The organism is Nonomuraea sp. NPDC004702 (assembly GCF_053601695.1).
Genome location: NZ_JBSGCE010000005.1, coordinates 109,941 through 163,919, shown reverse-complemented (window position 1 = coordinate 163,919; position 53,979 = coordinate 109,941). Strand labels below are relative to the sequence as shown.

The window sequence follows — 53,979 nt, the reverse complement described above, 5'->3', positions numbered from 1 at the left end:
CTGGCCATGCTCGCGCTGGCCATGCTCGCGCTGGCCATGCTCGCGCTGGCCATGCTCGCGCTGGCCATGCTCGCGCTGGCCATGCTCGCGCTGGCTCTGCTTACGGCCATCGCCGCCGCCGGGCCGTCCAGTACTGATGACCGCGTCTTGCTGACGGCCCTTCAGATCTGGCGGTTACCGGCCGTGCTCATCCTGGCCACGACCTGCACGATCACGGACGTCGTGCGCTGGTCAGGCTGGTGGCGTCGTCATCAGGCAACCGTCCGACACTGCCACTGTCAGGGCGGATCCCAACCGTGATCGTGATGTGTCACTGGAGGACAGCTGGCCGATCGGTCGCTCAACAGGCACTCCACAGGTTCTCAACATCGGCCTGGCTACCTTCGCGGTGTCCAGTACGACGAGCACCAAGGAGAACTCGATGCGAACGTTCAACACGATGGTCGTCGGTGCGGCGGTTGCCGCCGCGGCTCTGACCGCGGGCACCCCCGCGCAGGCCTCCGTCCAGACCAGCGCCCAGACCTCCCTCACCGCCGTCACCACGGCCGCCACGGCGGCCGGCTCGGCGACGATGTCCTGCCGTGAGGTGCGTGTGTACCGTCCGGAGATGCGCAAGGGACACGTGGCCGCGACCGGCTGGGCGATCGGCTGCTCCAGCAACCAGCGCGTCAAGATCATGCTGCAGCGCAAGCGCTGGTGGGGCTGGCAGAACATCTCCAGCGCCTCCTGGTACGGGGCCGGCAAGAGGACGTTGTACAAGGGCTGCAAGCGGGGGGACACCTTCACCTACCGCCTGCAGGGCCAGGTCAGCTACTACGCGGGAAGCAAGTACGTCGTCCACAACGGCTGGAGCCCCACGATGCGCGCGAAGTGCCCGTGACGCGCTCCGTCCGCCACCCCGTGGGGTGACCATCCACGACTCCAGTGACGCTAGGTGATCTTGAAGCGTTGGGGTCGCATGGGGACGGCCACCGCGTGATCCTTCGGAGCTTGTGAAGACAACCGAAGATCGCGCGGTGGCCGCGTGCCTGGCTCAGGGGCGGGGCTCAGGGCGCAGGGAAGCGGCCCCGACAGGGGCCCTTGAAGGCGGCACACCCCGCGCGGGCTCAAGGGGGCGGGAGCCGCTGAGTGAGGGGGGCCGTTCAGCACTCGCCAACGCGTTGGGTTCAGGAAGCGGACCCCGAGGGCGTGGGCGGGGCTTCGGGGGTGGCACGCGTAAGGGAAATGGCCGAGCAAGGGCGCCCGGTGAGTCGGCCAGGTCGTGGGGAGGGCAGGGACGCAAGCGAGAGGCCAGGGGGCAAGCGGAAGACGGGGAGGCAAGCAAAGGGGCGGGGGCAAGCGAAGGCCGGGTGGGGGTTCCGGGTTGTTTTGTGGGGGTAGGGGAGGGGGCTTCGGGGGTGGTGGGAGGTGGGGGGAGGCTGTGGGCTCCGGTACCTTTGTGGGGCCTGTTTGGGCTGGTCGCCGTCGGGTGCGAGGGGGCCGGTCGGGTGAGGCGCGCGAGGGGGCCGGCCGAGGCGACACGCCCGGGGCTCGTGTGACGCGGGGGCTGATCAGCGACTTCAGCTCCACGGTGTTGCTCAACTTGCGTTCATGGTCGCGCGCTTCTACGGTTGGACCACAACATCTAGTAGTTACACCGATGTCGGTTCACCACACCTTGTGTTTCCGTGACCGCACCATGGCGAGCCGTGGGGCGTGCGCGAGCGTACCGCGGCGAGGGTTTTACGCGTGTGGTGGGCCGGGCGGGTCGAGGAGGCGAAGCCGTGCACTGTCCGTTCTGTCGCCACCCTGACACCAGGGTCATCGACAGCCGGTCCACGGACGACGGCGCGGCCATCAGGCGCCGGCGCACCTGTCCCGAGTGCGGGCGCAGGTTCACCACGCAGGAGACCGTCCTGCTGATGGTGAGCAAGCGTAGCGGGGTGACGGAGCCGTTCTCGCGGGACAAGGTCGTCGCGGGCGTGCGGCGGGCCTGTCAGGGCAGGCCGGTCAGCGAGGACTCGCTGGCCCAGCTCGGGCAGCGGGTAGAGGAGGCCATCCGGGCCAAGGGCGCGGCCGAGCTGCCGTCGAACGAGGTGGGCCTGGCGATCCTCGGCCCGCTCCGGGAGCTGGACGAGGTGGCCTACCTGCGATTCGCATCGGTTTATCGCGGTTTCGAGAGCCTGGCGGACTTCGAGGCCGAGATCTCACAGTTGAAGGCGGAGAAGGGGGAGTCATGACGGACACGGCCAGCGGTTCAGTGGCGCGCGGGGGTAAGCGGCCGCGTAAGGGGCTGAGGATGAAGCGGATCTTCACGAAGCCCGGCGTGCACCCGTATGACGAGGTCCAGTGGGAGCGCCGTGACGTCGTGATGACGAACTGGCGCGACGGCTCGATCAACTTCGAGCAGCGGGGTGTCGAGTTCCCCGAGTTCTGGTCGGTGAACGCGGCCAACATCGTGACGACCAAGTACTTCCGCGGCGCCGTCGGCACGCCGCAGCGCGAGTGGAGCCTGAAGCAGCTCGTCGACCGGGTGGTCGGCGTCTACACCCGCACGGGCGTCGAGCACGGCTACTTCGCCAGCGACGAGGACGCCGAGATCTTCGACCACGAGCTCAAGCACGCGCTGGTCCACCAGGTCTTCGCGTTCAACTCGCCGGTCTGGTTCAACGTGGGCACCGCCTCGCCGCAGCAGGTCAGCGCCTGTTTCATCCTCTCCGTGGACGACCAGATGGAGTCGATCCTGGAGTGGTACAAGGAAGAGGGCGTGATCTTCAAGGGCGGTTCGGGGTCGGGCGTCAACCTGTCCCGCATCCGTTCGTCCAAGGAACTGCTCTCCAGCGGCGGCACGGCCAGCGGGCCGGTCAGCTTCATGCGCGGCGCGGACGCCTCCGCGGGCACGATCAAGTCGGGCGGCGCGACGCGCCGGGCGGCCAAGATGGTCGTGCTCGACGTCGACCACCCCGACATCGAGGAGTTCATCGAGACCAAGGCGCGCGAGGAGGACAAGGTCCGCGCGCTGCGTGACGCCGGTTTCGACATGGACCTGGGCGGCAAGGACATCGTCTCCGTCCAGTACCAGAACGCCAACAACTCGGTGCGCGTCTCCGACGAGTTCATGCGCGCGGTGGAGAAGGGCGACCAGTTCGGCCTGCGTGCCCGCCTGACCGGCGAGGTCATCGAGAAGGTCGACGCCAAGGACCTGTTCCGCAAGATGGCCAAGGCCGCCTGGGAGTGCGCCGACCCGGGCGTGCAGTACGACGACACGATCAACGACTGGCACACCACGCCGGAGACCGGCCGGATCACCGCCAGCAACCCGTGCTCGGAGTACGTGCACCTGGACAACTCCTCGTGCAACCTGGCCAGCATCAACCTGCTGAAGTTCCTGAAGGACGACAACACCTTCAACGTCGCCGACTTCGTCAAGCTGACCGAGCTGATCATCACCGCGATGGACATCTCGATCACCTTCGCCGACTTCCCGACCGAGAAGATCGGCGAGACCACGCGGGCCTACCGCCAGCTCGGCATCGGCTACGCCAACCTGGGCGCGCTGCTCATGGCCACGGGCCACGCCTACGACTCCGACGGCGGCCGCGCGGTGGCCGGGGCGATCACGTCGCTGATGACCGGTGTGTCCTACCGGCGCAGCGCCGAGCTGGCCGGCGTGGTGGGCGCGTACGACGGTTACGCCCGCAACGCCGAGCCGCACAAGCGGGTCATGCGCAAGCACGCCGCCGCCAACGACAACCTGCGCACGGTCGGCACCATGGACGCGAAGATCCACGCCGAGGCCTCGCGCCAGTGGTCGGAGTGCCTGAAGGTCGGCGAGAAGAACGGCTACCGCAACGCCCAGGCCAGCCTGCTCGCCCCCACCGGCACCATCGGCCTGATGATGGACTGCGACACCACCGGCATCGAGCCCGACCTCGCGCTGGTCAAGTTCAAGAAGCTGGTCGGCGGCGGCTCGATGCAGATCGTCAACCAGACGATCCCGCGGGCGCTCAAGCAACTCGGCTACCAGCAGGAGCAGATCGAGGCCATCGTCGAGTACATCGGCGAGCACAGCCACGTCGTCGACGCCCCCGGCCTGCGCAAGGAGCACTACGAGGTGTTCGACTGCGCGATGGGCGAGCGGGCCATCGCGCCGATGGGCCACGTGCGGATGATGGCGGCGACCCAGCCGTTCCTGTCCGGCGCGATCTCCAAGACGGTCAACCTGCCGGAGTCGGCCACGATCGACGACATCGAGCAGGTCTACCTGGAGGGCTGGAAGCTCGGCCTGAAGGCGCTGGCCGTCTACCGCGACAACTGCAAGGTCGGCCAGCCGCTGTCGGCCGGCAACGGCGCCAAGAAGGACGAGGCGAAGGCCGTCGAGGCCGAGCCCGAGGTCAAGGTCATCGAGGTCAACCGGCCGACCCGGCGGCGCATGCCCAACCAGCGTCCCAGCATGACCACCCGCTTCACCGTGGGCGGCGCCAAGGGCTACATGACCGCTTCGTCCTACCCTGACGACGGGCTCGGCGAGGTCTTCCTCAAGATGTCCAAGCAGGGCTCGACGCTGGCGGGCGTCATGGACGCCTTCTCGGTGGCGATCTCCATCGGCCTCCAGTACGGGGTGCCGCTGGAGACGTACATGAGCAAGTTCGTGAACATGCGGTTCGAGCCGGCGGGCATGACGGACGACCCGGACATCCGGATGGCCACGTCGGTGATGGACTACATCTTCCGCCGCCTGGCCCTCGACCACCTGCCCTACGACGAGCGGGCGGCGCTCGGCATCTTCTCGGCGGCCGAGCGCGCCGCGCAGCAGCGCGGCGAGGACCCGGCGGCGCTGGCGGAGGCGGTCGACCGGGAGGCGCTGGCCCAGTCGGCGCCCATCGAGAAGCCCAAGGAGGAGCCGAAGGAGGAGCCGGTCCGGGAGCTGACGCTGGAGAGCCACCAGCGCTTCACCGCCGACGCGCCGCTCTGCATGACCTGCGGCACCAAGATGCGGCCGGCCGGAAGCTGCTACGTGTGCGAGGGCTGCGGCTCGACCAGCGGCTGCAGCTGATCCACGCTGAACTGAGATGAGGGGGCCCGGGAACGGGCCCCCTCATCGGCTTTCCGGGGGCGGGGTCCGGTCAGGCGTTCGGGGGTCAGGTTCCGGCCGGGCGTTCGGGGATCAGGCTCCGGTCAGCAGGTCGCGCAGGATGTCGGGTTTGTCGGTGATGATGCCGTCCACCTGGTACGTCAGCAGGCGTTGCATGACGTCGGGGCTGTCGACCGTCCAGGCGAAGACCTTCATGCCGTGCTCGTGGGCCAGCTTCACGTACGAAGGGGTGAGCGCGGCGTACGGCGGGTTGACGTGGTCGGCGAACCTGGCCAGGCCGGGCAGCGCGGCGGCGCTGGGCGTGCCGAGCAGCCCGATCGGCACCTCGGGCAGCAGCCGGTGGAAGGCGCGCATCGAGTCCCAGTCGAACGACTGAACCACCAGCCGCCCCGGCGCGAGCCAGGAGGGCTCGGCGCGCAGCGCGCGGACGATGCGGGCCTCGATGCCGGGGTAGAGCTTCGGCTCCTTGACCTCCAGCAGCATGCCGGCGCGGGACCCGGCCGTCGCGCGCAGCGCCTCCTGCAAAGTCGGCACCCGCTCGCCGGTGTACTCCCGGTCGAACCAGGAGCCCGCGTCCAGCCTGCGGATCTGCGCGAGCGTGAGGTCGCGCACCCGCCAGGGCGCCAGGCCGGGCAGGGCGCGCTCGGCGTCGGTGGTCCGGGCGAGGGTGGTGTCGTGCATCAGGACCAGCTCGTGGTCCTTGGTCTCCTGGACGTCCAGCTCGAACAGGTCGGCCCCCTGGCGGGCGGCGAGCTGGAAGGCTGCGACGGTGTTCTCCGGCGCGTACGCCGACGCGCCCCGATGGGCGACGTTGACCACTGTGGTCACAGCGGCGGCGGAGGAGGGCGGGGAGGCCAGGGGGAGGAGGGCGAGGGGCAGGAACAGGGCGAGTCGCCGCAACATGGATCTCCTCGGTGGGGGAGAGACCGACAACCCCGACCATGACCAGCGAGGATGACCGTGAGTTGAGGGCAGAGTAACGCAGCGGTGCCCATCCGATGAGGCTTCGACACGCGGACATGCCTGAGGGCGGGCCGCCCGCGGCGGCCCGCCCTCAGCTGTCACCGAACGAGTTACCGAACGGTGTTACCGAACCCGGGTTACTTCAGGCCGGCGTCCAGCGCGGTGGTGAGGACGCCCGGATCGCCGGACATCTCCCAGATCATCGCGCCCAGCAGGCCCTTGCTCTTCAGCCAGGCCGTCTTCTTGCCGATCGACCAGGCGTCGTCGAACGTCCACCACTGCCCGTTGTTGCCGGTGTAGCAGTAAGTGGCGACGGCGACCTCGTCGTGGCGGATCGTGCAGCCGGGCACCATGGCGAGCAGGTTGCTGTAGCCGCGCGTGCCCGCCTCCTCCTGGAACTGGCCGGGAGCCGCGCCGTGCGCGTCCTGCCACTCGCCCGCCTTGCCGCCGTCGGTCACCTGCTGCCAGCCGCGGCCGTAGTAGGCCAGGCCGATGGTCAGCTTGCGCGGGTTGACGCCGGCCTGGAGGTAGACGTCCACGGCCTTCTCGACGCTGAAGTCCGGGTTGTACGGGCTGTCCGCGTCGAGGTACAGGTTGCCCTGGTGGCCGGTGCGGTTCGGCTCCCAGGAGTTGTCGCTGCCCGCGCCGTGGAAGTCGTAGCCCTGGATGTTGAAGATGTCCAGCGACTTGGCGACCTCGGGCAGGTCCCAGCCGGCGGCGATCTTGGCCGGGTCGGCCGGGGTGAACGCCGTGAGCTGGTACCGCTTGCCGGTCGTCGTCGTCAGCGCGTCGAGCTGGCGGCGGAACTCGGCGATCAGCAGCGTGTTGTTGGCCTTGTCGTTCTGGCCGATGTGGTTGCCCGCGTGCCCCTCGGCGCCCGGCCACTCCCAGTCGAGGTCGATGCCGTCGAAGATGCCCGCGGCCGTGCCCGGACCGCCCTTGCCGTTGTAGTCGGGCAGGTTGCCCTTGATGTAGGTGTCGATGCAGGAGGACACGAACTTCTTGCGGGAGGCGTCGGTCGCCGCCACGTCGGAGAAGTACTTGGAGTACGTCCAGCCGCCGAGCGAGATCAGCACCTTGAGGTTCGGGTACTTCGCCTTGAGCTTCTTGAGCTGGTTGAAGTTGCCCTGCAGCTTCTCCCAGCCGGTGTCGGCGACCCCGTCGACCGACTGGGCGGAGCTGAACGGCCTGCCGTAGTCGGCCTCGGCGTCACCGGCGCCGTCGCCCTGGTTCGGGTCCTGCGGGTCGGACGTGGTGCCCTTGGTGACGCCCTGCAGGCAGGTCAGGTTCTTGGGGTCGATGTTGGCGAAGGCGTAGTTGATGTGGGTCAGCTTCGCCGCGGCCCCGGTGGTGTCCAGGTTGCGGACGAAGTACTGCCGGCCGTAGATGCCCCACTGGACGAAGTAGCCGACGCGGGCGTACCCGGTCTCGACGATGTCCGACGTCGTCACCTTCACCGGGGCGGAGGCGGCCGAGAGGTTGTCGTACAGGTCGCGGGCCTTGACCGTGAAGGAGTACTCGGTCGAGGGGGACAGGCCGGAGACGACCGCCGTCGTGCCCGTGACGGTCGTGGCCAGGGTCGAGCCGGCGAAGACGTCGTAGTTGGCCACGCCGGTGTTGTCGGTGGAGGCCGTCCAGGCCAGCGTGACGCTGCTGGAGGACTTGGCCGTGCTGCGCAGTCCCGACGGCACCGACGGCGCCTGCGAGTCGTCGGCCGGGTTGCGGGTGGTCACCTTCAGCGGAGCGGAGGCGGCCGACAGGGTGCCCTTGCGGTCCTTGGCCTTGACGGTGAACGTGTACTCGGTGTTCGGCGTCAGGCCGGAGACCGTGCCGGAGGTCTCGGTGACCGAGGCGGCCAGGGCGGAGCCGTTGTAGATCTCGTACCCGACGATGGGCAGGCTGCCCTGGGTGGCGGCGTCCCAGGCGAGGGAGACGGTCTTGGTGGTCTTGACCGGCGAGCGCAGGTTCCCGGGGGCGCCGGGCGGCGCGTCGGGGGTGCCGTCGCAGTTGACGTCGTTGATCCGGCAGCTCGTCGGCTCGGCGTTGGCCGTGCTCACGGTGAAGCTCGGGCTGTAGGGCTCGGTGGTCGCGCCCGCGTTCACGGTGGTGTTGTAGTGGACGGGGGTCAGGGTGACGGTCCGCCCGCTCTGGGTGAGTGAGCCGTTCTGGGCGTTGCTCGCGGTGACGCCCGCGGGCAGCTCGAACACGATCGACCAGCCGTTCAGCGCGGTGGTGCTGTTGTTGGCGACGATGAACTTGGCCGAGGTGCCGTTGACGTCGTACGTGGCGCTGACCGGCGGCTTGGCGGGCGGGTCACCGCCGGTGCCGTCGCAGTTGGCGCCGTTGATCAGGCAGCTCGTCGGCTGGACGGCCGAGCTCAGCGTCACCTTGGGGCTGTAGGGTTCGGTGTTCTTCCCCGCCTGCACGGTGTTGATGTAGAAAGCGGGGGTGAGCGTCACCTTGGTGCCGTTCTGGCGGATGGTGGCGTTCTGGGGGTTGCTCGCGGTGACCCCGGACGGCAGCTCGAAGACGATCGACCAGCCGCTGACGGCGGTCGTGCCCGGGTTGCTCACCAGGAAGGTGCCGGTGTTCCCGGAGAGGGAGAACGTGGCGATGAGGCGGCTCGCGGCCTGTGCGGGAAGGGTGCACATGCCGATGATCACGAGGACGGCGATCAGGGGGGTGACTAATCGGCGCACGTCAAGGACCTTTCTTTAAAGAAAGTTTCCTAACAATTACGCGGATCGTAAGCCCCTCCCACTCAACTTGCAAGAGCCTGTCTGATCTAGCCTGACAAGATGCGAGGGGTGCTGCCGGTCCTGCTGTCGGCGTGGTTCATGGCCCAGTTCGACTTCTTCGTGGTCAACGTGGCCGCGCCGGCCATCGAGCACGACCTGAGCGCCGGTCCGGCCGCCCTGGAGCTGATCGTGGCCGGGTACGCCTTCACGTACGCGGCCGGCATGATCACCGGCGGCCGGCTCGGCGACCGCTACGGCTACCGGCGGCTGTTCGTCCTCGGCGTGGCCGGGTTCACCGTCGCCTCGGTGTTGTGCGGCCTCGCGCCCGGGGCCGCCTGGCTGGTCGCCGCCCGGCTGCTCCAGGGCCTGGCCGGCGCCGTCATGGTGCCCCAGGTGCTGGCCATGATCTCGGCCGTCTACCCGCCGGAGCGCCGCGGCCGCGCCCTCGGCTGGTACGGCGCCGCCGGCGGCCTCGGCTCCATCGCCGGCCAGGTGCTCGGCGGCCTGCTGCTCACCGCCGACGTGTTCGGCCTCGGCTGGCGGGTGATCTTCCTGATCAACCTGCCGGTCGGTCTGGTCGTCGTGCCGCTGGCCCGCTGGCTGCTGCCCGAGGCCGATCCGCACAAGCCCGTCGCGTTCGACCTGCCGGGCGCGGCGGGGCTGGCCGCCGGGCTGGCGCTGCTGCTGGTGCCGCTCGGCCTCGGCAACAGCCTGGGCTGGCCCGCCTGGACGTGGGCCGCCATGGCGGCGAGCGCGCCGGTGTTCGCGCTGACCTGGTGGTGGCAGCGCACGCTGGCCGCCCGGGGCGGGCAGCCGGTGCTCGACCTCGGCCTGCTCAAGGTCCACTCCTACCTGGCGGGCGTCGGGGCGATCGTCGCGTTCATGGCGTACTTCGCCTCGTTCATGTTCACGCTGACGCTGCTGCTGCAGAGCGGGCTCGGGCTCACCGCGTTCCAGGCGGGCCTGGCCTTCGCGCCGATGGGCGTGCTGTTCACCGTGACCTCGCTGCTCGGCACCCGCCTGGTCAGCCGGTACGGGCTGGTCGTCGTCATGATCGGCGGCCTGGTCACCGCCCTGGGGCTGGCGCTGCTGGTGGCTGGGGCCGGGTGGGGGCTGCCGTACGTCATGGTCGCGCTCATGCTCGTGGGCTCGGGCAACGGCCTGGTCCTGCCGCGGCTCATCGGCGCGGCGCTGGTGGAGGTCGCGCCGCACCAGGCCGGCATCGGGTCGGGCGTGCTCAGCACGGCGCAGCAGTTCGCCGGCGCGGGCGGCGTCGCGGTGATCGGGGCGGTCTACTTCGCGGTCGCCGAGGGCGGCCACCACGCGCGGGCCATGCGCTGGTCGGCCGCCATCGACCTGGCGCTGATCCTGCTGGTGGTGGCGATGGTGGCCTACAACCGGCGGCGCGCGGTCAGGGCGTCGGCAGCAGGGCCCCGTAGAGCCGTCTCGCCTGGATCCTGACCACCAGCCGGCGGTCGGCGACCATCCGGTGCAGGAACGCCAGCTCGCCCGCGGCGTCACCGAAGGACGGCTGCATGGCCAGCAGTTCCAGGCCCACCTCGTCACCCGGCCGGTCGCTCACGGGGGACAGCTCGGCCTCGCCCTCGGCGACGGCGTAGGAGCCGAAGTCGTCGCTGGTGACGTAGAGCGCGCAGCGGGGGTCCTGGTGCAGGCGGCGCACCGTCAGCCGGTCGGCGACGGTCGAGATCCGCACCACCCGCCGCGGCGGGTCCCAGGTGTAGACCACCGTGGACAACTGCGGACGGCCGCCGCCGCCGTTCGTGGCGAGCGCGCCGAAGCGCTGGCCGGCGAGCAGCGCCGACAGGTCCTCCTCGGGCAGCTCCAGCGGCTGTGCGCCCATCGAGCCCATCGCCCCCATTGCCTCCTGTGACATCCTTCGACCCCCGTCGTGATGCGAATATGTCAGCCTATCCCGAGTTGCCGGGAGAACGACTGGACGTCGGAGATCACCCAGTATTCGGAGAATCGTCCGTCCGTGGCACGCAGGAGGTCGTGCCCGGAGAAGGAGACGGGGGTGCCCGGCGGGGCGCTCGCGCCGGGCAGGCCGCCCCGGTAGGCGCCGGTGAACGTCCACCGGGCGGCGACCAGGTCGCCGTCGACGGCCGGGCCCACGTCGAGCGTGACCCGGACGTCGTCGAACGGCTCGTGGCCCTGCCGGATCGCCTCGATCAGCCCGTCGGGGCCGTGCACGTCCGCGCCGGGCCAGTGGCCGACGAACTCGGGGGTCACCAGGTCGTGCGCGAGGGGGAAGTCGCCGTTCCACAGTTCGAGCAGCCAGCGCTCGTACAGTTCGGTCAGCATGGCGGCACGACTACCCGCGCGGGAGGCCCCTAGCCGCAGTTGCCCCAGCTGGTACGGCCGCCGCCGGCGATGGACCCGTCGGTGCCCTGGATCGTGCCCCAGAACTTCACGCAGGCGCTCTTGGCCCAGTACTTGACCGGCCCGGCGTACTGCCCGAACTTGCCGGCGTCCATGCGCACGATCGGGTCCTGCTTCTCGTCCTTGTGCGGCTTGGGCATGACGGTGAGCCTGGCGCTCATCTGCGTCTTCGAGCCGATGAAGCTGGACTTGATGGTGACCACGCAGTTCTGGCCGGTGCCGCGGTTGTACAGGAGGTAGACCGTGCCGTAGCGCTTGCCGCCCTGGGTCTTGACGGGCTTCGCGCCGCCGGAGACGAGCCCGAAGCCCGATCCGCAGACGCCCTGCGGGGTGCTCGCGGCCGTGGCGTTCGCCGGGGTCGCGAGAACGCCGCTGAGACCGATCGCCGCCGTCAGAAGGATTGCCTTTGCGGGCATGCGCACCAGTACGTCCCTTTCGATTGGCCTTGACTGAAGATCTCGACAAGCATGCCCGAAATCTGGTTATCGGTCCAGGCTTTACGGGGGAAAGCATGGCAACGGTAAGTTGCCGCTATGACTCTCGCCATCATCAACGGATATGTCGTGCCGGTTGACGGAGATCCCATCGAGGGCGGCACCGTCCTGGTCGGCGACGGGAAGATCCTCGCCGTGGGGCGGGACGTGACCATCCCCGACTCCGCCACCGTCGTGGACGCGGACGGCGGCTGGGTGCTGCCCGGTTTCGTCGAGGCGCACGGCCATCTCGGCGTGTACGAGGAGGCCGAGGGCTGGGCGGGCAACGACACCAACGAGATGACCGACCCCAACGGGGCCCGGCTGCGCGCCCTCGACGCCATCAACCCGGCCGACCAGGGCTTCGCCGACGCGCTGTCCGGCGGCGTCACCACGGTCGTGATCAAGCCGGGCTCCGGCAACCCGATCGGCGGCCAGACGGTCGCGGTCAAGTGCTGGGGCAGGTCGGTCGACGAGATGCTGGTCAGAGAGCCGGTGAGCGTCAAGAGCGCGCTGGGGGAGAACCCCAAGCGCGTCTACGGCGACCAGAAGAAGCTGCCCTCCACCCGGCAGGGCGTGGCCGCGGTGATCCGCGACGCCCTCATGAAGGCGCAGGACTACAAGGCGAGGAAGGCCGCGGCCGAGCGCGAGGACAAGCCGTTCGACCGCGACGGCACGCTGGAGATCCTGGTCCGCGTGCTCGACGGCGAGTTGCCGTGGTGCCAGCACGCGCACCGCGCCGACGACATCGCCACCGCGCTGCGCCTGGCCGACGAGTTCGGCCACCGGCTGATCCTCAACCACGGCACCGAGGGCCACCTGCTGGCCGACACGCTGGCCGAGCGGAACGTGCCGGTCATCATCGGCCCGCTGTTCACCAGCCGGTCGAAGGTCGAGCTGCGGCAGCGCGCCCTGCGCAACCCGGGCATCCTCGCGCGGGCCGGGGTCGAGCTGGCGATCACCACCGACCATCCGGTGGTGCCCATCCACTTCCTCGTCCACCAGGCCACCCTGGCCGTCAAGGAAGGGCTCGACCGGGACACCGCGCTGCGCTCGATCACCGTCAACCCGGCCCGCATCATGGGCCTCGACGACCGGGTCGGCTCGCTGTGCCCCGGCCTCGACGGCGACGTGGTGATCTGGTCGGGCGACCCGCTCGACGTGATGAGCCGGGCGCTGAGGGTGTTCATCGCCGGGCGTGAGGTGTACTCCTACGTGGACGGGGAATCCGTCGTGGCCGATCCCTATTACCGCGAGTCACGGTGATGTAGGCGACTGTCAAGTGCGCGACGGCCGGGAACGCTCATAGTAGGTGCACTGAGTCGGAGAAAGGCGCCCCCCATGACAGCTCCGCACCCCGCCAGGAGACCCAGCAAGGCGCTCCTGATCGGACTGGTCGTCTCAGGCGTCCTGGCGCTGATCGTCCTCGGTCTCATGCTGCACAAAGGCGGGCCGGTCGGGTTCGGGCTGTCGGCGGTGCTCGGGCTCGCGCCGCTGCCGGTGCTGCTGGCCGCGGTGCTCTCGCTCGACCGGCTGGAGCCGGAGCCGAAGCTGCACCTGGCCTTCGCCTTCGCGTGGGGCGCGGGCCTGGCGATCGTGCTCGGCGTCGGGCTGACGCTGGCCGGACAGGCGCTGTTCCTGCGGGCCGGGTACGGCGCCCAGCTCGTCAACGACGTCGGCACCGTGTTCCTGGCCCCGGTGATCGAGGAGGCGCTGAAGGGGTCGGCGCTGCTGCTGCTCCTGCGCAGGAAGCAGGAGATCGACGGCCTGACCGACGGCATCGTCTACGCCTCCATGGCGGGGCTCGGCTTCGCCGCCGTGGAGAACATCGGCTACTACCTGATCGCGTTCGGCCAGGACGGCACCGGCGCCGCGGTCCGGCTGTTCGTGCTCAGAGGGCTGATCGACCCGCTCGGCCACCCCATCTACACCTCGATGATCGGGCTCGGCGTCGCCTACGCGCTCACCCGCCGCACGCCCGCCAGGTTCGCCGCGATCCCGCTCGGCTACCTGGGCGCGGTCGTCCTGCACGGGCTGTGGAACGGCGCCGCCTCCACCCAGTCGCTGGCCTGGCTGGGCACGGCGTACCTGGTGATCATGGTGGCGCTGGTCCTGCTCATCGTGGTCACCGTCGTCGAACGCCGCCAGCTCGTCTCGAAGATGGGCGTCTACCTGCCCGGCTACGGCCAGACCGGCCTGGTCACGGCGGAGGACCTGAAGATGCTCAGCACGCTCAAGGCCCGCAAGGCGGCCCGCAGGTGGGCCAGGGGCGCCGGGCTCGGCCGCGCGATGAGCGACTACCAGCAGGCGGCGACCGAGCTGACCGTGCTGCACCTGCGGGCCGAACGGCAGGGCATGGACCCGGCCAGGTTCGCCATGGAACGCGACGCCCTGCTCACCTCGATGGCCCACGCCCGCCGCTGGTAGCCGGGCTCGGGCTCAGCGGCGGACCCAGCGGCGGGCTCAGGGGCGGGTGAGCACGGCGGCCAGGGCCGTCACCGCCGCCAGCACGATGCAGGCCGCCACCGCGACCGTCGTCCCCCGGTCCACGCCGAACGCGCCGACGACCGCGGCCACGCCGGCCGCGCCCAGGGAGGAGCCGACGTAGCGGGCGGTGTTGTTGGCGCCCGACCCCATGCTGACCCGGTGGGCCGGCACGCTCTCGATCGCCAGGTGGGTGATCGAGGAGTTGATCAGCCCGGACCCGGCGCCGCTCACCACCAGCCCGGCGATGACCAGCGGCAGGTCCAGCGAGCCGCCCGCGCCCAGCAGGCCGGCGAACCCGAGCGCGGTCAGGCCGAGGCCGAGGGCCAGCCGGGCGGCGGTGCGCAGGCGTACCAGCCGGGACGCCAGCGACACCGCGAACGACGTGCCCGACCAGAGGCAGAACAGCAGGCCGGTCTGCAGCGGCGTCAGCGCGTGCGCGGTCTGGAGCACGGTCGGCAGGTAGCTGAGCAGGCCCACCACCGCCGCCCCGACGACCAGCGCGCCGCCGGTGGCGACCAGGAACACCGGCCGTCCGAACAGCTCCAGGTCGAGCAGCGGCTCCGGACGCCGGCGCTCCACCGACACGAACGCCGCCACCAGCACCGCCGCCAGCGCGAACGCCCCGATCACCACCGGACGCCCCCACCCGGCACGCCCTTCGGTGACCCCCGCGACCAGCGCCCCCACGCCCAGGCTGAGCAGCACCACGCCGGGCACGTCGAACCGGCGCGGCGCGGGGGAGCGCGACTCGGCCAGCAGCCGCGCCGAGGCCACCGCCAGGGCGAGCGCGGCGGCCGACAACACCCAGTAGACCGCCCGCCAGCTCACCGCGGTGGCCAGCACGCCAGAGGCCAGCGGGCCGAGCGCGGTGCCCAGCCCGATCATGGCGCCGTACAGCCCGGTGGCCCGCACCCGCGCGGCGCCCGAGGGGAAGGCGTGGCCGACGATGCCCAGGCTGGCGGCCAGCATCGCCGCGCTCGCCCCGCCCTGCGCCAGCCTGGCCAGCACGAACACCGGCACCGACGTGCTCAGCGCGGCCGCCACCCCGGCGGCGGCCAGCACGGCCGACCCCCAGACCAGCACCCGCCTGCGCCCGTGGTCGTCGGCCAGCCCGCCGGAGACCAGCAGCAGCGCCGACAGCCCGAGCGAGATGCCGCCCAGCATCCACACCGGCCCCGTCGGGCCGGCGTCCAGGGATGCGGCCGTCTGCGGCAACGTCACCATCGGCACCGTGTAGTTCGTCAGCACGAGCAGGGGCGCCGAGGACGCCACGGCCAGCGTGCCCGGCCGGACCCGGGTCAGTTCGGTCATTGAACTCATGCGGCGCAACGTATCACGGTTCGGTGAATGAACTAACATGGGTCCCATGGCGCTCGGCAAGAACTACGAAGGCCAGGACTGCTCGCTGGCCAGGGCCCTGGAAGTGATCGGCGAACGGTGGACGCTGCTGGTCGTCCGCGACGCCATGTACGGCGTGCGCCGCTACGGCGACTTCCTCGCCCACCTCGACATCCCGAGGGCGGTCCTGTCCCAGCGGCTCGGGGCGCTGGTCGAGGCCGGCGTGCTGGCCAGGAGCCGCTACCAGGACAACCCGCCGCGCGACGAGTACGTCCTGACCGCCACGGGCCGCGAGTTGTGGGTCCCCATGCTGGCCCTGTCCCAGTGGGGCGAGCGCAACCTCGGCGGGGACGGCCCGCGCCGCCTGTTCCACCATGCCGCCTGCGGCGCCCGGCTCGACCCGGTGTCGCGGTGCCCGTCGTGCGGCACGGCCGTCGGGCTGGAGGACATCGAGGTGCGCCCCGGCCCCGGCCTGACGGACAACCGTGATGATCCGGTCAGCGTTCTGCTCAGGGCACCCCACAGGATGCTTGCTCCGATCTCCTGACAAAATCGGGCGGTACCCCTCGAAAGGAGATCAGATGAGCTGGGCGGAGATCGGGTCCGAGGAGGAGTTGCGGGAACTGCTGGGCGAGGTGATGCCGAGGGCCGTGACCAAGGAGCGGGTCCGGCTGCACGCGCGTGACCGCGACTGGCTGGCGGCCTCCCCGTTCTGCCTGATCGCCACGTCCGACGCCGAGGGCAACTGCGACGTCTCGCCCAAGGGCGACCCGGCCGGGTTCGTCCACGTCATCGACGACACCACGATCGCCATTCCCGACCGGCCGGGCAACCGCCGCGCCGACGGGTTCCTCAACGTACTGAAGAACCCGCACGTGGGCCTGATCTTCCTGATCCCCGGCCGCAACGAGACCCTGCGCGTGAACGGCCGCGCCCGGCTCGTGCGCGAGGCGCCGTTCTTCGACGAGATGGTCGTCAAGGGCCACCGGCCGCGGCTGGCCCTGGTGGTGGAGGTCGAGCAGATCTTCTTCCACTGCGCCAAGGCGTTCCTGCGCTCGCAGCTCTGGACGCCCGACTCCTGGAACCCGTCCGTCCTGCCCTCGCACGCCACTCTGATCAAGGAGGTCCAGGTGGTCGAGGAGACGCTGGAGCAGTTGGAGTCGTACTACGGCGAGAGCTACGCCAAGAGGCTCTACGGCTGAGACCGGACGGCCGGCGGGGGGAGCCGGTCGTGTCGGGCCTCAGCGGTGCGGTGAATCCCGTGCGGTTCAGGCGGCCGGCGTCGGTCCGCCGGGGAAGCGGATCACGTTCCGGCCGCTGTAGGCCCGCAGGTCGACCACCTTGGGGTCGGTGGCCTCGGTCCTTCGGCGGCGGACCGCCGCCCGGATGTCGCGGATCTTGTGCCTGGCGATGTGCGGCGGCACCACCGCAAGCCTCTTCATGTGAGCCCCCCGTGATGTTTCTGTTACCTCTGTTATCTACCGATACAGCCGTAAGTTCGCTGTAAAGGGTAGCTAATAGGGCAACTTTCGCCCTGACGGGGTGCGCAGATCGGGTTCGGCCGACGGATGCGGACGCCTGATGGCCGTCGATTTCGGGACTCTGACACGTTTCACGGTCTTCCCCCTTCCGGGCCGCCGCCGGCTGACGGCGGCTCGGCGGGTGCCGCCACCCGCCTTGCGCGCCAACCTAACCGGGGCTCCCGGGACCGCTCAACGCATTTCTACGGCCTCGCGTGCGAATGCGCCCGCGTCACGTCCCCGGAACCAGGCGGGCGGTCACGCCGATCCGGTTCCAGGCGTTGATCATCGCGATGGAGACGACGAGGGCGGCGAGCTGCTTGTCGTCATAGTGCTCGGCCGCCTGCTGCCACACCTCGTCCGGCACGGCCTCGCCGCGGTCGGCCAGGCGGGTCGCCTCCTCGGTCAGCGCCAGCGCGGCCCGCTCGGCCGGGGTGAAGACCGTGGCCTCCCGCCAGGCGGCGACCGACCACAGCCGCTCGTCGCTCTCCCCGGCCTTCTTCATGTCCCCGCTGTGCATGTGCACGCAGTAGCCGCAACCGTTGATCTGGCTGGCCCGCAGCTTGACCAGCTCGATCGTGGCCGCGGGCAGGTCGCTGCCGTGCATGTACGCCTCCACCGCCAGGAACCCCCGGTACGCCTCCGGGGCGAGCTTGGCGATGTCGATGCGCTGGGTCATGGTGTCCTCCCTGTGTCGTCACTTCCATGACACAGGACGAGGTGGCCCGGCGCGATGTGACAGCTCCGGGCCGGGAGGAGGGGATTCGTCTCAGCCCCGGCAGTTGCCCCACGAGCCGCGGCCGCCCCACGCCTCGACACGGTTGTCCGGGGTGCGCGTCCAGCCCGCGTACTTCACGCACTTCCAGCTACCGTCGATGTGGCCGGTCTCGGCGTAGAAGCGGTAACGCTGCACGTCCTCGCTGCGGCCGCCGCCGCGGACCTCGATGGAGGCGCCGGTGACCGTAGGGGTGCCGCGGAAGGCGGTCTTGATCGCCGCCACGCAGTTCTTCCCGGCGCTCTTGTTGTACATGAGGTAGACGTGCCCGAGCACCTTCCCGTCGCGCGTCTTCATCGCGCGGTGGCCGTCCTGCACCCGGTGGTAGCCCGCGCCGCAGACGCGCTCGGGCGTCTCGGGGGCGGTGGCCGCGGAGGCGGCGGAGGGGGTGGCAGCGAGACCGGCGGCGACCAGTCCGGCCGCGATGACCGTTCGCGTCAGCACGATATTCCCTTCGGCGGGGGATATTAAGGACGTCGTCGATCTTTACCGAGACTTGACCGCAATTCAAGGGGGTTGGTGAATGCCGCTCATCGCGGTGTCCGCCGTCTGGGCGGTGTTCTGGGGGTCCTGGGCGGCTCTGCTGCCTGCCGTGAAGCAGGAGCTCGGCGTCTCGGCGGCGCAGCTCGGCACGGCGCTGAGCGCGGTGCCCGTCGGGGCCCTGCCCGCGATGGCGCTGACCGGCCGGCTGGCCCGCGGGCGCGAGCGCCATGCCCTCATGGCGACGACCGTCCTGTTCGGGCTGGCCGTGGCGGGCCTGGCCGCGGTCACCGCGTACTGGCCGCTCGTGGCCGGGCTGCTGCTGCTCGGCGCGGCCAGCGGGGCGCTCGACGTGGCGCTCAACCTGACCACGGGACGCGTCGAGCGCGAGAGCGGCCGGCGGCTCTTCCAGGCGGTGCACGCGGCATTCCCGCTCGCCGTCATCGTGGCCGCCCCGCTCACCGGCCTGGCCCGCTCGCTCGGCCTGGACGTCCGGGCCGTGCTGCTGGTGATCGCGGTGCTGGTGGCGGCGACGTCCCTGTCGCTGCCCGCCCTGCCCGTGGGCGGCGGCCGGGCCGCCCCCTCCGGCGACCACCACGCGGGGCGCCGGCTGTGGGGCGTCGCGCTGCTGCTCGGGACGCTGGCCGGATGCGTGCTGGTGATCGAGAACGCCGTCGAGCAGTGGTCGGTGCTCCTGCTGGAGGAGCACCGGGCCGCCACGCCGCTCATGGCGAGCCTGGCCCCCTCGGTCTACATGGCCGCGCTCACGGCCGGCCGGATCGCCGCGCAGACCCTGCCTCCGGTGCCCCTGCGCGCGCTGTACCTGGTCGCCGGGGTGGGCGGCGCGGCCGGGATCGGCCTGGCCGGCCTCGGTGACGGCGTGCCGCTGTCGATGGCGGGCTTCGCCCTGACCGGGCTGGCGCTCGGGCCGCTGGTGCCCGCGCTGCTCAGCCGCTCGGCCGCCGACGACCCGACCGGGACGCTGGTGTGGGGCGTGTCGATGGTCTCCTACGCCGGGTTCGTCGTCAGCCCGCTGCTGGTGGCGGGGCTGACCGGACCGTTCGGGCTGCCCGTCGCGCTAGCCGCGCTGGGCCTCCTGGGGCTGCCGCTGATCGTACGTTTCGTCATCATCAAGGGTGACTCGGCGTGAATATGGCGTTTCGTTGGGGAAAGCGCACCATGGTTCGGGGTATTGCCCCAGGTGATTCGGACGTGAAGAGGGGATCACCATGGCCGTCTGCGACAACTGCGGCAACGACTACGACATGGCCTTCGAGGTGCACGCGCAGGGAGCCGTGCACACCTTCGACTGCTTCCAGTGCGCGATCGAGGCCATGGCGCCGATCTGCGAGCACTGCGGCACCAAGGTCATCGGGCACGGCGTCCAGTCGGGCGAGCACTGGTACTGCTGCGCCCACTGCGCCCGCGAGGAGGGCAACAAGGGCATCGTCGACCGGGTGATGGCGAGCTCGTCCGCCTGACCGGACGGCGTCAGGCCGGGGCCAGCAGCGACCGCATGCGGCTCAGGGCGCGGTCGAGCGCGTCCTGAGGCACCGGCGCGGCCAGGTCGAGGGTGATGGCGCCGTTCTTCGCCTCCCACACACCGGCCACCCGGCCCTCGTGCACCACGACGGGCGAGATCCAGCCCGCCTGGCGGCTGACCTTGGGCTTGAGCGGCGGCGGGACGAGCGGGGCGAGCGTCCGCGGCGCCCCCAGGATGAACTGGTCGAAGCCCGGCAGCAGGTGGACCTCCTGCGAGGGCCGGGTGGCGGCCAGGTCGTCGGCGTGCTCGGCCAGCGCGTACAGGGTCGTGCCGTCGTCGGCCCTGACCTCCACCAGCTCAGGGGCCAGGCCCTTGACCCACGCCTTGAGCACCGCCTTCCTGGCCACGCCGCCGAACAGCCAGGTGTCGAACATCTCCGGCGTGGCCGGCCCGTGGGCCCCCAGGAACGCCCGCAGCACCCGCACGCCCGCCTCCTCCTGGCCGGGCAGCTCCCCCGGCCAGCCCGGCACCCACGACCGCGGCGCGGTGAAGGTCACCTTGCCCTCGCGGGGCGGCCCGTAGCACAGCTCGCCCAGGCGGCTCAGCGGCTTGAGCAGCGCCCCCCAGCCGGACGTCAGCGCCTCGCGGAGATGGGCGTCGCCGGTCAGCGCCACGATCGCGTCGACCAGCTCCTCGCGGGTCAGCGGCGCTCCCTTCAGCGCCTCGGGGACGGCCTCGATGACGGCCTCGATCTCCGCGGCGGTCACGCCGTGCCCGCGCTGCCAGGAGCCCTTCTCCCAGAAGCGCAGCGTGCTCAGCGCCGCGCACAGGCCGGCCAGCTCGTCGGCGGGCACCAGGTGGAGGGTGCCGCGCATGAGCCAGGTCTTGACCAGGGTCCGATCGCTCCACAGGGCCCGGTCGATCTCACCGGGGTCGGGCCGGGCGCTCCTGACCGCCACCGCGAGCTGGGCCGAGGAGGCGACCTGCGCCTGCATCCCGCACAGCCGGCGGGCCACCGACACCGCGTCCGGCCCGTCGGCCGCCGCCACGAACTGCCTGCGCAGGCGCCAGGAGAGGATCTGCGGCCAGGTGAGCTCCATCGTCATGCGTCACTTCTACCGCCTCCCACCGACATTCCGCACATTGGGCGAAAAAGGGGGATATGAGAGGATCAAGCGTGCCTCTCGACGGTCATCTTCTCGCGCTGTTCGCGGTCACCACCATCGTGGCGATGATCACGCCCGGCCCCGACATGCTGTTCGTCCTGGGCTGCGGGATGCGGGGCGGCCCCAGGGCCGGGCTGCTGGCCACGGCCGGGGTGGCGACCAGCGAGGCGATCCACGTCGCCGTGGCCGCCGCGGGGCTGGCCGCGCTCTTCGCGGCCGTGCCGGTCGCCTTCACCGTCGTACGGATCGGCGGCGCCGCGTACCTGATCTACCTGGGGGTGCGGATGTTGCGGGACCGCAAGGGCGGGGTGAGCGACATGCCCGAGCCGGGCACCGGGATGTCCGGGCGCCGGGCCTACCTGAGCGGCCTGCTGACGAACCTGCTCAACCCCAAGATGGTCACCTTCACCGTCGCCTTCCTCCCGCAGTTCGTCGATCCGGGGCTGGGGCGGATGTGGCTGCAGTTCGCCGTGCTCGGCGCCGTCCTGATCGCCTTCGAGTTCGTCGTGGACGGCGCGGTGGGCGTGCTGGCCGGGCGCATCGGCGGATGGCTGCGCCGCAGCGCCGTCGCCCGCCGCCGGGTGAACACGGCGACGGGCGGCATCTTCGTCGGGCTCGGCGTGAAGCTCGCCGTGGAGCGTTGAACGCCGGTCAGCCGGTGAAGCCGATGTCCTCGTAGCGCAGGTCGTAGAAGCCGCGCGCGCCGACGTTGGCCAGCGTCTGCTTGGCCGCCACGTTCTGCGGACGCTGGTAGAGCGGCAGGACGTTGACCAGCTTCCAGATCAGCCCGTCGGCCTCGTTCGTCTGGGTGCGGGCGCCGGCCGGGTCGAGGTTCTGGGCCGCCTTGTCCATGGCCTGGTCGATCTCCGGCGAGCCGGTACGGCCGAAGTTGGCGTTCCACGTCTTGCCGTTCGCCGAGTTCGCGTAGATCCCGTAGCTGCTCGAAATCGGGTAAGGCGTCCCGATGTAGGCGAAGGGCGTGATGTCGAAGTTGCCGGGGATGACGTACTTGGTGAAGAAGTCGTCGCTCGGCACCGCCTTGATGGTGAGCTTCACCCCGATCTGGGCCAGCATGTTCTGGGCCAGCTCACCCTCCGACTTGCTGAGCTGCACCCCGGACGGCACCACGAACCGCAGGTCGAGCGGCTGCCCGTTCTTCTGCCTGACGGCCCCGTTCAGCTTCCAGCCGGCCGCGTCGAGCAGCTGCTTGGCGCGTTCGGGGTTGTAGACGCCGAGACTTCCGGCGTTGTCCAGGTAGCCCTCCTGGGTGTTCATGAAGAAGTGGTTGTTCAGCAGCGCGATCGGCCAGTCGAGGCCCTGCAGGTCGGACTGCGCGATGGCCTGCCGGTTGATGCCGAGCTGGATGGCCTGGCGCACGTTCACGTCCTTGAGCGGCTCGCTCGACCCGTTGAAGGTGAAGTGCCGGAAGTCGGGCCCGGCGGCCTGGCGCACCTGGGCGCCCTGCGTGGCTCTGGCCCGCGCGTAGTCGGGCGCCGACGGCCCGACGTCGATGAGGTCGAGCTCCCCGTTGCTGAACGCGCCGATCAGCGAGTCCTGCTCCGAGGCCCGGTAGATGATCTGGTCGAGCTTGGCCCGGTTGCCCCACCAGGCGTCGTCGCGGACGATCGTGATCGTCTTGGCCGTCTGGTCGAAGCCCTTGAACTTGAACGGCCCGGCGGTCACCGGGATCTTGTTCAGCCACGCGGTGTTGAAGGCCTGCGGCGTCCGGTTCGTGGCGGCCGGCAGCAGCGGCCCGAACAGCGACTGCCAGTCGCCGAACGGCTTGGCGAAGGTGACCTTCACCTCGTGGTCGTCCTTGCCCCGCTCGACCTTCTCGATGTCCTGGTAGCCGGTGGCCGAGACGATGTGGAACTCGGGGTTGCGGCCGTTGAGCGCCTGCCACTGGGCCTGGTAGTCGGCCCAGGTGATCGGCTGCCCGTCCGACCACTTGGCCTTGGGGTTGAGCGTGTAGGTGACCACCTGCTTCGGGCTCTGGTCGGTGACCTTGGCGTCGAGCACGTAGTCGGGATCGACGGTGATCTCCGCCTTCTCGTCGGAGACGAACGGCGAGGGCAGCAACGCGTTGCTGATCACGGCCGCCACCGCCAGGTTGCCGTCGACGTGGTTCCGGTTCCACTGGCTGGGGAACTCGTTGATGCCCCAGCGCAGCGTGCCGCCGTCCTTGACCTTGTCGCGCGGCTGCGGGTTGATGTCGAAGGCCTTGATGGTCTTGTGCGCGCCTTCCGTGCCGCTCGCCGAGCCGCCCCCCGAGCCGCCGCCGCCACAGCTCACCAGCGACAGCGAGCCGGTCACGGCGACGGCCACGACAAGACGTGAAGCTTTCATCGAGCGCATTCCTCCTGATCTAGACGACGTCGAGCCTCTCGGCGTAATGGCAGGCCGCGCCCTGGTCGTCGCCCACCGGCAGCACCTCGGGCTCGACGTCCACGCAGAGCGCGCGCTCGTCGTGGGTGAGCACCGAGCGGAACTTCGGGCAGCGGGTGCGGAAGCGGCAGCCGGTCGGAGGGTGGGCCGGGCTGGGCAGGTCGCCTTCGAGCAGGATGCGCTCGCGTACGCGCTCACGCGCCGGGTCGGGCAGCGGGATCGCCGACAGCAGAGCCTGCGTGTACGGATGCGCCGGAGCCCCGTAGACCGCGTCGACCTGCCCGATCTCGGCGATCCTGCCCAGGTACATGACCGCCACCCGGTCGGCGATGTACCGCACCACCGCCAGGTCGTGCGCGACGAACAGGTACGACAGCCCGAGCCTGGAGCGCAGCGAGCCGAGCAGGTTGATGATCCCGGCCTGGATCGACACGTCGAGCGCGGAGACCGGCTCGTCCAGCACCAGCAGCCTGGGCTCCAGCGCCAGCGCCCTGGCGATGCCGATGCGCTGGCGCTGGCCGCCGGAGAAGTCCTGGGGGTAGCGGGCGGCGTGCGCCGGGTCGAGGCCCACCAGGGCGAGCAGTTCGCCCACCCGCCGGCCCGGCCGGCGCTCGCCGTGGGTGCGCAGCGGCTCGGCCAGGATGTCGTAGACCGTCATGCGCGGGTCGAGCGAGGCCATCGGGTCCTGGAAGACGACCTGCATGTCCCGCCGGATCGCGGTGCGCCCGGCGCCGTCCAGCCGGGCGGTGTCGCGGCCGAGCACGACCACGCGCCCCTCCTGCGGCGGGACCAGCTCCAGGATCTGGGTGAGCGTGGTGGTCTTGCCGCTGCCCGACTCGCCGACCAGGCCCAGCGTCTCGCCCCGGCGGATGTCGAAGCTGACGCCCGCCACCGCGTGCACCGTGCCGACCCTGCGCTTGAACAGCGCCCCCTTGAGCAGCGGGTAGTCCTTGACCAGGCCGTCGACCTCCAGCACCGGCTGCTCGGCGCGGACCGCGGGGGCCACGGGCTCCCCGGCCGCGTGGCGGCCGGGGCCCTGGGGCCGGACGATCTCCCAGCGGATGCACGCCGCCCGGTGGCCCGTCGCCACCTCGAACAGCGGCGGCTCGGCCGCGTCGCACTCGTGGATCTTCAGCGGGCAGCGCGGCGCGAACGGGCAGCCCGGCGGCAGCGCCGCGGGGGAGGGCGGGTTCCCGGCGATCGGCAGCAGCGGCTGACGGCCGCCGCGGTCGACCCGCGGGATCGAGGCCAGCAACCCCGCCGTGTACGGCATGCGCATCCGGTAGTAGATGTCGTCGACGTCGCCCACCTCGACCGGGCGCCCGGCGTACATGACCAGGACCCGGTCGGCGAAGCCGGCCACCACGCCGAGGTCGTGCGTGATCATGATGATCGCCGCGCCGGTCTTCCGCTGGGCCTTCTTCAGCACCTCCAGCACCTGCGCCTGGATGGTCACGTCGAGCGCGGTGGTGGGTTCGTCGCAGATGATCACGTCGGGGTCGTTGGCGATGGCCATCGCGATCATCACGCGCTGCCGCATGCCGCCGGAGAACTCGTGCGGGAAGGCGAGCGCCCGCTCGCTCGGCGACGGGATGCCGACCAGCTCCAGCAGCTCGACGGCCTTGACCGCGGCGTTCTCCTTGCTCACCCGCTGGTGGATGCGGACGGCCTCGGCGATCTGGTCGCCCACCCGGTAGACGGGCGTGAGCGCCGACAGCGGGTCCTGGAACACCATCGACACGGTCTTGCCGCGGAAGCGGGTCAGCTCCCGCTCGGAGGCGCCGATCAGCTCCTTGCCGTGCAGCCGCACCGACCCGGTGACCCGGGCGCTCGGCGGCAGCAGGCCCATGACAGCGGCCGAGGTGACCGACTTGCCCGACCCGGACTCGCCCACGATGCCCAGCACCTCGCCGGGGCTCACCGAGTAGGTGACCCCGCGCACCGCGCGCACGTCGCCGAAGGACACGTGCAGGTCGCTGACCTCCAGGACGGGGTTCGCCGCCGGCCTCATCGCCGCGCCGCCGGGTCGAAGGCGTCGCGCAGCGCGTCGCCGATGAGGTTGACCGCCAGCACGGTGACCACCAGCAGCCCGGCCACGAACCAGAACGTCCAGGGCGCGTAGACCGCCGTGCGGGAGCCGTCGGCGATCAGCGTGCCGAAGGACACGTCGGGCGGCTGGATGCCGAACCCGAAGTACGACAGTGAGGTCTCGGTCAGGATGGCCGCGCTGACGTTGAGCGTGGCGTCGACGATGAGCAGCGAGGACAGGTTGGGGATCACGTGCCGGAAGATGATCCGCACCGGCGGCACCCCCATGAAGCGAGCGGCCTGGATGTACTCGCGCTCCTTCAGCGAGATCGTCATCCCCCGGACGATCTTCGACGTCACCATCCACAGGAACAGCGCCAGCATGACCACGAACAGCACCCACTGCCCGGCCCCGAACAGCGGCGACATGATCGCCAGGATGAGGAACGCGGGCAGCACGAGCAGCAGGTCGGTCACCCAGCTCAGCGCCCGGTCGGTCCAGCCCAGGAAGTAGCCGGAGAAGGCGCCCACCACGGCCGCCACCGCCGTGGACACCAGCGCCGCCAGCAGGCCCACGATCAGCGACTTCTGCATGCCGCGCAGCGTCACCGCGTAGACGTCGGCGCCCGTCTGGAGCGTTCCGAACCAGTGCTGCGGCGAGGGCGGCTGCAGGAACGCCGTGAAGTCCTTGTCGGTGTAGGACCACGGGCTGAACAGCGGCCCGGCGAACGCCAGCAGGAACATCAGCGCCAGCACCGCGAACCCGATCAGCCCCTGCGGCGAGCGGAAGAACCGCCCGGCCACCACCCGCAGCCGCGACGGCGCCCGGCCCAGGTCGCCGGTCAGCTCCTCCGCCAGCTCCTCCTCGGAGAGCGTCATCACGCCCGCACCCTGGGGTCGAGCGCGGCGTGCAGCAGGTCGGAGGCGAGCGCGGCGCACAACACGGCCACCGCGGCCAGGAAGGAGATCGCCGCCACGGTGTTGACGTCGTTGGTGAAGATCGAGTTGATCAGCTGCTCGCCCAGCCCGTGCCAGCCGAAGATCTTCTCGGTGAAGGTGGCCCCGGTCAGCAGGGTGCCGAACGTGAAGGCGAAGTAGGTGGCCACCGGGATCAGCGCGGTGCGCAGCGCGTGGCGGGTCAGCGCCCGGCCCCTGCTCAGCCCCTTGGCCCTGGCCGTGCGGACGAAGTCGGCGCCGAGCACGTCGAGCATCATGTTGCGCTGGTAGCGGCTGAAGACCGCGACCAGGCCGACGGACAGCGAGATCGTCGGCAGGACCAGGTGTTGCACCCGGTCGAGCACGTAGCCCCAGAACCCGGTCTGCAGGCCGGCGCTGTACTCGCCGCTGACCAGCAGCACCTGGCGGCCGAAGAGGTTGTCGTTGGCCCAGGCGGCGGCCAGGATCAGCATGTTGGCCAGCACCACGACCGGCACCGCGAGCACGACGAACGACAGGCCCATGGAGAGCCGGTCGAACCAGCCGTACTGCCGCACCGCCGCGTACGCGCCCACCAGCACGCCGAGCAGGCTCCCGAACAGCAGCCCCAGGATGACCAGCCGGAACGTGACCCCCATCCGCCGCCGAAGGTCCTCGTTCACGGGCGAGCCGGTGACGGTCTTGCCGAAGTCGCCGTGCAGCACGCCCGCAGCCCAGGTGGCGTAGCGCTGCAGCAGCGGGGTCTTGTCGTTGAGGTTGAGCGCGGTGAGCTGGGCGTCGACGACGGCGGGCGGCGGTTTCGGGGTGCGGTCGGCGTAGTTGGAACGCGGGTCGAGCGCCCCGGCGGCCAGCAGGTACGCCAGGCTCGCGGCCACGCCGACCAGCACCACGTAGTTGAGCAGCCTGCGGGCCAGGAACCCCGCCATCGTCCCCCTCCCGGACGCGCACGATAGGTAGTCATACTGCTACACGCAGCAGCATCGTGGCGCGGGGAAATGCCAAAGAGGGGTTAACGTCCGGAAAGTTCGTCCACGGCGGTGCGCACGTCGTCGCTGGTGATCGTCGTGAGGTCGGCGGCGCTGGCCGACCCGCCGCCCGACGCGTGGGCGGCCAGGCGCACGTCGCGGCGCATCGCGGCCCGTTCGAACAACGAGCGGGCGAAGCGGCCGTTGCCCAGGCCGTCGATCAGCCGTTCCTCGCACACCCAGGCGAACACCTCGTCGAGGTCGCGCAGGGCCTGCTCGTCGAAGCTGTCGCCGGCCTTGCCGGCCAGCAGCACCGCGATCTGCGACAGCTCGCGCGGCGAGTAGCTGGGGAAGGCCACGCGCTGGTTGAACCGGCTGGCCAGGCCCGGGTTGGTGGCCAGGAAGGAATCCATCTCGCGCGAGTAGCCGGCCAGCACGATGACCAGCCGGTCGCGGTCGTCCTCGGCCCGTTTGAGCAGCGTCTGGACGGCCTCGGAGCCGAAGGCGTCGCCGCCCGCGTAGCCGGGGTTGACCAGGCTGTAGGCCTCGTCGATGAACAGCACGCCGCCGAGCGCCCGGTCGACCAGCTCGTTGGTCTTGATCGCGGTCGCGCCGAGGTGCTGGCCGACCAGGTCGGCCCGGTGGGCCTCGACGACGTCGGGCCTGGCCAGCAGGCCGAGCGCGGCGAAGACGCGGCCGAGCACCCGCGCGACGGTGGTCTTGCCGGTGCCGGGCGGCCCGGCGAAGACGAAGTGCCGCATCTGGGGCGGCGTGGGCAGCCCGCGCTCCTGCCGCATGCGGGCCACCTGGAGCTGGGCGGCGATGGCGTGCACCTGCCGCTTGACCGGCTCAAGACCGGCCATCGCGTCGAGGTCGGCCAGCGCCTCCTCCAGCGTGGGCGTGGCCACGTAGCCGCGGAAGCGGGCGGTCAGCTCCTCGAACGCCTTGGTCACGTCGGGCGTGGTGGTGGTCACCAGGTCGTGGGTGGTCGGGGTGCCGCCGGCGCCCACCACGCGCACGTCTCTGGCCTGCGCGGCGGCCTCGACCAGGCTGCGCACGAAGCGGGCGTTGCCCAGCTCGTCGACCAGGCCGCGCCGCTGGACGTCTTCGTAGAGGCCGAGCAGGGCGCGCCTGGCGTCGGGGGCCATCGTGTCGCCCCTGCGCCGCTGGAGCACCTCGGTGATCTCGGCCAGCTCGGGGGCGGAGTAGCTGGGGAAGCGCACCCGGGTGGCGAACCTGCTGGCCAGGCCCGGGTTGCTGGACAGGAACGAGGCCATCTCCTGCTCGTAGCCGGCCAGGATGATGATCAGGCGCTCGCGGTCGTCCTCGGCCCGTTTGAGCAGGGTCTGGACGGCCTCGACGCCGAACCTGTCGGGCTGGCCGTCGGAGGAGTTGACCAGGCTGTAGGCCTCGTCGACGAACAGCACGCCGCCGAGCGCCCGGTCGACCAGCTCGTTGGTCTTGATCGCGGTCGCGCCGAGGAACTCGCCCACCAGGTCGGCCCGCTGCGCCTCGACCACGTAAGGGGTCTCCAGCAGGCCGAACGCGTAGAAGATCTTGGCCAGCGCGCGGGCCACGCTGGTCTTGCCGGTGCCCGGCGGGCCGACGAAGACGAAGTGCCTGGTCGGGCGTTCGGCGGTGTAGCCGGCCTCGGCCCGCAGCCGGGTGGCCTCGATGGAGGCGGCGATCGAGCGGACCTGCTCTTTGACCGGCGCCAGCCCGATCATGCCCTCCAGCTCGGCCAGCGCCTCCTCGACGGAGATCTGGGGCGGCGCGCCCGCCTTGTCGGCCTGCGGCTCGGGCCGGCCCTCGCGGGCGCGCACGCGCACCTGCTGTTCCTCGGCGGACAGCTCGGCCTTGGCCCGCCGCGCCTGGAGGAACCGGTGGACCAGCACGACGACGGCCGCCAGGCAGGCGCCCCAGAGCGCGACGGCGGCCGACAGGAAGGAGAGCCCGAAGGCCAGCACCCCGGCCGGCACGAGCGCGGCCAGCGTGGTCACCCACGGCGTGACCCAGCGGATGAGGTGGGCGGCGGCGGCCACGGGCAGGGCCAGCGCGACCATCGCGTGCAGCGCCATGGAGCCCGGGGGGAAGCGCCAGGAGAACAGCGGCAGCGCCAGCACCACCCAGCCGGCCACGACCAGCGCGGTCGCGGCGGCCCGCGGGAAGCGCATGGTCAGCGCCACGAAGGCGAGCGCCATCAGGACGAGGGGGAACGTCTTCAGCAGATCCCAGCCGAGCGCCGCGCCCACGCCCATGACGACGATGAGCAGGACGGCGTAGAGCACCCGGCGCACGGCGGGGGGAATCTGGAAATAACGCAGTCTCACCTGCTCGAACAGATCCCGCGCCGCGGCCCGCCCCGCGGCCTGGGCCCTGTCGGACTCACGCATCACGCCTCCCCGGTCCGCCCCCGGTTATACCGCACCCGACCGACGATTGGGCGGGCCTGACACGCTAGGTGGAGGTCACGAAAAGGGCGATCTGCCGTCCGAGTTCGTTGCCGGCGTCCTCCTGGAGGAAGTGGCCGGCGCCGGCGATCACCGGATGGGACAGCCCGGCCGTGCCCGCGACGGCCTTGAGCATGATGGGGGCCATGCCGCCGGTGATGGGGTCGCCGTCGGAGAAGGCCACCAGGAACGGGCGGTCGAGCGTGGTGAGGATCTGCCAGGCAGCGCGGTTGGCGGGCGCGGCGGGGTCGTCGGGCGTGATCGGCACGAGCCCGGGCAGGGCACGCGGGCCCGCTTTGTACGACTCGTCCGGGAACGGCGCGTCGTAGGCCGCCCGCACCTCGTCGCTGAGGCGCGTCCGGCAGCCCGCCTGGACCAGCCGGGCGATGTCCAGCGTGGGGGCGCTGGCGACGGTGTCCCTGAAGCGGTGCCAGACGTCGGGCATGGGAATGTCACCCGAGGGCAACCCCGTGTTGGCGGCCACGATCCTGGCCACGCGCTCGGGGTGCTCGGCGGCGATCCGCAGCCCGATCAGGCCGCCCCAGTCCTGGCCGACGACGGTGACGCGGTCCAGAGCCAGCGCGTCGAACAGCAGCGCGCGGGTCCACTCGACGTGCCTGGCGTAGGTGTGGTCGGCGGGGTCCACGGGTTTGTCCGAGCGGCCGAAGCCGATCAGGTCGGGGGCGATCGCGCGCAGCCCGGCCGCGGCCAGCTCGCGCATGACGTGGCGGTAGAGGAAGGACCAGCTCGGCTCGCCGTGCAGCAGGACGACCGGCTCGCCGTCCGCGGGGCCGGCCTCGACGTAGGCCATGCGCGGGCCGTCCGGCAGGTCGGCGTGGCGGGGCTCGTAGGGGAAGTCGGGCAGGTTCGCGAAACGCTCTTCGGGGGTGCGCAGGGTCCGCATAGAACAAAACTCTATTCACCGTCGCTGGTGCCTGCCGGGGAACTCGCCGACGAGCACCTGCTTGGGAGTGACGCGCAGCACGTCCGGACCGGCCAGGGCGATGCCGCGCACCTCCACCCAGAACCGCCGCTGCAACGGGTCGGCGGCGAACACCGCGACGCGCGGGTCGGCCGCCACGCCCTCCCACGCCTCGGGCCCGGCGATCAGCCGCAGCTCGCCGGAGGAGGTGACGGACCCGGCCGCGCCCACGACCCGGGGGCCCGCGGGGTCGCCGTAGGACAGGACGAGGCTCCTGGCGTAGGAGAACGCCTGACGCGCCTCCGAGGTCAGGACCACCGAGGGCGCGCCGCCCATGGGCAGGTCGCACATGACGAGCGAGGCCCGCCAGGGCCCCGGCGCGCCGCGCCACCACGCGCGCAGGGCGCGGGCCGCGAACACCGTCATCGCCGCGCCGAGCGCGCCCACCCCCGCCCGCCAGCCCCAGGCCGACCCCAGCGCGCCGCCGGCGGCGCAGCCGAGGGCGGCGAGCGCCACCAGAACGCCCGCGGCCAGCAGCCAGCCGTCGCCCGCGCGGCGGGCCCGCAGCCAGGCCCGCACCATCGGGAACGGCACCGCCACCGCCGCCACCGCGGCCCGCGGCTCGACCGCCAGCGCCCCGCCGACCAGCGGCACCAGCACCGACCAGGTCCTGATGAGAACGATCCACAACGTCACGCCGGCGTTCCTGGCCGCCGTGCGCTCGCCCGTGACGCGGGCCAGCTCGGCCAGCGCGGGCATCGGCCGCCCCCGCCACGACTCCGCCAGCACCCGGACGACCGTCAGCGCCGGCCACATCAGCACCACGATCCCGGCCAGCCCCGCCCAGACCGGATCCCGCCAGGACGGCGCCGCGTGCGCCGCGCCCAGCAGCAGCCATCCCGCGAACGCCGGCACCGACAACCCGGCCGACACCACGGCCGCGCCCAGCCAGGGATCGCGCCCGGCCATGGCCGGCACGTATGCCCAGACCCCCACCCGCCGCGCCTGCCGGACCGTCAGCGGCACCAGCGCGGCCAGCGCGGCGAACCCGCACCACCGGGCCCACCCCGCGGAGTCGAGGGCCAGCGCGGCCGCCGTGACGGCGATCGTGGCCAGGGCGAGCAGCAGCCGGGCCTGGCGCGCCCACACCTCCAGCGCCCGCCTGGCCCGTCCCGTCTGGCGCGGGTCGACCGGCCAGGCGGGATCGTGGTGCGGGCGCGGACGGTCCCAGCGCAGCAGGCACAGGGCCAGGTTCACGCGGGCCTGCGGATGGGCCGGAGCCGTGGCCAGCGCGGCGCGGTAGGCCCGCCCGGCCCGCGGATGGTCGCCGCGCAGCAGCGCCAGGTCGCCGAGCAGGACCTCGGGGTCGGCCTCCTCGGGGGCGAACCGCGCGGCCAGCACGGCGTCGGCGACCGCCGCGGGCCAGCGGCCGGGGATCCGGCGGGAGATCGCGGCCAGGCGCAGGCGGGCCGACCAGGAGCCGGGCGCGAGGTTCACCGCGCGTTCGGCCGGGGGGAGGGCGTCGGCGTCGCGGCCCTGGCGCTCGTGGGCCAGGCTGATGAGGCGGCAGGCCCATTCGTCGCCAGGGTCGAGGTCGGCCGCCCGGCGCGCGGCCTCCAGCGCCGATTCGGGACGGCCCGCGTTCAGCCTGGTCAGGGCCTCGGTGCACCACTCGCGTGAGGACTTATCGGAAATATCATCTTTACCGGCACTTCCAGCGTTCCCCACGGCTCCCATGATCGGGTGACGGATGGAGGTTGGGTAGATCCGGACATATGGCTGTATCTCACTAGAGAGGTGGGGGGCCTCGCGGATCGGCCCATACCGCTATGCCGAGCGCCTGGCATGGCCTAAGCTGCCACGCAAGCCGGAGTGGAGAGCCGCGGCAGGAGAGGGCGCGAGACCGCCCCCCGTGAGTTCCCCCGCTTTCGACCGTTCTGCACGTGCAGGCCCTGGTGACCGGATCGGCCTGCAAGGAGGCCCATGACCGTCACCCAGGCCGCACCCCTCGTACGGCGTGCCGATCGCCCGCGACGGGACAACCGCTGGGCCGTCCTCGTGCTGCTGTGCCTGAGCCTGCTGCTGATCACGGTCGACGCCACCGTCCTGCACATCGCGGTGCCCGCGCTCACGGCCGCGCTCGAACCGTCCTCCGTCGAGCTGCTGTGGATCATCGACAGCTACTCGCTCGTCGTCGCGCCGCTGCTCATCGTGTTCGGCACGCTCGGCGACCGCTACGGCCGCAAGCGGCTGGTGCTGGGCGGTTTCGTGCTGTTCGGCGTGGCCTCGGCGGGAGCGGCGTTCGCGCCCACGCCGCTGACCCTGATCCTGGCAAGGGCGCTGCTCGGCGTCGGCGGCGCCATGATCATGCCGGCCACGCTCTCGCTGATCCGCCAGGTGTTCACCGACCGGCGCGAGCGGGCCGTCGCGCTCGGCGTCTGGAGCGCGGTCGCCGCGGCCGGGGCGGCGGTGGGCCCGCTGATCGGCGGCGTGCTGGTCGGCCTCTGGTGGGGCGCGGTCTTCCTGATCAACGTGCCGATCCTGCTGGTGCTGCTGCCGCTGGCCGTCCGGCTGCTGCCGGAGTCGCCGCTGCGCAGGGAACGTCCTTGGGACGCGACGAGCGCCGTGTTGTCGGTGCTCGGCCTGCTCGCCCTGGCCTTCGGGCTGAAGGAGGCCGGGTCGGGGACGCTGCTGCCGTTCTGGGCCTCGGTGCTGGTCTTCCTCGGCGGCGCGGGGCTGCTGGTCGCGTTCGTCCGCCGCCAGTCCCGTCTGCCGGCGCCGCTGCTGGAACTGGCCCTGTTCCGGCGGCGCGAGTTCACCACCGGCGTGGCCGGCGTGCTGCTGGGCGTGTTCGCGCTGGTCGGGCTCCAGCTCATGCTGGCCCAGTACCTGCAGCTCGTGCTGGGCGACAGCCCGGTGCGCGCGGCGGTCAGGATGTTGCCGCTGGTGCTGTCGGCCGTCACCGGCGGGCTCGCGGCGGCCCACATCCTGCCCAGGATCGGCATGCGCGCCACGATGAGCGGCGGGCTCGGGCTCGTCGCGCTGGCCCTGACGCCCACGCTGGGCTGGGGCGTCGAGGGCCATCCGGTGATGCTGGCGGTCTGCTTCGTGGGCATCGGGTTCGGCGTGCAGGTGGCGCTGCTGGCCGCCTCCGACACGATCATGTCCTCGGTGCCCGAGTCCCGGGCCGGCGGGGCCGCGGCCATCGAGGAGACCGCGTACGAGCTGGGCGCGGGCCTCGGCGTCGCCGTGCTCGGCACGATCACCACGCTCGCCTACGCGCCCGCCCTGCCCGCCGTGCCCGGCGTGTCGGCGGGCGGCATGGACCAGGCCAGGCAGTCGCTGGCCGGCGCCGCCCACGTCGCCCGCGAGATCGGCGGCAGCACCGGCGACGCGCTGCTCGACGCCGCACGCTGGGCCTTCGTCAACGCCCTGCACACGACCGTGGTCGTCAGCGTCGTCCTGCTCGGCCTGACCGCCGTCGCGGTGGCCATGCTGCTCAGCCGTGATTGAGGTGTGCCGGGCCCCGGACAGGGCAGACAAATATCGTGAAACAGGCCCTGCGTGATGTCGCCGCCTTAGTCGCCCGCGTCGGCGTGGGCGGCATCTTCTTCGCCAACGGCTGGACCAAGCTGGAGGACGGGCTCACCGCCACCGGCGCGAAGTTCCTCCAGCAGGGCGCGCCCGCGCCCGGCGCGTGGGCCACGGTCACCATGCTCACCGAGCTGATCGGCGGGGCGCTGCTGATCGCCGGGCTGGGGGTCGCCGTCACCGGGCTGATCCTGTTCGCCGAGGCGCTGGGCGTCTTCCTGGTGGCCCCGCCGCTCAACCCCATCAGCATGAACGAGCTGATCCTGCTCGGGGCGGCCGCCATCCTGCTCGCCGTCGTGGGCGCCGGACGGCTGTCGGTCGACCACATGGTGGTGATCCGCAGGCGGGAGACGGAGGCGGCCAACGAGTTCGCCGCCGACGCCGAGGCCGACCGGGTCATCGCCTCGCTGCGCGACGCCGACGCACCGGCCCGCCGGCCGAAGCCGGCCGAGGACGCGGCCCCGCCCGCCCGCCAGTCGAGACCGGCCGAGGACGCCGCCCCGCCCGCCCGCCGGTCGAGGCCGGCCAAGGACGCCGTCCCCGAGGATGCCGTCCCCGAGGAGGCCGGTCAGCAGGCCGGGGACGCGCCCTCGCCCATGACGGACACCATGCCGCACCCCCGGCCCCGCACGCGCCCCGCCGGCCCGCCGGCCACCGAGGAGCCCGCGCCGGCCCCCGTGCCCGGCGACACGCTGGTGGCGGGCCGCAAGAAGCCCGCGCCCCGCGGACGCCGTCCCTCAGCGGACGGCTGAGCGCGCGGGCACGCGCAGCGCGCCCTGGGTGAGCGCGATGGCCAGCAGGATGACCAGCGCGCCCACCGGCTGGTTCCAGGTGATCGTCTCGTCGAGCAGCAGCACGCCGGAGGCCACCGCGAACACCGGCAGCAGGTACGTCACCGTCGAGGTCGTCGTCACGCCCGCCAGGGCCTGGACCCGGTACAGCAGCAGGTAGGCCACGCCCGTGCCGAGGCCGCCGAGGCCCAGCAGGCTCCACCAGACCTCGGCGGGCGCCGCGGTGTCCACCAGCGGCACGCCCGCCACCAGTGTGATCACCGCGAGCTGGGCCGCGCCGGTCAGGAGCTGCCCCGCGGCCAGCACCACCGGCGGCTCGGACCGCCGCCCGGTGATGAAGCGCCCCATGTACGCCCCGCCGACCCCGTAGCACAGCGCCGCCCCGAAGCAGGCCAGGCTGCCGCCGAGCTGCCCGCCCGCCATGGGCTGCCACACCCCGAGCACCACCATGACGCCGGCGAACCCGAGCCCGAGCCCGGCCGCCCGCGCGGCGGTCGCCCGCTCGGCCCGCAGCACCAGCGTGAAGGCCAGGGTGCACAGCGGCGTGGTGGCGTTCCAGATCGCGGCGACGACGGAGGAGACGTACTGCTCGCCGTAGGCGAACAGGGTGAAGGGCAGCGTGGTGAGCACGACGGAGGCGATCTGGAAGTGCCCCCACAGCCGCGGGTCGCGGGGGAGCGGCCGCCTGGTCACCGCGAGCGCGACCAGCAGGGTGACCGCGCCGACCGCCATGCGGCCGAACGACACCTGCAGCGGGTGCAGCGCGCCGACGGCGATCTTGATGAAGAAGAAACTGTTGCCCCAGATGGCGGCCAGCAGCAGGAACGCGGGCAGCCACCTCCCCGTGGCCTCGCTGCGCACGTACGCCTCCTGTAGATGAACCATCGAGGAGCGTAGCGGTCACGACCGACAATTGGGAGAAGTCACATGTCGGCGGTGAGCCGGGCCACCACCCGCATCTTGTTCATCGCGTCCAGCGCCGCCACCTTGTACGACTCCGCCAGCGTCGGATAGTTGAACACCGCGTTGACCAGGTAGTCGACGGTCCCGCCGCAGCCCATCACGGTCTGGCCGATGTGCACCAGCTCGGTGGCCCCCGTGCCGAACACGTGCACGCCGAGCAGCCGCCGGTCCTCCGAGGAGACCAGCAGCTTGAGCATCCCGTACGAGTCGCCGATGATCTGCCCCCTGGCCAGCTCCCGGTAGCGCGAGATGCCGACCTCGAACGGGATCCGGTCGCGGGTCAGCTCGTCCTCCGACCTCCCGACGAAGCTGATCTCGGGGATCGTGTAGATGCCGATGGGCGGCAGCTCCCGCAGCTCCGCCACGGGTTCGCCGCAGGCGTGCTGGGCGGCCACCCGGCCCTGCTCCATCGAGGTGGCGGCCAGCGCCGGGAAGCCGATCACGTCCCCGACCGCGTAGATGTGCGGCACGGCCGTGGCGTAGTGCTCGTCCACCCGGATCCGGCCGCGGTCGTCGGCGGCCAGCCCGGCGGCCTCCAGGTTCAGCTCGGCCGTCCTGCCCTGGCGTCCGGCCGAGTACATGACGCAGTCGGCGGGGATGCGCTTGCCGCTCTCCAGCAGGGTCAGCGCGCCGCGCGGGCGGCGTTCGACGGCGGCGACGTGCTCGCCGAAGCGGAAGGTCACCGCCAGGTCGCGCAGGTGGTACTTGAGCGCCTCGACGATCTCCAGGTCGCAGAACTCCAGCATGCGCTCGCGCCGTTCGACCACGGTCACCTTGGTGCCGAGGGCGGCGAACATGGAGGCGTACTCGATGCCGATGACCCCGGCGCCGACCACGACCATCGTCTCGGGCACCCGGTCCAGGTGCAGGATCGCGTCGGAGTCGATGACCGTGCGCTCGTCGAACTGCACGCTGTCCGGGCGGGCGGGGGAGGTGCCGGTGGCGATCACGATCCGGTCGGCGGTGACCTTGCGCTCCTCGTCGCCGCTGATCCCGATGGTGTGCGGGTCGAGGAAACGTCCGGTGCCGGGCAGGACCGTGACGTGGTTGCGGCCGAGCTGGCTGCGGATCACCTGGATCTCGCGGCCGATCACGTGCTGGGTGCGCATCCCGAGGTCGGCGACCGTGATCTCGTCCTTGACGCGGTAGCTGGCGCCGTACAGCTCGCGCTGGTTGAGGCCGGTGAGGTAGAGGACCGCCTCGCGCAGCGTCTTGGACGGGATCGTGCCGGTGTTGATGCAGACGCCGCCGATCATGTTCCGTTTCTCGACCATGGCCACGCGCCGGCCCAGCTTCGCCGCCGCGATGGCGGCCTTCTGCCCGCCGGGACCGGAGCCGAGCACCAGCACGTCGTAGTCCACCACATCGCCCAGTGTGAGCGCGCGGGGTTACCGGCGGAAGACCCGTCGGCCAGACTGCGCGTATGCAACGTGCATTCCGTCAGGTCGACGTGTTCACCTCCGTCCCTTATCGCGGCAACCCGCTCGCGGTCGTGCTCGACGGCCAAGGGCTGGACACCGAGGAGATGCGGCGCTTCGCCGCCTGGACGAACCTGTCCGAGACGACGTTCGTGCTGCCCCCCACCGTGCCCGGGGCCGACTACCGGGTCCGGATCTTCACAGGGGGCGGCGAGCTGCCCTTCGCCGGGCATCCCACGCTCGGCACCTGCCACGCCTGGCTGGAGAACGGCGGCCGGCCGCGGGACGCGGCGGAGATCGTCCAGGAGTGCGACGCCGGGCTGATCCGGGTGCGCAGGACCGCGGACGGGCTCGCCTTCGCCGCGCCCGAGCTGCTGCGGTCCGGGCCGGTCGAGGAGGAGCTGGCCGAGCGGCTGGCCGAGACCCTGCGCATCGGACGCGAGCGCATGCTGGCCGTCGAATGGGCCGACAACGGGCCCGGCTGGGTGGTCGTGCTGCTCGCCGCCGCCGAGGAGGTGCTGGAGCTGCGGCCGGGCGCGATCGAGCACATGGTCGGCGTGGCGGGGCCCTGCCCGGAGGGCTCGCCGTACGCCTACGAGGTGCGCGTCTTCGCTCCCGACGTCGAGGATCCGGTGACCGGCAGCCTGCACGCGTCCCTGGCGCAGTTCCTGCTGCGCACGGGGCGGGCGAAGGCGCCGTACACGGCGGGGCAGGGGACCGTGCTCGGCCGCGCCGGGCGCGTGCGGATCACCGCCGACGAGCGGGACGTGTGGGTCGGCGGGTCGGTCGTCACCTGCGTCAGCGGCCAGGTCGCGTTGTGAAGCGCACCTCGTCGCCGGGCCGCAGCTGCGCCGCGACCGGCAGGTCGGCCTGCCGCACCACCGCGATCACCGGGTAGCCGCCCGTGGGCGGGTGGTCGGCGAGGAACACGATCGGCTGCCCGCTCGGCGGCACCTGCACCGCGCCGGTGACCATGCCCTCGCTCGGCAGCTCGCCCTGCCTGGCCCGCGTCAGCCCGGGCCCGCGCAGCCGCACCCCGACGCGGTTGCTGTCCTGGCTCACCTCGTACGGCCCCCCGCACAGCGCCTCCAGCGCCCCAGGGACGAACCAGTCGTCCCGCGGCCCGGCGAGCACCCGCAGCACGGCGGGCGCGGGCCCCGGCGGCGGCGCCAGGTCCACCGAGATCTCCCCGGCGGCGGACCCGCCCACCGGCAGCAGCGTCCCGGCCCGCAACGGCTCGGGGCCGAGCCCCGACAGCGAGTCGGTGGACCGGCTGCCCAGCACCGGCTCGACCGCGATCCCGCCGCGCACCGCCACGTACGTGCGCAACCCCCACTCCGGCGCCCCCAGCCGCAGCTCGCCCCCCGGCGGCACCCAGAACGGCGCCCCCATCCGAGCCTCCGCCGGCGCGCCGGTCAGCGCCGCCCACGCGCCCTCGTGGAACCGCAGCCGCGCCAGCCCGAACGTCACCTCGACGCCCGCCGCGTCCTCGCGGTTGCCCACCAGCCGGTTGGCCAGCCGCAGGCTCGGCGCGTCGGCCGCCCCCGAGCGCGGGACGCCCAGATGGGCCAGGCCCGGCCGCCCCAGATCCTGGACGGTCGCGTAAGGGCCGGGCGCGATCACCTCGATCATGCGCGCTCGAACCGCACGCGCATCCCCGGCCGGAACAACGACGGCGGCTCGGCCGTCACGTCCCACACCCGCGTCGCCGTGCGCCCCAGCAGCCGCCACCCGCCGGGCGAGGCCGTCGGGTAGACCGCCGAGTACGGCCCCGCGACCGCCACCGAGCCGGCCGGCACCGACGTGCGCGGCGTGTCCAGCCGGGGCAGCTCCAGCACGGGGTCGAGCCCGGTCAGATAGGCGAACCCCGGGGCGAACCCCAGCCACCCGACCACCAGCTCGCGCCCGGTGTGCCGGGCGACCACCTCCTCGGCCGAGATCCCGGCCAGCGCCGCGACGGAATCGAGATCGGCCCCGTCATAGACGACGGGAATCGTCACCACCGGCCCGGCCGGCGCGTCCGCCCCGGCCGCCGCCTCGCGGGCCGATCCGGTCAAGGCCGCCAGCCTGGCCCGCAACCGCTCCCGGTCGGCGCCCGGGGCCACCACCAGCACGGTCTCCGGCCCCGGCACGACCTCCACGACCCCCTCGGGCCGCTCGGCCCGCAGCGCCGCGTCGAGCCGGTGGGAGGCCGCCAGCGACCCGGTCTCGACGAGCAGCGCGTGCTCTCCCGCCGGACGGATCACGCGAACGCCTGCAGGACCACTCCGGCCGCCAGCAGGTCGTTGCGCACGGCACGGGCCAGCCCGACGGCGTCAGGGGTGTCTCCATGGACGCACAGCGACCGGGCGGAGACGGACACCGGACTGCCGTCGACGGCCGTCACAGAGCCCTCCAGGGCCATCCGGCGGGCCCGCGCGGTGACCGCCGCCGCGTCGTGGATCACCGCGCCCGCCTCGCGCCGCGGCACCAGCGCCCCCGCCGCCGTGTACGCCCGGTCGGCGAACGCCTCGCTCACCGTCGGGACGCCCGCCGCCGCGGCCACCTCGTGCACGACCGAGACGGGCAGCGTCAGCACCGGCAGCGTCGGGTCGTAGTCGGCGACGGCGTCGATCACCGCCGCCGCCTGCACCTCGTCGCGGCAGACCCGGTTGTACAGGGCGCCGTGCGGCTTGACGTAGGAGACCCGGCCGCCCATCGCCCTGGCGATGCCGTCGACGGCCGCGAGCTGGTAGAGCACCTCGGCGCACAGCTCCTCGGGCTCGACCTCCATCTCCCTGCGGCCGAAGTGGGCCAGGTCGCGGTAGGACACCTGGGCGCCGATCGACACGCCGCGGTCGACGGCCCCGGCGCACGTGCGCCTGATCGTCACCGGGTCGCCCGCGTGGAAGCCGCAGGCGACGTTGGCGCTGGTGACGATGTCGAGCAGCGCGAGGTCGTCGCCGAGCCGCCAGATGCCGAAGCCCTCACCGAGGTCGGCGTTGAGGTCGATCACCATCCCACCATCATGGCGCAGCGCTACCTCGGCGCGACGAACAACGTCTGAGTCGCCGTGCCGACTTCGCCGCGCTCGTCGTACAGGGTGGTGCGGGTCAGGCCGCGGCCGGAGGGGCCGATCGCGGTGGCCGCGTCCATGCAGGTCCACTCGCCCACCGGGGTGCGGAACAGCGAGATCGTCAGGTCGACGTTGACGAACACGTGGGTGGCGAAGTCGACGGCCGGGCTCACGCCGTTGCCGCTGTCGGCGAACGCGGCCAGCCGCTCGAACGGGGTGATCTCCTCGCCCTCCACCAGCGGCACGGTCAGCCTGCCCCACACCGTGGCCGGGCCGGGCAGCATCGGGCCGCCGCGGGCGAACCGCCAGTCGAACGCCCTGCCGTAGCCGAAACCCGACACCAGGTACGACGCCGCGTGCTCGGGCGAGGGCGGCGGCACGGGCGCGGGCGGCCCGGCGGCCGGCGTGGCGGGCGTGTCGGCCTCGCGGATGCGCCACGCGGTGGCCCTGGCGTACTCGCGCCCGCCGGACAGCACGGCCGCCGACAGGCACTGCACCCGCTTGCCGTCGCGGACGACGTCGGTGACGACCTCCAGCTCGGCCACGGGCACCGGGGCGAAGACGTCGACCGCCAGCCTGGACAGCGCCAGGCCGGGCAGCGGCGCGGTGCGGTCGAGCTCGTGGACCATCAGGGCGGTCACCGGGCCCATGTGCTGGGAGCCCGGGTCCCACGGCCCCTGGGTGTGCTCGGAGGCGAGGTAGCGGCCCATGGCCAGCCGGCGGTACATCGACATGGGACGGACCCTAGATCTCGTCGGGGATGTCGGCGATGTCGTCGAGGGCGGCGGCCAGCTCGTCGGGGTCGCCGCCGATGCGCTCGGCGATCTCGATCAGCACGTGGAGCACGTCGTGGCGGTCGTGGCCGAGGTCGAGCAGGCGCTGGGCGGCCTCCCACAGCTGGGGCGGGTCGCCGTCCCACAGCCGGGTCGCGATCTCCTCGTGCCAGGCCAGGTGCTCCTGGTCGATGACGCCGCCGTGGTCGATCTCCAGTAACGTGCGCCGGTCGGCCTCGTCGGCCGGGTTGAGCCGGTCGAGGTCGATGCCGTTGTGCACGCCCTGCAGGTAGGGGAACGCGAACACCCGCCTGGCCAGCGCCGACAGGTCGCCGTCGGGCAGCAGCCGCTCCAGCAGCGGCCGGTCGAGCCCGAACGACGTCGGGTCGCGGTAGGCCTCGGGGAACTTGCCCGTGGCCTCCCACACCGCGTCGAGAGTGGCCTTGAGCCCCTGCTCGGGCAGGCCGGTGCGGCGCGCGGCGAAGCGCACCCACGCCGACAGCACGTGCGGCATCGCCTCCTGCTCGGCCGCGCTCAGCATCACCTTGCGCGGCAGCCAGTCGAGCAGGAACGTCTCGCACTTGGTCGGGCTGACCCGCAGCGGCCGGTTGAAGTCGCGCTCGCAGCCGTAGTCGATGATGTGGTCGGCGCAGCGCGAGGCCGCCGACGGGTCGGACAGGTGCTCGGCGGCGTCGGAGGCCAGGAACTCGGCGGCCAGCATGGCCCGCCGCTCGCGGCTGTAGGGCGCCTCGATGTGCAGCGGCGCCGGACGTTTGCGGCCCGGCGGCAGCGCCTTGAGCCGGGCGCGGGCGAAGGCGTGGTAGGCGCTGTAGCTCTCGCTCACCGGCGGCGGCGTCTTGGGCTCCCTGGTGGCCTTCATGGCCGAGTCCAGGAGCGCCCTGGCCTGCTCGGGCTGGATCTCCTCGAACAGCAGCATCGGGTTGCCCGCCGCCTCGGCCCTGGCCTGCTCCAGCAGCTTGTCGACGTGCGAGGACACCCACGCGTCGCGGGCCATGCCGTTCATGTTGTGGTCGACGACCACGACCAGGGCGTGCCGGTCGCTCGGCACCGATGCCTCGTTCCACCGGTAGGCGAACGTGCAGATCACCGTGTCCTGGTCGCCGTAGGCGTCGCGGGAGACGTAGCAGCCGGTGGGCTTGACCGCGCCGACCTTGTCGGCCCAGCCCGGCCTGGCCACGCCCGACTCCATCATCGCCAGCGCCGCGCCCTCGGCCTTGGCGCCCTGGCGGGCGGTGCCCAGGTAGGCCAGGCACACCAGCAGCGTCAGGGAGGCCGGGGTGCCGGCCTTGGCCGCGTAGTCGACCAGGCCCTCCCCGAGGACCTGCTCCACGTCACCGCCCCTGACCCGCCTGCCCCACCAGGCCCCGATCATGTCTGAGACCATCAGCTCCGCGTCGAGAGGGCTGCGCACCGCGAGCAGCTCGCGGGCCGCCTGCACCATCTCCTGGAACACGTCGTCGGGCGGGCTGCTCTCCCGGGGATCTCGTCGGTGTCGGCGCACGCCCTCACTCTCTCGTATTCCAGGCGCAAACGGTGAAGAGAACTCGGCCTGGTGACCCCGATGTTATCGGTGGAGCCGCGATCAGCGGGGACTTCGGGGCGGCGGGGCGGAGTTCACGATCGCGAGCAGATGCTCGCGCGCGATGCGCTCCACGACCTCCGGTGTGGGCGGGACGCCGAGATGCTCGGCGCACGCGCACACGTCGGCCACGCACCGGTCGATCGTGTCCACGGGTACGGTCAGGAACTCTTCGGCCAGCCGGAGACTGACCGGCTCCCTGAGGAAGCGTGTGGCCAGAGCGAGCATAGATGTGAGATTCCTCTGGAGACCCGGGAGCAAACCCCCAGGAACGTATGCAGGGTGACTTGCGCTCCCATTTCATCTTTTCTCGGCCTTGTGTCAAGGCTCTGAGGCGCCTGTGTTCGCTTCTCGTGCAAAGCTGTTTCCATGCGCATCCAGCTCGCCCAGCGGGACGAGGCAGACGAGCTCCTCGGCCGCAGCCCGCTCGCCCTGCTCGTCGGCATGCTGCTCGACCAGCAGATTCCCATGGAATGGGCGTTCACTGGGCCGTACACCATCTCGGAGCGCCTGGGGCACGACCTGACCGCCGAGGAGATCGCCGCCTGCGACCCCGAGGCGTTCGCCGCGCTCCTGGCGCAGAAGCCGGCCGTGCACCGATACCCCAAGTCGATGGCCGCCCGCGTCCAGCAGCTCGCGGCCTACCTCGTCGAACACTACGACGGGCGGCCCGAGCTCATCTGGAGCGACGCGGCCGACGGGAAAGACTTGTTGAAACGACTGCAGGCCCTTCCGGGATACGGCAAGCAGAAGGCCCAGATCTTTTTGGCATTGCTGGGCAAGCAGCTGGGGGTCCAGCCGTCAGGCTGGCGTGAGGCAGCCGGACTCTACGGCGAGGAGGGGTCATACCGTTCGGTCGCCGACGTGGTCGACACCGACAGCCTGGGCCGGGTACGCGCCGCCAAGCAGGAGGCCAAGCGCGCGGCCAAGGGCGAGTAACCTGATCTTGCTGCGCAATGTGGAGCGACTTTGACAGGATGCGTTGACCCTTATGGCGACCGGGCGGCGGCGGGGGCTTCCGTCGGCGCATGCCCATCGCCGATGATGTACTGCAGAATCCGGTCGCCCGGAGCTGCGCTACGCCGATACACAGTTATGGAGATGTGCCGCGTGGGAGACCCTGGCACGCGACGGAGGTGCCGACCATGAGCGCCGAGACCTCCGTTCCCCGTCCCCGGGAGTCGGATGTGGACATCTCAGACTCCGCCCTGTTCAAGGGCATGCTGTCGGAGGCCGAGTTCGCCTTCGCGTTCTTCGACGGCGATGGCCGCGTCCAGCGGGTCAACGACGTGTTCAGCGACGTCGTCAGCGTGCCCGCCGAGCGCCTGGTGGGCCGCCTGCCGGTCGAGGTGCTGGCGGCCGACCTGAGCCAGATCATCACCCACGCCGTCCAGGCCGTCATCGAGAGCGACGCGCCGGTCACCGAGGGCCGCGTGCGCGTGCGGTCCGCCGAGGGCGACACCCGCCACTGGTCGCTGTCGTTCTCACCGGTCCACGACGAGGCGGGCGAGCTGCGCGCCGTCGCGCTGGTGGGCCTCGACGTGACCGAGAGCCGGCAGACCGAGGAGGCGCTGCGCCGCAGCGAGGAGCGTTACCGCTCGCTGGTCGAGGCGCAGTCCCAGCTCGTCTGGATCACCTCGCCCACGGGCGCCGTCGTCGAGGACGCGCCCCAGTGGCGCGCCATCACCGGCCAGGGGCTGGAGGAGTACCTCGCCAACGGCTGGCTGGAGGTCGTCCACCCCGAGGAGCGCCAGCAGACCGAGGAGGCCTGGCGCGAGGCGCTGCGCGGCCGCACGATGTTCGAGTGGAACTACCGGGTCCGCACCCGGGCCAGCGGCTACCGCCACTTCGAGGTGCGCGCGGTGCCGATCATCAGGCACGGCAGGGTCGTGGAGTGGGTCGGCGCCAACACCGACGTCACCCCGCAGCGCGAGGCCGAGGAGATGCGCGGCAGGCTGACCGACCAGCTCGGCGCCGCCGCCCTGCGCACCGCCCGGCTCCAGGGCGCCACGGCCCAGCTCGCCGAGGCCCTGACGGTCGAGCAGGTCGTCCAGGTCATCATCGACGTCGGCCGCACCGCCCTGGCCGCCGACCGCTCGGCCGTGGCGCTGCTCGACACCGACCGCGCCGCGCTCAAGCTGGTCAACGGCGAGGGCATCCCGGAGGTCCAGGGCTCGGGCGACGAGATCCCGCTGTCCCACTCCAACGTGATGACGATGGCCGTCAACAGCCGCCGTCCGGTCTTCGCCGAGTCGCCCGAGTCGCTGAAGGCGCAGCTGCTGGAGGCCGGCGACGACGAGGAGGCGCTGGCCGGGTTCATCAGCCAGGGCGACGAGCGCGCCTGGGTGGGCCTGCCGCTGCTGGCCGCCGGCCGGGCGCTCGGCGCGCTGCGCTTCTCGTTCACGCGCCCGCAGAAGATCTCCCAGGAGGACGGCGTCTTCCTGGAGGCGCTGGCCGGGCAGTGCGCCCTGGCCGTCGAGCGGGCCACGCTCTTCGAGCGCGAGCACCGCACGGCCGAGACGCTCCAGCGCAGCCTCCTGCCCGACCGCCTGCCCGTGGTCAAGGGCCTGGTGCTGGCCCAGCGCTTCCGTTCTGGCAGCCGCCACGTCCAGGTCGGCGGCGACTGGTACGACGCGTTCGTCCTGCAGGACGGGCGTGTCGCGGCGGTCGTCGGCGACGTCATGGGCAAGGGCGTCAAGGCCGCGGCGGGCATGGGCCGCATCCGCAACGCGATGCGGGCGCTCGCGCTCACCAACCCGCCGCCCGCCGCCGTGCTCACGGGCCTCGACCGGGTCTTCGAGGCCACGGAAGAGGAGGAGCAGGTCACCACGCTGGCCTACATGGTCGTCGAGCCGGTCACCGGCGAGGGCACGCTGGCCATGGCGGGCCACCCGCCGCCCGTCCTGGTCTCGCCCCAGGGCACGGCGATCCTGTGCGACGCCGAGCCCGGCACGCCGCTGGGCTGGCCGACCAGCCGCCGGCAGTTCCGGTTCGTGGTGCCGCCGGGACACACCGCGGTGCTCTACTCAGACGGTCTCGTGGAGAACAGGAAGCGAGGGCTTGACGCCGGTCTCGCAGAGATTTGCAGTGTTGTGACCGAAGCGCCGCCTGAGGTGGTCAGCAGTCCGCACATGTTGCTGGACTTCCTGGTTGACCGGATGTTGTCTGGATATGAACAGGATGATGACGTTACCGCGCTCGCAATTCACGTCCCGCCGGCCACGAAGAGTGACTGAATGAAACAGTCATAACGGTTGCTTTCGGGTATCAGTGCCCCGCTTACGTACGCACTACTGTCTTGGTCGGCCTAGGGTGGAGGACAACCGCCGGGAGGTGGCCGTATGGAGTGCGGGGTCGTGCCACAATGCTGTGTCAGGTCCGTCGCGCTTCGCACGGCCTCACCGATCTCCGAGAGAGGCAACAGCCCCCAGCGGGCATCTGGGTCCATTGTCGCCACGCGTTCGTTCGAGAGGTGTTCGTGTCGCCTGCAAGTTCGACTCGCTCGAAGCCACAAGAGCTGAACGAGCCCGTCATTCAGCGACTGCTCGAGCGTGGGCGCTCGCAGGGTTTCCTCGAGTCTGAGGATGTCCGTCAGGCCTTCGAGGAGGCGGACATCCCCATGTCGCACGCCGCCGCGTTCTTGCGGAACCTCAGCAAAGAGGGCGTGACCGTGGTGGTGACCGCCGCGGATTCGGCTGCGCCGAAGAAGTCTCGTGGTCCAGCAAAGCGCCGCACCGCTGCCCCCGTCAAGACCAAGACGGCAGCGGCCGCCAAAGAGCAGCAGCCCGAGACCGTGACCGCGGTCGTGGGCGCCGCTGAGGCCGAGCCGGCCGCCAAGAAGCCGGCTCCGGCCAAGAAGGCCGCTCCCGCTCCGAAGAAGGCGGCTCCGGCCGCCGCCAAGAAGGCCAAGCCAGAAGTCAGCGCTGGGCCTGCCGAGACCAAGCCGAAGGCACCCGAGGGCCTCAAGGCGGCCGACTCCGACGACGACGATCTCGAGCTCGACGGCGACGTGGAGCTGGAGGACCTCGAGGACATCGAGGTCGACGACATCGTGGCCGAGGACGACTCCGACGCCGAGGGTGACTCCGACTCCGACGACGACTCCGACGACGAGCCCAAGGCCGCCGACGTCGCCGCCGCCACCGCGGACAAGACCGAGGACGAGGTCCTCATCCTGTCCGACGACGACGACGACGCCCCGGTCGCCCAGGTGGCCGCCGCCGGCGCCACCGCCGACCCGGTGAAGGACTACCTCAAGCAGATCGGCAAGGTCCCCCTGCTCAACGCTGAGCAGGAGGTCGAGCTGGCCAAGCGCATCGAGGCCGGTCTGTTCGCCGAGGAGCAGCTCGGCGGCGGCGAGACCGACAGCCTGCCGGTCGACGTCCGGGCCGAGCTCGAATGGATCGCCGAAGACGGCCGCCGGGCCAAGAACCACCTGCTGGAGGCCAACCTCCGGCTCGTGGTCTCGCTGGCCAAGCGCTACACCGGGCGCGGCATGCTGTTCCTCGACCTGATCCAGGAGGGCAACCTCGGTCTGATCAGGGCCGTGGAGAAGTTCGACTACACCAAGGGCTACAAGTTCTCCACCTACGCCACGTGGTGGATCCGGCAGGCGATCACGCGTGCCATGGCCGACCAGGCGCGGACCATCCGCATCCCGGTCCACATGGTCGAAGTGATCAACAAGCTGGCCCGGGTCCAGCGGCAGATGCTGCAGGACCTCGGCCGCGAGCCCACGCCGGAAGAGCTGGCCCGCGAGCTGGACATGACGCCCGAGAAGGTCGTCGAGGTCCAGAAGTACGGCCGCGAGCCCATCTCCCTCCACACCCCGCTGGGTGAGGAGGGCGACAGTGAGTTCGGTGACCTCATCGAGGACTCCGAGGCCATCGTGCCGGCCGACGCCGTCAGCTTCACGCTGCTGCAGGAGCAGCTGCACTCCGTTCTCGACACGTTGTCGGAGCGGGAGGCGGGCGTCGTGTCGATGCGGTTCGGCCTCACCGACGGGCAGCCGAAGACGCTCGACGAGATCGGCAAGGTTTACGGGGTCACCCGTGAGCGCATCCGCCAGATCGAGTCGAAGACCATGTCCAAGCTGCGTCACCCGTCCCGGTCCCAGGTTCTGCGCGACTACCTGGACTAGGAGCCACCTCGTCGATCGCCCCGTCCGGAACCCTCCGGGCGGGGCGATCGCCGTTTCCGGGGGCGTCAGGCCGGGTCGGTGACGTGCACGTCGAGCAGCCAGGGGCGGTTCGACCGGGCGGGCTCGGCGAGGTCGACCGTCCAGCCCAGGTTGCCGAGGGTCTTGGCCAGCTCGCCGGGCGTGCCGGGGGCCTCCTCCTGCTGGAGCAGGACGCGGGCGATCTCGCCCCGCGTGGCCTTGGCCATGTGGCTGACGACCTTGCCGTCGCGGAAGACGCGTACCGACACCGACCGGTCGCCGGGCTGCCAGGCCCCCGCGTACGTGGCCGAGCGCAGGTCCACCACCAGCCCCGGCAGCCGGTCCAGCTCCTTGGCCAGGTGCGTGCGCCAGTAGGCGGCCAGGCCGCCCAGCGGCGGCAGGCTGACCCCCATCGACAGGCGGTACGGCGGCACCCGGTCGGAGACGCGCAACACGCCCCACAGGCCGGAGAAGATCAGCACGGACTCCTCCGCCCTGGCCCTGGCGGCGTCGTCCAGGGTGTTCAGGCCGAGGTTGTCGTACAGGACGCCGGTGTAGAGATCGGCGGCGGGAAGGGTGGGCGCGGTCTTCAGCGCCGTGTTCTTGGCCGCCTCGCCCGCCAGACCGGGCGTCAGCCCGAGCACCTGCGCGGCGTCGCGGCGCTTGGAGGCCCGGATGAGCGCGGTCATGACCCGCTTGCGGGCACGGTCGAGCTTGGGGAAGGACAGCTCGCCGAGCGGCGGACCGCTCCCCTCGGCGGCCTTTCCTTCGGACGGCGGCAGCAGAATCAGCACAACCCCACACCCTAACGGGCCGGTCAGAGGGTGTTCGCGCTGGTCGGCTAGGCTGCGCGGATGAACGTCGACCTGCTGGTGCACCAGGCGTGGCCGGCCTACGAGCAGCGTGCCCACGACGGCTGGGTGCTGCGTTCCGCCGGCGGCGTGACCAAACGGGCGAACTCGGTGCTCGCCCTGAACGCCCCCGCCGACCTGGACGCCGCGATCGGCGCCGCCGAGGCGTTCTACGGCGAGCGGGGACAGAGCTGCGCCTTCTCCGTCGGCCCCGGCACCTGGGCCGGCCTGGACGCCGAGCTGGCCCGCAGAGGGTACGAGCTGGTCGATCCGACGGTCGTCATGGCCGGATCGCCGTCGGCCGAGCCGCGCGGCCCGGTGCGGATCGAGGACCATCCGTGGCCGGAATGGCTGGAGACCTGGTGGTCCGTGGACGGCCGGTACGGCGCCGGCCTGGAGGAGGCCGCCCGCATCTGCACCGGCGTGCCCGCCTGGTACGGGGCCGTTGAGGAGGACGGCGTGCCGGTGGCGGTCGGCCGGGTCGTGCCGCAGGGGGACACGGCGGGGATCTTCTGCATGGCGACGTTGCCGCGGGCCCGGCGGCGCGGGCTGGCCCGTACGGTGCTGCGCGCCCTGACCAGGCATGCCGGGGCGAAGAACGCGTACCTGGTCACCACCGAGCCCAACCACGGGGCCCAGGCTCTGTACCGCAGCGAGGGTTTCCAGCCCATCGGCCGATACCACTACCGCGTACGAACACCGTGAGCCGTACGACCAGCCTGGACGAGAGGCATGTGTACGGCCCGAACCACGCCGCGCGCAGAGGGTCTTGGCTCCGGCGCCCGGGCGGCCCTCTGACCACCATGCGGAAGGCCTAGTGCACGGCAGGCACCGCCTGCGCCCCGCCTCCGCCCGCGCTCTGGATCTGCCTGCACGTGTGTCCAGGGCCGCCGCCTGCGTGCGCCCGGACATCGCCTGCGTGTGGCCTGATTCACCGCCTGCGTGTGCCCTGGACCACCGTCTTCGTGCAACCCGGCGACCGCCTTTGCGCACCCAGCCCTGCCTGTGCGCGGTCTGGCCGCTACGTGCGTGTGACCTGAACCATCCCTTGCGGGCGCTCAGGCCACCGCCTGGACGGGGTTGAACGCAGAACGGCGATCCCGGCGTGGTGTGCCGGGATCGCCGAACTGGTCGTGCAATATGTGGTTATGTGATCACAACGAACGCGTCAGCGGTCGTCGTTGGGGTTCATTGATGGGGTTTCGCTGAGGCGAGCCGACTCGTCCAGGATGTCGGCGCCCTTTTCGCGCAGCGCTGCGACGTGCTGACGCCCATGGTGGGCGCAGAACAGCAGCTCCCCACCAACAGGCAGGGTCGCGCGAATGTAGGCCTGGGCGCCGCAGCGGTCGCAGCGGTCGAGGGCCGTCAGCGGCTTAACGGGGGCGAGAGCTCCAGTCACGTATCGCCTTTCGGGTCACCCCCGCCGAAGCGAGGATCTGGCGTCAGTCACTTGAGAGAACATCTAACCGGACGTGGACGTTCCCAACCTCCGCCTCGCTACGCCCAGAGCAGAATGTGTCCGAAAGTAATGGTGATCAGCCGGTTGGTAACGGCAAACGTGTCGCCATGGCAAGCTTGTACGCGCGCCTGAGGGAAGAACGGTAGGCTACGCACACGTGTTCGATGCTTAGACCAGGGGAGCAAGAGTGACGGTAGTGGAGGCGGGTTACACAGCTCGTCACCTGTCGGTGCTTGAGGGCCTCGAGGCCGTACGCAAGCGGCCGGGCATGTACATCGGGTCCACCGACAGCCGCGGGCTCATGCACTGCCTCTGGGAGATCGTGGACAACGGGGTCGACGAGGCCCTGGCCGGCCACTGCGACCGCATCGAGGTCGAGCTCTACGCCGACGGCTCCATCGAGGTGCGGGACAACGGCCGCGGCATCCCCGTTGACATCCACCCCAAGACCGGCCTGGCCGGCGTCGAGCTCGTCTACACCAAGCTTCATGCCGGCGGCAAGTTCGGCAGCGGCTCCTACGGCGCCTCCGGCGGCCTCCACGGCGTGGGCGCCTCCGTGGTCAACGCCCTGTCCTCCCGGCTCGACGTCGAGGTCGACCTCGACGGGCGGGTCCACGAGATCAGCTTCAGGCGCGGCGTGCCCGGCGTCTTCGACGGCGACGGGCCCACGGCCAAGTTCAAGAAGAAGTCCGGGCTGCGGATCGGCGGCAACCTGCCCAAGAACGTCACGGGCACCCGTGTGCGCTTCTGGGCCGACAAGCAGATCTTCCTGCCCGACGCCGAGGTCTCGCTCGACGAGATCCACGTGCGCCTGCGGCAGACCGCGTTCCTGGTGCCCGGCCTGACCCTGGCGGTCTTCGACAGCAGGGGCGAGGAGCGTACCGGCGAGGAGTTCCGCTTCGACGGCGGCATCTCCGAGTTCACCGAGTTCCTGGCCCGCGACGAGCCCGTCTGCGAGGTGCTGCGGCTGCAGGGCGTGGGCCACTTCCACGAGACCGTGCCGGTCCTCGACGACCAGGGCCACATGACGCCCACCGAGGTGCAGCGCGAGCTCACCGTCGACGTGGCGGTCCGGTGGGGCAAGGGTTACGAGTCGACCGTGCGCTCGTTCGTCAACGTGATCGCCACGCCCAAGGGCGGCACCCACCTGACCGGTTTCGAGCGCGGCCTGGTCCGCACGATCAACGAGCTGCTGCGCGAGACCCGGCTGCTGAAGAGCGGCGACGACCCGGTCAACAAGGAGGACATCTCCGAGGGGCTGACCGGCGTGGTCACCGTCCGGGTGCCCGAGCCGCAGTTCGAGGGGCAGACCAAGGAGGTGCTCGGCACCTCCGCGGCCACCCGCATCGTCTCCCACGTGGTCTCGCGCGAGCTCAAGGAGCTGTTCGCCAACCCGCCGCGCGGGTTCAAGCAGCCGCTGCGGGCCGTGCTGGAGAAGATCGTCGCCGCCGCCAAGGCCCGCATCGCGGCCCGCGAGCATCGCGACAACCAGCGGCGCAAGAGCGCCCTGGAGAACTCCGCGCTGCCCGCCAAGCTGGTCGACTGCCGCAGCGACGCCGTCGACCGCAGCGAGCTGTTCATCGTCGAGGGCGACTCCGCGCTCGGCACGGCCAAGCTGGCCCGCGACTCCGAGTTCCAGGCGCTGCTGCCGATCCGCGGCAAGATCCTCAACGTGCAGAAGGCGTCCGTGAGCGACATGCTCAAGAACGCCGAGTGCGCCGCGATCATCCAGGTGGTGGGGGCCGGGTCGGGGCGTTCGTTCGACATCGAGGCGGCCCGCTACGGCAAGGTCATCCTCATGGCCGACGCCGACGTCGACGGCGCGCACATCCGCTGCCTGCTGCTCACCCTGTTCCACCGCTACATGCGGCCGATGGTGGAGGCCGGCCGGGTGTTCGCGGCCGTGCCGCCGCTGCACCGCATCGAGCTCACCAACCCCGGGCGCGGCAAGGAGAAGTACATCTACTGCTACTCCGACGCCGAGCTGCAGAAGGTCCTGCGCGACCTGGAACGGCGGGGCAAGCGCTGGAAGGACCCGGTGCAGCGGTACAAGGGCCTCGGGGAGATGGACGCCGACCAGCTCGCCGAGACCACGATGGACCCGCGGCACCGGGTGCTGCGCCGGGTGCGCATCGAGGACGCCGAGGGGGCCGAAGCCATCTTCAGCCTGCTCATGGGGAGCGACGTGGCGCCGCGACGGGAGTTCATCGTCAGCAGCGCGGCCGAGGTCGACCGCGACCACATCGACGCCTGAGCCTGGAGGCTCTCACCCGGGGTCACGTATCTGACCCCGGGTTTCGCTGACCCCGGCTCAAGTCTGACCCCGGGTTTCGCTGACACCGGCTCAAGCAAGGGCCCAGGTTCAAGGGCCTCGCGCCCATGTCCGCGGCGCTACCGTGCTGCAACTTGGCTGACAGGACACCAGCGGGCGGCAACGCGATGCCGGGCTTCCGCAGTGGCCTCTTATGTGTCCCCCGACCGTAAGACGGGCCCTGTGTCATGGGCTGCGCCCTGGCCGGGCTTCGGGGGCCGCCGAATGTCATGTCACCGCGCCTCAATCTGGCCCCTGGGCGCTCAAGGTATGGCGGTGTCATCGGCCCAGGCGGCGTTGGGTACGGGAGGACGCCGGATTCTGGGTGTCATCGGGCCAGGGCGACGCCCGGCTCAGGAGGACGCCGGGCAACGGGCTCAGAGCGGGCATCGGGTTCAGGGGGACATTCAGGGCCTCGGAACGCCCCCGGCATCGGGGTTTCTGGCCCAAGGAGGTGTGGTGTTGCCGGCGGATGGCGCGCGGGCTGGCTTGAGGAAGTCCTCATGGGAGGTCGGCGCGGAGCTCCTGGCCGGGGCGCGGGCGCTACACGTTTGGTAGGGCGAGGGGTTGCTTGGCAACCCAGCGACCCGGTCTCGAAGGGTTCTGCCCCGGTCGGAATGGGCCCGTCGCTCCCGCCGCCGGAGGGCTCGCCCTGGTGGCACGCCGGTCACAGGGCGTTCAGGGGCGCTTGCGGTGATGCGCTCTCTGTCGCACGTGGTCTTTCCCAGGCAGCCTCGGTCTCGCCCGCCATCGACGGTTCGGCCGGCTGGGATGGGCTCCGTTTGCAGCGCAGCGCGCCTTAGGTTCTGTGTCCGCTGCAGAGATGCGCAGTGGGTATGGGCCGCTCGGGCCCGTTCATGGTTACGCATAGAGCATTGACCGGGGCTGTGGGCGCGTCGGCTTGGGGCGTCACCCGGAACCTGCGCCGCTTCGGTGTGCCCGCGCAGAACGTGGGAGCCAGTCATCACGGTGGCCGCTGGAAGGCGCGCTTGGGGCATCGAGGGCCTTGCACCAGCTTCGTTGACCGGCGTCGCTCCGGACGGGCCCTGGCCCCAAGGCCCTCAGGGCTCAGGTAGGGCTTCTGAGTCCAACGGCTGGGGCTGGGGCGCTCCTAGGGCTTTCTGGCGGCTCCTGGGGCCCTGTGGCGGCGTTGGCGGGCGTGTTGGCGGGCCTCTTGGTGTTGCGGTGCAGTGAGGTGCACGGTGGGCCGCCCGCATGCGGGGCCTGAGGAGGCCATGAGGGGAGGGCGGCAAGTCGGGGAGCGAGGTAGGGGCCTGGGCCTGGTGCCCAGCATCGGGATTGCAGGTGGGGCTTGAGTGCTCATGGCGCATAGGGCCCTGCTGGTGGGATGGCTGCTTCTGGGGACTGGCAATTCCCCGGTCCGGGCTCGGTTCTGGGCTCTTGGTGGGCTTCTGTGGTGGGTAGG

46 protein-coding genes and 1 pseudogene are annotated in these 53,979 nt (G+C 71.5%); 20 read left to right on the top strand and 27 right to left on the bottom strand.

Annotated features, from left to right (window positions below; translation table 11 throughout):
• The 4 genes and pseudogenes from ACWEJ6_RS09355 to ACWEJ6_RS09340 form a co-directional block, all read left to right on the top strand.
• Window positions 1–300 (top strand): annotated as a pseudogene (locus ACWEJ6_RS09355) (hypothetical protein); the annotation flags it as partial.
• A 121-nt stretch (window positions 301–421) separates the two neighbouring features.
• A complete protein-coding gene (locus ACWEJ6_RS09350; RefSeq protein WP_452422625.1) occupies window positions 422–880 on the top strand; it encodes a hypothetical protein in 459 nt (152 codons plus the stop codon).
• 883 nt (window positions 881–1,763) lie between these two features.
• Window positions 1,764–2,219: a transcriptional regulator NrdR gene (nrdR, locus tag ACWEJ6_RS09345; RefSeq protein ID WP_103955744.1), complete on the top strand. Its 456-nt coding sequence runs from the start codon at window positions 1,764–1,766 to the stop codon at window positions 2,217–2,219.
• A complete protein-coding gene (locus ACWEJ6_RS09340) occupies window positions 2,216–5,035 on the top strand; it encodes a vitamin B12-dependent ribonucleotide reductase (protein ID WP_452422622.1) in 2,820 nt (939 codons plus the stop codon). Before nrdR ends, ACWEJ6_RS09340 begins: the two co-directional genes overlap by 4 nt.
• A 111-nt stretch (window positions 5,036–5,146) precedes the next feature.
• On the opposite strand, the gene ACWEJ6_RS09335 is transcribed toward ACWEJ6_RS09340, so the two are convergent.
• Both ACWEJ6_RS09335 and ACWEJ6_RS09330 read right to left on the bottom strand, forming a co-directional pair.
• Window positions 5,147–5,977: a glycerophosphodiester phosphodiesterase gene (locus ACWEJ6_RS09335; RefSeq protein WP_452422620.1), complete on the bottom strand. Its 831-nt coding sequence runs from the start codon at window positions 5,975–5,977 to the stop codon at window positions 5,147–5,149.
• A gap of 197 nt (window positions 5,978–6,174) precedes the next feature.
• Window positions 6,175–8,736, bottom strand: coding sequence for a glycosyl hydrolase family 18 protein (locus ACWEJ6_RS09330; protein WP_452422618.1), 2,562 nt, complete (start codon window positions 8,734–8,736; stop codon window positions 6,175–6,177).
• 99 nt (window positions 8,737–8,835) lie between these two features.
• Here ACWEJ6_RS09330 and ACWEJ6_RS09325 point away from each other — a divergent pair, with 99 nt between their 5' ends.
• The gene (locus ACWEJ6_RS09325) at window positions 8,836–10,236 is read left to right on the top strand and encodes an MFS transporter (RefSeq protein ID WP_452422616.1); all 1,401 of its coding nucleotides are present in this window, start codon (window positions 8,836–8,838) and stop codon (window positions 10,234–10,236) included.
• Here the strand turns inward: ACWEJ6_RS09325 and ACWEJ6_RS09320 are convergent.
• Genes ACWEJ6_RS09320 through ACWEJ6_RS09310 form a run of 3 tightly spaced genes read right to left on the bottom strand, consistent with a single transcriptional unit; the run spans window position 10,187 to window position 11,591 of the window.
• Window positions 10,187–10,669, bottom strand: coding sequence for a pyridoxamine 5'-phosphate oxidase family protein (locus tag ACWEJ6_RS09320; RefSeq protein ID WP_452422614.1), 483 nt, complete (start codon window positions 10,667–10,669; stop codon window positions 10,187–10,189). The genes ACWEJ6_RS09325 and ACWEJ6_RS09320 overlap by 50 nt on opposite strands.
• Before the next feature lie 29 nt (window positions 10,670–10,698).
• Window positions 10,699–11,097 carry an ester cyclase gene (locus ACWEJ6_RS09315; protein ID WP_387663569.1) on the bottom strand — a complete coding sequence of 133 codons (399 nt, stop codon included), beginning with the start codon at window positions 11,095–11,097 and terminating at the stop codon, window positions 10,699–10,701.
• Window positions 11,098–11,126: 29 nt separating this feature from the next.
• Window positions 11,127–11,591, bottom strand: coding sequence for a hypothetical protein (locus ACWEJ6_RS09310; RefSeq protein WP_358284190.1), 465 nt, complete (start codon window positions 11,589–11,591; stop codon window positions 11,127–11,129).
• A 117-nt stretch (window positions 11,592–11,708) separates the two neighbouring features.
• Here ACWEJ6_RS09310 and ACWEJ6_RS09305 point away from each other — a divergent pair, with 117 nt between their 5' ends.
• Window positions 11,709–12,914 carry an amidohydrolase gene (locus tag ACWEJ6_RS09305; RefSeq protein WP_452422612.1) on the top strand — a complete coding sequence of 402 codons (1,206 nt, stop codon included), beginning with the start codon at window positions 11,709–11,711 and terminating at the stop codon, window positions 12,912–12,914.
• Between the two features lie 75 nt (window positions 12,915–12,989).
• Window positions 12,990–14,075: a PrsW family intramembrane metalloprotease gene (locus ACWEJ6_RS09300; RefSeq protein ID WP_452422610.1), complete on the top strand. Its 1,086-nt coding sequence runs from the start codon at window positions 12,990–12,992 to the stop codon at window positions 14,073–14,075.
• A 36-nt stretch (window positions 14,076–14,111) separates the two neighbouring features.
• On the opposite strand, the gene ACWEJ6_RS09295 is transcribed toward ACWEJ6_RS09300, so the two are convergent.
• Window positions 14,112–15,455 carry an MFS transporter gene (locus ACWEJ6_RS09295; RefSeq protein ID WP_452422608.1) on the bottom strand — a complete coding sequence of 448 codons (1,344 nt, stop codon included), beginning with the start codon at window positions 15,453–15,455 and terminating at the stop codon, window positions 14,112–14,114.
• Between the two features lie 46 nt (window positions 15,456–15,501).
• Here ACWEJ6_RS09295 and ACWEJ6_RS09290 point away from each other — a divergent pair, with 46 nt between their 5' ends.
• Together ACWEJ6_RS09290 and ACWEJ6_RS09285 are read left to right on the top strand one after the other, a co-directional pair.
• On the top strand, window positions 15,502–16,020 hold the full coding sequence (locus ACWEJ6_RS09290) for a winged helix-turn-helix transcriptional regulator (protein WP_358284201.1): 519 nt from the start codon (window positions 15,502–15,504) through the stop codon (window positions 16,018–16,020).
• A 34-nt stretch (window positions 16,021–16,054) separates the two neighbouring features.
• Window positions 16,055–16,675, top strand: coding sequence for a pyridoxamine 5'-phosphate oxidase family protein (locus ACWEJ6_RS09285; protein ID WP_452422605.1), 621 nt, complete (start codon window positions 16,055–16,057; stop codon window positions 16,673–16,675).
• 66 nt (window positions 16,676–16,741) lie between these two features.
• On the opposite strand, the gene ACWEJ6_RS09280 is transcribed toward ACWEJ6_RS09285, so the two are convergent.
• The 3 genes from ACWEJ6_RS09280 to ACWEJ6_RS09270 form a co-directional block, all read right to left on the bottom strand.
• On the bottom strand, window positions 16,742–16,915 hold the full coding sequence (locus ACWEJ6_RS09280; RefSeq protein WP_352357779.1) for a hypothetical protein: 174 nt from the start codon (window positions 16,913–16,915) through the stop codon (window positions 16,742–16,744).
• Between the two features lie 310 nt (window positions 16,916–17,225).
• The gene (locus ACWEJ6_RS09275; RefSeq protein WP_397218931.1) at window positions 17,226–17,672 is read right to left on the bottom strand and encodes a carboxymuconolactone decarboxylase family protein; all 447 of its coding nucleotides are present in this window, start codon (window positions 17,670–17,672) and stop codon (window positions 17,226–17,228) included.
• 90 nt (window positions 17,673–17,762) lie between these two features.
• Window positions 17,763–18,212, bottom strand: coding sequence for a hypothetical protein (locus tag ACWEJ6_RS09270; protein WP_452422603.1), 450 nt, complete (start codon window positions 18,210–18,212; stop codon window positions 17,763–17,765).
• Between the two features lie 79 nt (window positions 18,213–18,291).
• Between ACWEJ6_RS09270 and ACWEJ6_RS09265 the strand changes: the two genes are divergently transcribed.
• Both ACWEJ6_RS09265 and ACWEJ6_RS09260 read left to right on the top strand, forming a co-directional pair.
• Window positions 18,292–19,398: an MFS transporter gene (locus ACWEJ6_RS09265; RefSeq protein WP_452422601.1), complete on the top strand. Its 1,107-nt coding sequence runs from the start codon at window positions 18,292–18,294 to the stop codon at window positions 19,396–19,398.
• A 79-nt stretch (window positions 19,399–19,477) separates the two neighbouring features.
• Window positions 19,478–19,729: a hypothetical protein gene (locus tag ACWEJ6_RS09260; RefSeq protein ID WP_352326656.1), complete on the top strand. Its 252-nt coding sequence runs from the start codon at window positions 19,478–19,480 to the stop codon at window positions 19,727–19,729.
• A gap of 10 nt (window positions 19,730–19,739) precedes the next feature.
• Here the strand turns inward: ACWEJ6_RS09260 and ACWEJ6_RS09255 are convergent, their stop codons facing one another.
• Window positions 19,740–20,837, bottom strand: a complete 1,098-nt coding sequence (locus ACWEJ6_RS09255; protein WP_452422599.1) for a winged helix DNA-binding domain-containing protein — start codon at window positions 20,835–20,837, stop codon at window positions 19,740–19,742.
• Window positions 20,838–20,908: 71 nt separating this feature from the next.
• On the opposite strand from ACWEJ6_RS09255, the gene ACWEJ6_RS09250 reads away from it, so the two are divergent.
• A complete protein-coding gene (locus ACWEJ6_RS09250; RefSeq protein WP_364329247.1) occupies window positions 20,909–21,541 on the top strand; it encodes a LysE family translocator in 633 nt (210 codons plus the stop codon).
• Between the two features lie 7 nt (window positions 21,542–21,548).
• Here the strand turns inward: ACWEJ6_RS09250 and ACWEJ6_RS09245 are convergent, their stop codons facing one another.
• The 7 genes from ACWEJ6_RS09245 to ACWEJ6_RS09215 all read right to left on the bottom strand — a co-directional run bounded on the left by ACWEJ6_RS09245 (window position 21,549) and on the right by ACWEJ6_RS09215 (window position 32,320).
• Window positions 21,549–23,243 carry an ABC transporter family substrate-binding protein gene (locus ACWEJ6_RS09245; RefSeq protein WP_387663591.1) on the bottom strand — a complete coding sequence of 565 codons (1,695 nt, stop codon included), beginning with the start codon at window positions 23,241–23,243 and terminating at the stop codon, window positions 21,549–21,551.
• A 19-nt stretch (window positions 23,244–23,262) separates the two neighbouring features.
• Complete coding sequence (locus ACWEJ6_RS09240; protein ID WP_452422596.1) at window positions 23,263–25,293, bottom strand: dipeptide ABC transporter ATP-binding protein; 2,031 nt, start codon at window positions 25,291–25,293, stop codon at window positions 23,263–23,265.
• Entirely contained in the window at window positions 25,290–26,189 is a 900-nt protein-coding gene (locus ACWEJ6_RS09235; RefSeq protein ID WP_452422594.1) for an ABC transporter permease, read from the bottom strand. The genes ACWEJ6_RS09240 and ACWEJ6_RS09235 overlap by 4 nt, the downstream gene beginning before the upstream one ends.
• On the bottom strand, window positions 26,189–27,172 hold the full coding sequence (locus ACWEJ6_RS09230) for an ABC transporter permease (protein WP_452422592.1): 984 nt from the start codon (window positions 27,170–27,172) through the stop codon (window positions 26,189–26,191). The genes ACWEJ6_RS09235 and ACWEJ6_RS09230 overlap by 1 nt, the downstream gene beginning before the upstream one ends.
• An 83-nt stretch (window positions 27,173–27,255) precedes the next feature.
• Window positions 27,256–29,604, bottom strand: coding sequence for an AAA family ATPase (locus ACWEJ6_RS09225; protein WP_452422590.1), 2,349 nt, complete (start codon window positions 29,602–29,604; stop codon window positions 27,256–27,258).
• A gap of 64 nt (window positions 29,605–29,668) precedes the next feature.
• Window positions 29,669–30,565, bottom strand: a complete 897-nt coding sequence (locus ACWEJ6_RS09220) for a haloalkane dehalogenase (protein WP_452422588.1) — start codon at window positions 30,563–30,565, stop codon at window positions 29,669–29,671.
• Window positions 30,566–30,580: 15 nt separating this feature from the next.
• Window positions 30,581–32,320 (bottom strand): hypothetical protein, encoded by a 1,740-nt coding sequence (locus tag ACWEJ6_RS09215; protein ID WP_452422586.1) that lies wholly within the window; start codon window positions 32,318–32,320, stop codon window positions 30,581–30,583.
• A gap of 246 nt (window positions 32,321–32,566) precedes the next feature.
• Here ACWEJ6_RS09215 and ACWEJ6_RS09210 point away from each other — a divergent pair, with 246 nt between their 5' ends.
• Window positions 32,567–34,096 (top strand): MFS transporter, encoded by a 1,530-nt coding sequence (locus ACWEJ6_RS09210; RefSeq protein ID WP_358284233.1) that lies wholly within the window; start codon window positions 32,567–32,569, stop codon window positions 34,094–34,096.
• Between the two features lie 35 nt (window positions 34,097–34,131).
• The gene (locus tag ACWEJ6_RS09205; RefSeq protein ID WP_452422584.1) at window positions 34,132–34,926 is read left to right on the top strand and encodes a DoxX family membrane protein; all 795 of its coding nucleotides are present in this window, start codon (window positions 34,132–34,134) and stop codon (window positions 34,924–34,926) included.
• Here the strand turns inward: ACWEJ6_RS09205 and ACWEJ6_RS09200 are convergent.
• A complete protein-coding gene (locus ACWEJ6_RS09200; protein WP_452422582.1) occupies window positions 34,912–35,850 on the bottom strand; it encodes a DMT family transporter in 939 nt (312 codons plus the stop codon). The two genes, ACWEJ6_RS09205 and ACWEJ6_RS09200, sit on opposite strands and share 15 nt — an antisense overlap.
• A 38-nt stretch (window positions 35,851–35,888) precedes the next feature.
• A complete protein-coding gene (sthA, locus tag ACWEJ6_RS09195; protein WP_452422580.1) occupies window positions 35,889–37,292 on the bottom strand; it encodes a Si-specific NAD(P)(+) transhydrogenase in 1,404 nt (467 codons plus the stop codon).
• Window positions 37,293–37,351: 59 nt separating this feature from the next.
• On the opposite strand from sthA, the gene ACWEJ6_RS09190 reads away from it, so the two are divergent.
• Window positions 37,352–38,167 carry a PhzF family phenazine biosynthesis protein gene (locus ACWEJ6_RS09190; RefSeq protein ID WP_452422578.1) on the top strand — a complete coding sequence of 272 codons (816 nt, stop codon included), beginning with the start codon at window positions 37,352–37,354 and terminating at the stop codon, window positions 38,165–38,167.
• Here the strand turns inward: ACWEJ6_RS09190 and ACWEJ6_RS09185 are convergent.
• The 6 genes from ACWEJ6_RS09185 to ACWEJ6_RS09160 all read right to left on the bottom strand — a co-directional run bounded on the left by ACWEJ6_RS09185 (window position 38,145) and on the right by ACWEJ6_RS09160 (window position 43,002).
• Window positions 38,145–38,978 carry a biotin-dependent carboxyltransferase family protein gene (locus tag ACWEJ6_RS09185; protein WP_397163258.1) on the bottom strand — a complete coding sequence of 278 codons (834 nt, stop codon included), beginning with the start codon at window positions 38,976–38,978 and terminating at the stop codon, window positions 38,145–38,147. The genes ACWEJ6_RS09190 and ACWEJ6_RS09185 overlap by 23 nt on opposite strands.
• Window positions 38,975–39,592: a 5-oxoprolinase subunit B family protein gene (locus ACWEJ6_RS09180; RefSeq protein WP_452422576.1), complete on the bottom strand. Its 618-nt coding sequence runs from the start codon at window positions 39,590–39,592 to the stop codon at window positions 38,975–38,977. Before ACWEJ6_RS09180 ends, ACWEJ6_RS09185 begins: the two co-directional genes overlap by 4 nt.
• Window positions 39,589–40,344, bottom strand: coding sequence for a LamB/YcsF family protein (locus ACWEJ6_RS09175; RefSeq protein WP_452422574.1), 756 nt, complete (start codon window positions 40,342–40,344; stop codon window positions 39,589–39,591). The genes ACWEJ6_RS09180 and ACWEJ6_RS09175 overlap by 4 nt, the downstream gene beginning before the upstream one ends.
• A gap of 20 nt (window positions 40,345–40,364) precedes the next feature.
• Complete coding sequence (locus ACWEJ6_RS09170) at window positions 40,365–41,135, bottom strand: thioesterase family protein (protein ID WP_387663621.1); 771 nt, start codon at window positions 41,133–41,135, stop codon at window positions 40,365–40,367.
• A 10-nt stretch (window positions 41,136–41,145) separates the two neighbouring features.
• The gene (locus ACWEJ6_RS09165; protein ID WP_387665263.1) at window positions 41,146–42,636 is read right to left on the bottom strand and encodes a hypothetical protein; all 1,491 of its coding nucleotides are present in this window, start codon (window positions 42,634–42,636) and stop codon (window positions 41,146–41,148) included.
• Window positions 42,637–42,777: 141 nt separating this feature from the next.
• Window positions 42,778–43,002: a hypothetical protein gene (locus ACWEJ6_RS09160; protein WP_125639785.1), complete on the bottom strand. Its 225-nt coding sequence runs from the start codon at window positions 43,000–43,002 to the stop codon at window positions 42,778–42,780.
• Between the two features lie 141 nt (window positions 43,003–43,143).
• Here ACWEJ6_RS09160 and ACWEJ6_RS09155 point away from each other — a divergent pair, with 141 nt between their 5' ends.
• From ACWEJ6_RS09155 to ACWEJ6_RS09145, 3 genes are all read left to right on the top strand, one after another.
• Window positions 43,144–43,713 carry an HhH-GPD-type base excision DNA repair protein gene (locus tag ACWEJ6_RS09155; RefSeq protein WP_352329753.1) on the top strand — a complete coding sequence of 190 codons (570 nt, stop codon included), beginning with the start codon at window positions 43,144–43,146 and terminating at the stop codon, window positions 43,711–43,713.
• Between the two features lie 206 nt (window positions 43,714–43,919).
• Complete coding sequence (locus ACWEJ6_RS09150; RefSeq protein WP_387663623.1) at window positions 43,920–46,010, top strand: SpoIIE family protein phosphatase; 2,091 nt, start codon at window positions 43,920–43,922, stop codon at window positions 46,008–46,010.
• Between the two features lie 242 nt (window positions 46,011–46,252).
• Window positions 46,253–47,914 carry an RNA polymerase sigma factor gene (locus ACWEJ6_RS09145; protein ID WP_387665266.1) on the top strand — a complete coding sequence of 554 codons (1,662 nt, stop codon included), beginning with the start codon at window positions 46,253–46,255 and terminating at the stop codon, window positions 47,912–47,914.
• Window positions 47,915–47,979: 65 nt separating this feature from the next.
• Here ACWEJ6_RS09145 and ACWEJ6_RS09140 read toward each other — a convergent pair whose 3' ends face one another.
• Window positions 47,980–48,726, bottom strand: a complete 747-nt coding sequence (locus ACWEJ6_RS09140; protein WP_452422570.1) for a YaaA family protein — start codon at window positions 48,724–48,726, stop codon at window positions 47,980–47,982.
• A 60-nt stretch (window positions 48,727–48,786) separates the two neighbouring features.
• Between ACWEJ6_RS09140 and ACWEJ6_RS09135 the strand changes: the two genes are divergently transcribed.
• Complete coding sequence (locus ACWEJ6_RS09135) at window positions 48,787–49,488, top strand: GNAT family N-acetyltransferase (RefSeq protein WP_452422569.1); 702 nt, start codon at window positions 48,787–48,789, stop codon at window positions 49,486–49,488.
• Between the two features lie 463 nt (window positions 49,489–49,951).
• On the opposite strand, the gene ACWEJ6_RS09130 is transcribed toward ACWEJ6_RS09135, so the two are convergent.
• Window positions 49,952–50,182 carry a DUF7455 domain-containing protein gene (locus ACWEJ6_RS09130; protein WP_125639804.1) on the bottom strand — a complete coding sequence of 77 codons (231 nt, stop codon included), beginning with the start codon at window positions 50,180–50,182 and terminating at the stop codon, window positions 49,952–49,954.
• Between the two features lie 247 nt (window positions 50,183–50,429).
• Here ACWEJ6_RS09130 and ACWEJ6_RS09125 point away from each other — a divergent pair, with 247 nt between their 5' ends.
• Window positions 50,430–52,496 carry a DNA gyrase/topoisomerase IV subunit B gene (locus ACWEJ6_RS09125; RefSeq protein WP_352327648.1) on the top strand — a complete coding sequence of 689 codons (2,067 nt, stop codon included), beginning with the start codon at window positions 50,430–50,432 and terminating at the stop codon, window positions 52,494–52,496.
• Window positions 52,497–53,979: the final 1,483 nt, after the last annotated feature.

Bases quoted from the DNA above. Each gene is read 5' to 3' on its own strand.
- ACWEJ6_RS09305 (WP_452422612.1), top strand. From the start codon at position 11,709: ATGACTCTCGCCATCATCAACGGATATGTCGTGCCGGTTGACGGAGAT.
- ACWEJ6_RS09310 (WP_358284190.1), bottom strand. From the start codon at position 11,591: ATGCCCGCAAAGGCAATCCTTCTGACGGCGGCGATCGGTCTCAGCGGC.
- ACWEJ6_RS09210 (WP_358284233.1), top strand. From the start codon at position 32,567: ATGACCGTCACCCAGGCCGCACCCCTCGTACGGCGTGCCGATCGCCCG.
- ACWEJ6_RS09200 (WP_452422582.1), bottom strand. From the start codon at position 35,850: ATGGTTCATCTACAGGAGGCGTACGTGCGCAGCGAGGCCACGGGGAGG.
- ACWEJ6_RS09190 (WP_452422578.1), top strand. From the start codon at position 37,352: ATGCAACGTGCATTCCGTCAGGTCGACGTGTTCACCTCCGTCCCTTAT.
- ACWEJ6_RS09155 (WP_352329753.1), top strand. From the start codon at position 43,144: ATGCGCATCCAGCTCGCCCAGCGGGACGAGGCAGACGAGCTCCTCGGC.
- ACWEJ6_RS09275 (WP_397218931.1), bottom strand. From the start codon at position 17,672: ATGACCCAGCGCATCGACATCGCCAAGCTCGCCCCGGAGGCGTACCGG.
- ACWEJ6_RS09170 (WP_387663621.1), bottom strand. From the start codon at position 41,135: ATGTCGATGTACCGCCGGCTGGCCATGGGCCGCTACCTCGCCTCCGAG.
- ACWEJ6_RS09265 (WP_452422601.1), top strand. From the start codon at position 18,292: ATGCCGCTCATCGCGGTGTCCGCCGTCTGGGCGGTGTTCTGGGGGTCC.
- ACWEJ6_RS09315 (WP_387663569.1), bottom strand. From the start codon at position 11,097: ATGCTGACCGAACTGTACGAGCGCTGGCTGCTCGAACTGTGGAACGGC.
- ACWEJ6_RS09340 (WP_452422622.1), top strand. From the start codon at position 2,216: ATGACGGACACGGCCAGCGGTTCAGTGGCGCGCGGGGGTAAGCGGCCG.
- ACWEJ6_RS09320 (WP_452422614.1), bottom strand. From the start codon at position 10,669: ATGTCACAGGAGGCAATGGGGGCGATGGGCTCGATGGGCGCACAGCCG.
- ACWEJ6_RS09240 (WP_452422596.1), bottom strand. From the start codon at position 25,293: ATGAGGCCGGCGGCGAACCCCGTCCTGGAGGTCAGCGACCTGCACGTG.
- ACWEJ6_RS09280 (WP_352357779.1), bottom strand. From the start codon at position 16,915: ATGAAGAGGCTTGCGGTGGTGCCGCCGCACATCGCCAGGCACAAGATC.
- ACWEJ6_RS09215 (WP_452422586.1), bottom strand. From the start codon at position 32,320: ATGGGAGCCGTGGGGAACGCTGGAAGTGCCGGTAAAGATGATATTTCC.
- ACWEJ6_RS09260 (WP_352326656.1), top strand. From the start codon at position 19,478: ATGGCCGTCTGCGACAACTGCGGCAACGACTACGACATGGCCTTCGAG.
- ACWEJ6_RS09185 (WP_397163258.1), bottom strand. From the start codon at position 38,978: ATGATCGAGGTGATCGCGCCCGGCCCTTACGCGACCGTCCAGGATCTG.
- ACWEJ6_RS09325 (WP_452422616.1), top strand. From the start codon at position 8,836: ATGCGAGGGGTGCTGCCGGTCCTGCTGTCGGCGTGGTTCATGGCCCAG.
- ACWEJ6_RS09175 (WP_452422574.1), bottom strand. From the start codon at position 40,344: ATGGTGATCGACCTCAACGCCGACCTCGGTGAGGGCTTCGGCATCTGG.
- ACWEJ6_RS09225 (WP_452422590.1), bottom strand. From the start codon at position 29,604: ATGCGTGAGTCCGACAGGGCCCAGGCCGCGGGGCGGGCCGCGGCGCGG.
- ACWEJ6_RS09255 (WP_452422599.1), bottom strand. From the start codon at position 20,837: ATGACGATGGAGCTCACCTGGCCGCAGATCCTCTCCTGGCGCCTGCGC.
- ACWEJ6_RS09160 (WP_125639785.1), bottom strand. From the start codon at position 43,002: ATGCTCGCTCTGGCCACACGCTTCCTCAGGGAGCCGGTCAGTCTCCGG.
- ACWEJ6_RS09230 (WP_452422592.1), bottom strand. From the start codon at position 27,172: ATGGCGGGGTTCCTGGCCCGCAGGCTGCTCAACTACGTGGTGCTGGTC.
- ACWEJ6_RS09220 (WP_452422588.1), bottom strand. From the start codon at position 30,565: ATGCGGACCCTGCGCACCCCCGAAGAGCGTTTCGCGAACCTGCCCGAC.
- ACWEJ6_RS09245 (WP_387663591.1), bottom strand. From the start codon at position 23,243: ATGAAAGCTTCACGTCTTGTCGTGGCCGTCGCCGTGACCGGCTCGCTG.
- ACWEJ6_RS09285 (WP_452422605.1), top strand. From the start codon at position 16,055: ATGAGCTGGGCGGAGATCGGGTCCGAGGAGGAGTTGCGGGAACTGCTG.
- ACWEJ6_RS09290 (WP_358284201.1), top strand. From the start codon at position 15,502: ATGGCGCTCGGCAAGAACTACGAAGGCCAGGACTGCTCGCTGGCCAGG.
- ACWEJ6_RS09335 (WP_452422620.1), bottom strand. From the start codon at position 5,977: ATGTTGCGGCGACTCGCCCTGTTCCTGCCCCTCGCCCTCCTCCCCCTG.
- ACWEJ6_RS09165 (WP_387665263.1), bottom strand. From the start codon at position 42,636: ATGGTGCAGGCGGCCCGCGAGCTGCTCGCGGTGCGCAGCCCTCTCGAC.
- ACWEJ6_RS09295 (WP_452422608.1), bottom strand. From the start codon at position 15,455: ATGAGTTCAATGACCGAACTGACCCGGGTCCGGCCGGGCACGCTGGCC.
- ACWEJ6_RS09150 (WP_387663623.1), top strand. From the start codon at position 43,920: ATGAGCGCCGAGACCTCCGTTCCCCGTCCCCGGGAGTCGGATGTGGAC.
- ACWEJ6_RS09350 (WP_452422625.1), top strand. From the start codon at position 422: ATGCGAACGTTCAACACGATGGTCGTCGGTGCGGCGGTTGCCGCCGCG.
- ACWEJ6_RS09135 (WP_452422569.1), top strand. From the start codon at position 48,787: ATGAACGTCGACCTGCTGGTGCACCAGGCGTGGCCGGCCTACGAGCAG.
- ACWEJ6_RS09300 (WP_452422610.1), top strand. From the start codon at position 12,990: ATGACAGCTCCGCACCCCGCCAGGAGACCCAGCAAGGCGCTCCTGATC.
- ACWEJ6_RS09235 (WP_452422594.1), bottom strand. From the start codon at position 26,189: ATGACGCTCTCCGAGGAGGAGCTGGCGGAGGAGCTGACCGGCGACCTG.